This is a genomic window from Haladaptatus rarus (assembly GCF_054177585.1).
This window is the reverse complement of record NZ_JBPEHG010000016.1, coordinates 1-57,671: the sequence shown is the minus strand read 5'-3', so window position 1 is coordinate 57,671 and position 57,671 is coordinate 1. Positions and strand designations below refer to the sequence as shown.

The following is a 57,671-nucleotide window of genomic DNA, read 5'->3' as shown; positions in this document are numbered from 1 at the left end:
GCAAACAACAATATCCACATAAGCGGGCTAGCTAATTATCCCAAACGTCGAATCGAGTTCGGTTTCACGACTCTAACCGCGACGAGTCCTGAAAATTCGGCATTTCCAGCCGTTCTTGTTCGACCATGTAAGTTTTCGGCCAACTGCTCACATCGGGCTAGCTGTTTACCCCTTGGTTCCATCGAAAAACGCTGTCAACAATTTCTGCTGAGCCTTTCGGAGGTGGTTGTGGAGTGTCGGTGAGGAGATATCGAGTGTGTCAGCCAGCTCTTCCGCAGTCGAACTACGGGGCCACTCGTAATACCCGCCGAAATACGCCGCCTGTAGCGCCGTCTTCTGACGGTCTGTCAGCCGATCGTCCAGTCGTTCACGGAACCCTACCACCGTCTCGACCGGGCGTTCAATTTCCCGTTTCGCTGCCAGTCGCACATTCTGGAACGAACCGGTGACGGCGTCGACTGTTCTCCGGATGTCGGCATCACCACTGACTGTGGCAATTAGCGTTGCCGTGCCGTTCTCGGCAGTGATTTCGTGTATGCGACCGCCGCGTTTGACGATTTTACGGGATGGGGCAGTCGAGAGGACGATTTCCATGACGCCGCCACCGCCATGGTTCTCGACGAGGCGAACGTCCTTGACGACAGGATGGTCATTGGCGATCGATAGCGCTTCGGCCGCATCAGCACCTTCCACGGTGGCGAAACAAACAATAGAGTCGTCAGCAGGAACCATTCCCGAAAGCTGAATTCGGCAATCGAGGCTTGCCGATAGCGCCGCGAACACATCACGGTCGTCGCGGGAACGGAACTCCAGTTCGGTGACGATGTCTGCCACCAGTAGTCGCCTGTGGTCGACAATGGCCAACGCTTGACCGATCTGTCTGCCAAGCACGCCCAGCACGTCATGTTCGAGCGCGCTGAGATCAGTCTCCAGACCGATGGCGATGACACCAAAGCTACGGTCTCCGTGTATCAAGGGGATGTACGCGACCGCCCTTGCAGGAGAAGGGACGTCTTCCGTTCGAACCTGAACCTCGTGGGTTTCGACCACCTCCTGAACGGACTCGTTCACCAGTGTTTCGGCGCGTTCGGGGGAGATACCGTTGTTCGCACGGTAGACGAACTCTCCTTCGCCTGCCGCGAGCACAGCGAAATGATAGCCCTCGGAGTCCACGAGCCGTTTGCAAACGGCCTCTTCGACGGCTTGGCGAGTCTCAGCGTCCGCTAGCGCCTCCCCCACGTCGGTAACAACTGCCACCGTCCGCCGGAGGTGATTGTATGGCTGTCCACCAGCGAATGCCCCAGCGATGGTCTCGCGGTTCAGATCGGTCAACAGCGCGTTGAGGTTATCGAGGCGGTTCCATCCTCCGACCTTGCAAACGACGTGAAGAGGGACGCCTTCCCGAATGCGTGAGCGGGCGAAATACCGGTGGAGGTCGCGTGAGGAGAGATCGAGACCAGCGCGTTCTCCTACTTCAGAGACGAGCATCTGCAACCGGCGGCCCGTCACGTCGAATGGTCGTTCATCCTCACCGACGCCCTTCGCGTGCGAATATTTTCGGAGATCGTGCTCGACATCCGCTGGTAAATACGCCTCACGGTTCCCATCTCCCTCACGAACTAGCAGAAAATAGTGGTCACCGTGCTCCTCAACGTCGCTCAGGTACAGTCGAGCTATTTCCGACGGACGAACGCCGACTTCGCCTCCGAGTCTGATTACGAGATCCTCCCGATAGGTCTCGGTAGCACGCCGAAGTCGCTCGTAGTCGGCCTCGGTTACTTCGTCCGCCATCGTTTCGGTTGTCTGTACGAAAGCGAAATAAATTCTATGGTAGTATCAACCGGAATTGGCGGAAAATGAGTGGTCGATATGTGTCTCGTTTTTCTGACCGGCCACAACATTTCGTTGCTCACCGGTAAAACGAAATTAGTCCGAATGGTTTGTCGTCAGCAGTTCACCGACAACTTCGGGATTTCTGAGTGCACTCGTGTCGTTTAGCTCTTCGTCGTTGGATACCGCCACCAGGATCCGACGTATTAGCTTGCCCGAATGGGTCTTTGGGAGTTCAGGCGTGAATACGACTTCCTGTGGTGTGGTGACGCCGACGATCGATTCGACGGCTTCGTTGACGCGTCGACGGAGGTCGTCATAGTTCACGTGGTTGCGACCGCAGCACGCATACACATGGATGGCTCGCCCCTGTGTTGGATGATTACCAACGACGACTACCGCTTCGGTGATACCCTCTACGTCTACGATGGTAGATTCTAACTCGAGCGTTGAGAAGCGCCGCCCACCGACATTGATGACGCCGTCTGTTCGTCCGAGAACGGTCACATAACCGTCCTCAGCTACACGGACACTGTCCTCGGGATAGTAGCGCCAATCGTCACTAGGGGTTGTCGCAGCACCCCTTCCGTCGGTCAGTAGCGACTGGGACATTGCAGGCCATGGCCGGGTGATGGTGAGATATCCATCTTCGTTCGGGTCAACGCGGTCGCCTGACTCGTTGACGACTTCGATCTCGATACCGGGTAATGGCGGCCCCACCGTGCCGGGTTTCATCTCGTCGACACCGGGCACCGTCGAGATGAGAATGGCTCCGGTCTCGGTCTGCCACCACGTGTCGACGATCGGACAATCACCGCGGCCGACGTGCTCGTAATACCATCGCCAGACACTCGGTTCGAGTGGCTCACCGACGGCTCCCAGCAGACGCACGCTAGAGAGGTCATGAGTTTTCGGCCCTTCCGTACCGCGCTTCATAAACGACCGGATTGCGGTTGGTGACGTATAGAAGACGTCTACAGCGTTGCGCTCGATCAGCCCCCACGGCTGTCTCTGATCGAGTGAGTCTACGGCTCCCTCGACCAGTAACGTAGTGGCTCCGAGCGCAAGCGGGCCATAAACGGCATACGAGTGCCCCGTAATCCAACTGGCATCAGCGGCACACCAGTGGGTGTCTGCTGGCGTGACGTCCAGGACGGTGCGGGTCGTCCATGCGACCTGTGCGAGGTAGCCACCGGTAGTGTGCTCGACCGCTTTCGGTTGACCGGTCGTCCCCGAAGTGTAGATGCGGAACAAGGTATCTCCAGCGTCGCGAACCACCGGTTCGACCTCCTGACCGGTGTGCGCGGCTAGCAGGTCATCGTAGCGGTAAGATTCGTCCCCAAGATGAGGTTCACTTCCGAGTCGGTTCACAACGACCGTTTGGAGGTCGGCCTCGATTTCCAGTCGGGCATTGTCGGCTTGATTTTTCAGATTCACGGCGTCGTTCTGTCGGTAGTAGCCGTCGCAGGTGACGAGAAGTTTCGATTCCGTGCGCTGCATCCGCGTCGCTAGCGAATCGGATGAGAAGCCAGCGTAGACGATGTTGTGGACAGCACCGATGCGAACACATGCTAACATCGCCACGAGAAGCTCCGGCACCATCGGGAGATAGAGCGTGACGATGTCGTCTTCTTCGACGCCGAGATCGCGCAGCGCGGCCGCGAACTCGTTGACCTCGCGGTGAAGGTCGAGGTAGGTGTAGATGTGACGCTCACCTCGTCGCCCCTCCCATATCAGGGCAAGTTGATTCTTCCGGTCATCGAGATGGCGATCCACACAGTTGTACGAAGCGTTGAGTTGACCACCAGAGAACCACGCCATCGGCTGCCCATCTTCGAAGACAGTATCGTACTGATCGTCCCACGAAAGGAGTTCCGCAGCCTCAGCCCACGCCTCGGGCCATTTCTGATCAAATCGCTCACGAGAATCCACGTCGACGTTTGCCTGCTCGGCGAACGCTTGGGGCGGCTCGATATTCTCACCGTCTGCCATTATCGTTTCTTGGTCGGACTGATTAAAAACGTTCGGCTCAGTCGAGGGATGATATAGTTCGGATGTGACCTCCCGTCGCATTTTCGTCGAGATGAGCGTGCAGGTCGAGTGCGATAACACCGTCCGGAGTTGCGATCAGCGGATTGATCTCGAGTTCGTCGATGGCGGGGAACTCCACCGCGAGCCACGAAAGTCTGACCAGTGCGTCTGCGAGTGCGTCCACATCGACCGGATCGCTTCCGCGAGCACCGTCGAATATCGAAGCGGCGTCGATGGAACGAACGAGGTCACGAGCGTCAGCGTGCGAAAGCGGTGCGAGTGCGTGGACGACGGCTTCGAGGTGCTCGACGAAGATGCCGCCGAGACCGAACGTGACGAGCGGCCCGAACCGTGGGTGCCGGGTGACACCAGCGAGACATTCGAGACCGTCCGGAATCATCGACTGGACGAGGACACCGCGAATCGTCGCGTCCGGAGCGTTCGCTCGAACGGTTTCGAGCAGGTCGTCGTAGGCTGCTCCCACCTCTTCGGTCGGGACGCCGACGCGAACGCCACCGACGTCGGTCTTGTGTGCGATATCTGGACTGGCGATTTTCAACACGACGCGCTCACCGAGGCGGTTGGCCACCGACACGGCTTCGTCTCTCGACCGGACGAACTCCTCGTCCGGCGTCGAGATGCCGTACGCTTCGAGGACACCCATTGCGTCGACACCGAGCGTCGAACGGCCATCCGTCACTGCTTGCATCAGTTCCGACTCGACACGTTCTCGGTCGGTTCGAATCGGTTTCGACGACTCGACTGGCCGCCGTCGACGCTTGGCATAGGTGACCATCGACGCGAGAGTTCGGGATGCTCGCTCAGCGTCGGAGTAGTTCGGAACCGACGCTTCGGCGAGCGCGTCACGAACTGACTGTTCGAGTGGCCCACCCGAAAAACACGTCACTACCGGCGTGCCGTGTCGCCGCCCGGCGTCACCGATCGCGGCTGCGAGTTCGGACTGCGAGACGAGCGGGTGGGGAGTCGAGACGACGATTGCAGCATCGACGCCCCGGTCGGCGAGAACCACATCCAACGCTTCGGCGAATCGCTCGACGTCGGCGTCACCGAGAACGTCGACCGGATTCGACGCGGTTGCGGTACCGGGGAGTCGTTCGCGTAGTCGGTGCTCCGTTTCCGGGGAGAGATCGGCTAGTGAGAGACCAGCATCGGCGACCGCGTCCGCGGCGAGCACACCTGGGCCTCCAGCATTCGTCACGACGGCGATGCGATCTCCTGGGGGCAAGGGTTGACGTTCGAGCGCGCGCGTGAGGTCGTACAGTTCTTGCTGTGAGCGGACGCGAACCACTCCAGCAGAATCGAATGCGGCGTCGAACCCCGAGTCGTCGCCGACGAGCGCACCGGTGTGCGAGGCTGCTGCCTGCGCGCCGGCGTCGCTGCGCCCCGACTTCAGTGCGACGACGGGAGTCGACCGCGTCACCTCCCGTGCGGTCTCGACGAATGCACGTCCGTCGGCGACGTCTTCGAGGTAGGTGAGGACGACGTCGGTTTTCGGATCGGCACCCCAATGACGGAGGAGAGTCGCTTCGTCGATACCAGCCCCATTGCCGAGCGAAACGACATCTCGGACGCCGACACCCTGGGCTTCGGCCCAGTCGAGGATCGCCGTCACCATCGCACCGGAGTGACTCAGGATGGAGACGCCACCGGTATCGGGCAAGCTGGGAGCGAAGCTCGCGTTGAGTCCAGCGCGGGTACTCAGAATGCCGAGCGAGTTCGGCCCGACGACCTTCAGTCCGTACTCGCCGATGAGCTCGCGAAGTGCCCGTTCACGTTCGACACCATCCGCGTCACCCTCGCCGAACCCGGCAGAGAGAACCGCTACTGCATCGATCCCTGCGATACCCGCCTCCTCGACGACATCGAGTGCAGCAGCTGCCGGGAGGACGACGACCGCGAGATCGACGGCATCGCTGTCTACCTGTGAGAGCGAAGGTGCAGCCGAGATTCCCAAGACTTCGTCCCGAGTGGGGGTCACAGGCACCACGTCGCCGTCGAACGTCTCGATGAGGTTCTCTAGGACGATGCGACCGATCGCCCCCTCTCGGTCGGTCGCACCCACGACGGCGACCGCTTCGGGATCGACGACTGCCGAGATGTCCGGTGGCGCCTGAACGTCGGCACGACTGTCGGGCGACCGGGTCGTTCGCACGGCAGCATCGGAATCGAGATCGACAGTCAGGGAAGATCCACCAAAAACCGGGTCCATCGATTCACCGACATCTATCCTCTCCCCGAATCTCGTCGGATCGCTGAGCTCTGCCTCCACATCGAATTCCGCCGCCTCACCGAGTTCCGCCGCGAGCCGAGAGAGGGACGCTTCCGGCCCGTGGACGGTCAGCGTCACTTCGTTACGGTCGACAGCGTGGGCGATCAGGTGACGACCGAGTTCCGTCCCGACCACTGGTTCGGTGTCGTGAGACAGTTCTATCGTCCCCGTATCGGTTGCGTGTTCGTAACTTGCGTATCCGGCGACGCCACCGCCGTCGTCGATGGCGACGAGCGTCTGATCGGTCGATGGGGGAACCGTCTTCAGCTCCAGTCGTTCGTTCGTCGCCTCGATGGCGTCTTCGAGTGAGTAGATGGTGTAGCTCGAACCGTCGGGTGCGACGTACCGAGGACATCGCGGTGGACAGTGGGGCGTTCCCTCGCAATCGTCGGGTCGCCAGAATGAACAGGTGTAATCGGATTCCATGGAATTTATTGGTTGGAAGTTTCAGTGCTGGCGGTAAGGCCCTACCCACGAACATGTTCCGATGACCGACCGGTGGCAGGGGTCGTTTACTTGGTCGGCTGAAATGGCGACCGACGTAAACTGTGTCATGGTCGGATCGCGGGGGCGAGACTCACCTGCTCGACGACTGGATCTTCGAAGGAGAGAACCATCTCTAATTCCATCGCGTGTCGCTTGACGACTTCGAAGCCGAGTGCCCGGTAGATGGCGACCGCTGGCTCGTTCTTTCCGTCGACGTCGAGTTTCAGCCCATCGTGCCCGGCGGCCCCAGCGTGGGCAACCGCGTGTTTGGTCAACTCGGTGCCGAGACCGCGTCCGTGGTAATCCTGATGGACGTACACGACGAATTCGGGGACGTCGCCGTCGTTGGGTGCATACCCCGCGTGCCCGACGATGCGTTCGTCGTCCCAGGCGACGAGATTCGTACCACGTTCGTGCAGTCGTTCGAGCCACACGACGATTTCCTTCTCCTCCTTCGGTGGGAGGCCGAGCGAACGGTACTGTGGGTCGAATTCGAGATACATCGATACGAGCGCGTCCAAATCCTCGCCCAGAGGGAGGATGAGGTATGGCGTCCCGTACTTGCCCACGAATCGAGGACATCGCGGTGGACAGTGGGGGGTTCCTTCACAACCGTCGTTTCGCCAGAAACCACATGCATTTGACCCCATCTTCGATCACGAAGGATACTACGCCACACTGTCCTATCGGTATATGCCCGAACATAGACGGGACTTAAATACTCGGCGTCGGACAGTAGACGTGACTCGAAGGGGTATGGTGGGAGAAACGGTGGAACGTCGTATTCTATGATAGGCGTCGACCGAGATTTCCGTGAGACGAACGTATACAATCGACGGACGATTTACAGCTAGATACCTACTGGAAACCACATGCACGTCCATCGAATCTCACTCGACAACACCGAATTCGAAGGTAACAACAATGCGTATCTGCTCGGTGACACCGACCCCATCCTGATCGATCCGGGGGTTGCGACCGATACCACCCGCGAGCAACTCGCCGCTGGCCTCGCCGACCACGATGTCACGTTCCAGGATATAGACCGCATCTTCCTCACTCACTGGCACGCCGACCACGCTGGTCTCGCTGGCGAACTCCAGGAGGTGAGTGGGGCGGAGGTGTACGTCCACGAGGCTGACGCCTCGCTGGTTGCCCAGGGTGCTGCTGGTTGGCAGCCCCAGATCGAGCGACACGACCCGCTGTACGAGACGTGGGGGATGCCCGAGACCAAACGAGACGAACTCCACACGTTCTTCGAGATGCACAGGCATGTTCGCGGCAAACAGGTCGACGTGGCCCCCGTTACGGGCGGTGACACGTTCTCCGTCGGAGATGCGACAGGAACCGTCGAACATCTTCCGGGGCATACTGTGGGACAGGCTGGTCTCGAATTCGAGGTGGGGAATCGTCGCATCCTGTACGGTGGCGACGTGCTCCTCCCGAAGTACACGCCGAACATCGGCGGGGCGGACGTTCGCGTAGAGACACCGCTTGCCACCTACCTCGACACGCTCCAGACGGTTGTGGATCGGGCGTACGACCGGGTCTACCCCGGACATCGTGACCCGATCCAGACACCGGCAGCCCGAGCTACGGAGATCATCGACCATCACCGGGACCGCGCGGAACGCGTCCTCAGAGTCGTTCAGGAGAGGCAACCGGTGGACGCCTGGACGGTGAGTGCCGAACTGTTCGGTGCGCTGGAGGGGATTCACGTCCTCCACGGGCCGGGTGAAGCGTCCGCTCATCTGATTCATCTGGCACGAGTTGGCGTTCTGAAGAAGACAGAGGCCGGATACGTCGCTACTAAGGACGCTGAGGACAAGATAGCCGAGTCACTGCTCTGAGGCAGCTCGCTGCTCACCCCGCAAAGAACCATCTCGATTTCAAATCCGTTCGTCGCTCTCTTCCTGACTCGCATCGACGGGATATTCGTCGAGGCCGGACTGCATCCCGGCGTGGATGAATCGCGCGAGGATGTGACCGATGCTGGTGTCGGCGGTCCAGAGCGCGACTTCCTCGAACGGTTCCGGGTGGTCGTCCTCCGTCGGAACCGAGAGAAGCACCGTCGCATCATCGACGAGCAGCGTCCGGCCAGCGAACCCGCCGTGATGTGTATCGGGGACGACCATCACGCGAACCACGTCGTTCTCGAATCGTTCCTGGACTGTTAGGTCGCGGGTCGCGACCATCACGAGGACGCCCGCGGCGGCGCGGTCACGAAGCACGGCTGCGATGTCGTCGGTCAGCAACTCGTTGGTCGCCCCGACGAACACGACCTGTTCGGTGGCAGCCGCGATGAGGTCGACCATTCGCTCGTGAATCGGCTGATGGCCGCGAAGCATCGATATCGTTCCTTCGTCGGCGATTTTGTCTTGCTCACCTTCGATAGCTTCGAGATTCTCGAACGCTCGCTCCTGCTCGCGTTCGATGCGCGCGGCCAGCTGTTCACGGGCAGCCGAGAGGCTCACGGGGCGGAAGGCCTTCGGCGCGGACTCGACGACCTCGAGCAGCCCACGGCTGGCGAGGGCATCGGCAGCGCCGTACACCTGTGACCGCGGAACGTCCGACACCTGACTCACGTCCTGTGCCGTTCCGGTTCCGAGCTGTTGGAGCGCGACGAACACTTGGGCTTCGTAGCTCGACAGTCCGAGTTCCTGCAACGCTTCGACCGCTTCGTGTGCGCTCATCTCCTGTCTTCCTCTCTGCTCTTGGTGAGTAAGATACTTCCTGTCTCGACGACCGAGCGTATCCGGGCGATCGATATTTTGTAGTAGAAATCTACAAACACTTATATTTGCTCCGAACACTGGTAGCTAGCAATATGACTTCCGGACTTGTATCGAGGTATGCAAGCGCCCTGATGCGGTATAGTCGTCCTGTCCTTCTCGTATTACTCCTGGCGACCGTTCTCGTCGGAAGTGGCGCGGGCAATATCGAGTCTGGACTGACCATCGCCAGTTTCGGCAGCGATTCGACCGAAGCCCAGAAACTCACGTACGTCCAGGAGAATTTCTCGACTGAACAGGAGAACACCACCGCGATGCAGGTGGTCGTCCGTGGCGATAACGTCCTCTCGAAGGCGTCCCTGTTGGAGACGCTGCGATTCCAGCGAGCACTTCACGAGAACGAGACGGTCAACGCGACGCTCGCCGAGGAGCAGGCAACCGTCGGTCTCGCCAACCAGATCGCTATCGCGGCGATTCATCAGGAGGCTTCCAAGGGCAACGGGCGATCCCAAAGCACCGCCGAAAACGCAAGTGCGGGTGACGGACAGGCGGGTTCACCGCAGCGCCTGCCGACGCTCGACGAGCAGATTGCACAACTGGAGTCGATGTCTCCCGCCGAAGTCGAATCGGTGACCGCGACGGTGCTCGATCCTGAGCGCGCTCAGTCTGGCCCTGTCGATCCCTACACGTTACTGACGACGGACTACGAAGCCGGAAGCACGACTGCGGAGGCACGTGTGCTATTCGTCTTCCAGCACGTCGAGGAAGATGACGAACTTCCACAGGAGGTCATCGACGCACAACTCGCTACCCGTGAGATCGCCACACAGGAGGTGAGCGACGATACGTTCGTGTTCGGCGCGGGAATCGTCGACGAGGAATCCGGACAGGCCACTGGTGAGAGCTTCGCGCTCATCTCACCTATCGCGTTAGCGTTCATCCTGCTCGTGCTCGTCATCGCGTACCGTGACCTCTTCGACGTCGCATTGGCGGTCGGCGGCGTCGTGCTCGTGCTCGTCTGGATGGGCGGATTCATGGGGTGGGCTGGTATCGGGGTGACGCAGATCATCATCGCTGTCCCATTCCTGCTCATCGGGCTGTCCATCGACTACGCACTTCACGTCGTGATGCGCTATCGAGAAGCCAGAGTGGAGGATTCGGATCGGACACCACGCGAGGGGATGCGCGTCGGACTCGCTGGCGTGACGGTCGCGCTCGCGGCGACGACGTTCACGACTGCCGTCGGCTTCCTGTCGAACACGGTCAGTCCGATCGACTCCATCGCTGAGTTCGGCCTCGTCAGTGCCGCTGGCATCGTCTCCGCGTTCATCGTATTCGCCGCGCTGCTCCCCACAGTCAAGGTCGAACTCGAAGCGCTGCTCGAAAGATTCGGTTTCGACCGGCGAAAGCGCGCGTTCGGAACCAGCGGGGTCGCGAACAGGCTCGTCGGCGTCGGAACCGCGGGCGCTCGGCGAATCCCGGTCGCCATCGTTGTCTTCGCACTGCTCGTGAGCGCCAGCGGCGGATACGCCGCAACGAATATCGACACCTCGCTCAATCAGGAAGACTTCCTGCCACGCGAATCGCCCGAATGGATGGACTCGCTCCCCGAACCGTTCGCCCCCAGCGACTACTCGCTCCGTGAGAACGTCATCTACCTCAACGACAACTTCGTGCAGTCTCGTGACCGTTCGACGGTGGAGATTCTGGTCGAAGGTCCCGTGACGAACCCATGGACGCTGGAGCGACTTGCGGCAGGCAACGATCAGATCGGAGACAGTGAAACAGCCGTCTCGCTCGCAAACGGCGAGCCAAGCGTCCAGAGTCCCCTGTCGGTTATCGAACGGACGGCTGCGACCAACGAAACCGTTGCAACCGTGGTCGAACGCAACGACGCCGACGGAAATGGTATCCCCGAACAGAACCTACAGGCCGTTTACGATGCGGTTTACGCTGCCGCTCCCGACCGAGCAGCAGCCGTCTTCTACCGTTCCGATGGTGAGTACCAGGCACTCCGAGTGAGCGTCGCCATCAGGGGTGGCTCCGACACGAGCCTCGTAACTCGCGAGATGCGGACTGTCGCCGAAACCATCGAGAACGACTCCCCACTGGAAGCGACAGCGACCGGTCAGCCCATCATCTCGGAGATCGTTCAGAAAGACCTGCTGAAGACGCTCGTCGAGACGTTCCTCATCACGCTTGGCGTCATCCTCGCGTTCCTCACCGGTATCTTCTACCGACGGTATGGCACGCTCTCGCTCGGTGCCGTGACGATGGTTCCGGTCGTGTTCGCGCTGTCGTGGATCCTCGGCACGATGTACCTCCTCTCGATACCGTTCAACAGCGAGACGGCCATCATCGCCAGCATCGCCATCGGCATCGGTGTCGATTACGCCATCCACATCAGCGAACGCTTCGTCGAGGAACGTCAGCGAACTGGTAGCGCACTCAGGGCGCTCGATGCCACCGTCGCTGGCACTGGCGGAGCGTTACTGGCGAGCGCCGTCAGCACTGCTGGCGGTTTCGGCGTCCTGCTGTTTGCGCTGGTTCCGTCACTACAGCGATTCGGGCTCGTCACCAGCACTGCCATCGTCTACGCGTTCGTCGCAAGTGTCGTCGTCCTCCCGAGCCTCCTCGTGCTCTGGGAGCGGTACCTGATGGAGGAAACACTCGCTACCGACAGCGACACGGAACTTTCCACCACCGACTGATAGCGTGCAGTTCACTGGATTCCTTTTCGTCTCCACCGAACGACGGGCTGGCAGAGCTAAGCATTTATCCAATCTTGGTGGCAAGAGCCGGTATGCACGACGCCACCACGTCTTTCACGCTCCCGGCCTTGTTCGAGAGGGCGCTCCGGAAGTACGCAGATAGAACTGCCGTCGTGGAGCCGAGGCCGGAACGCGTTTCAGGCCGAGCGAGCAGACATCTTTCCTACGCCGACCTCGACGCTCGGTCGACTGCACTAGCCAATGCACTCGTCGAGTCAGGCGTCGAACCCGAGGACAGGGTGGCGGTGTTGCTCGAAAATCGGATGGAATACGTCGTGGTCGATCTCGCTATCGTGAAGGCGGGGGCTGCTCGGCTCCCACTCAATCCGATGCTGTCACACGAAGAGGTCCATCACATCCAGACCGATTCGGGAGCTGAAACGGTGGTGTGCGACGCCGAAAACGCCGAGACGGTCGCGACGGTGGTCGACTCCCTGTCGGAATCGCCGGAGATAGTACTCGTCGGCGGTACCGACGGTGATGCTCCGACGTACTCCGCCGAATTCCGCCGGTACGACCGACTGATCGCAGAGAGCGACGAGACTGCTCCAGCGGTCGATGTCTCGCCGAACGACGTGGCCGGCCACTTCTACACTGGAGGGACGACCGGCGAACCGAAGGGCGTGCTGTACTCGCAGGGTGGCCTCGCCGTGAACCTCTACGCACATCTGGCAGAACTCGGCTTCGACGGGGACGACACCGGATTGCTCGTCACGCCACTCTCACACTCCGGCGGGACGTTCCTCTGGGCGAACCTGCTCGCTGGCGCGACCACGGTCGTTCAACGGGAGTACGACGTGGAGCGAACGCTCGCCGCCATCGAGAACCGTGACGTGACGTGGACGTTCATGGTGCCGACGATGGTGTATCGCCTCCTCGACCACGGGGTTGGCGACTACGACCTGTCGTCGCTCGATCGGGTCATCTACGGTGCCGCACCGATGCGCCCCGACCGACTACGCGAGGGGATCGACGTGTTGGGGCCGGTGTTCGTCCAGTTCTACGGCCAGACCGAGGTACCGAATCTCATCACCACGATGGGTCGCCACGAACACGCCGTGGCTATCGAAGATGGCCACGAAGAGCGCCTCCAGTCGGCAGGCCAGCCCTGTCTGCTGACCGATATCCGCATCGTCGATCCCACAACCGGCGAGAACGTACCCCAGGGCGAACCGGGGGAGATCGTGGTTTCGGCTCCCTACGCATTCGAAGGCTACCACGAGCAGCAGGCCGAAACGGCGCGAACGCTGCGTGATGGGTGGGTGTACACCGGTGACATCGGTCGTATCGACGAGGACGGATTCCTGTACCTGCTCGACCGCAAGCAAGACGTGATAATCTCGGGCGGGATGAACGTCTACAGCAAAGAGGTAGAGGACGTGCTCGGCGACCATCCAGCGGTTCAGGACGTGGTCGTGTTCGGCGTCCCCGACGATGACTGGGGGGAGTCGGTGTACGCCGTAGTCGTCGCAAATGACGTCGATTCCCTCACCGAGCGGAAGCTCGTCGACCACGTCGGCGAACGCCTCGCGGCCTACAAGAAACCGAAGACGGTCGAGTTCGCCACCGACCTCCCGATGACGACGGTCGGCAAACTCGACAAGAAAGCGGCCCGCCAACGCTTCTGGACGGACGACGATCGGAACGTCAGCTAACAAGGGAGGTGATATTCGGCAAGAACACGAAGACCCAAGGTACTCATCACCGACCGTTGCATTCTGCCGAATGAGGTAGCTTCACCGTGATTCACCATGTCAGTGACTAGTTTATAACAAATTATAATTAATGTAGTTTATTATCTTTGACGTGGTAACTAGAAGTTGGTTCTACTCATATAGCAGCGAACGAAACCGACGCTGGTATCTCGGAGAATCGAGTGATATCCATGGTTACAGAATCCATGTCCGCCAAACAGGCGGGCTTCATACCTACGGAACGGATGCACCAGACGGGCATTGCAGCTATTATTGGTGGCATCTTGATCGTCTCGTTCACCCTCCTTAGCATCGCGCTCGGTATCGAGGAAAACACGAGAGCCGAGGCCACGATTAGCTTACTCTACGCACTTGGATCACTGTTAGTTCTTGCTGGCCTCTACGGCATTCACCAGATGGTAAAGTCTGAGTTCAGCCACATCGCTACCGGGATTGCCGGGGTTCTTGCAATCGGATTAATCGGTATTGCCATCGGTCTCACGACCAATTTCGTGTTTCCCACCGTCAGAAATGAGATGTACGGGTCATCTCTTCCCATATTCTTCGATGCTACTATTGGTGGAATAATTTGGTTCTTGAGCCTGCTCGTGACTAGTCTTGCAGCTACGGCGTACGGCCTCATCCTGTTGCGCACCCCCACCGTCTCGCGCGTTGGAGCTGTCCTATTGGTATCGACGATCGCGCCCCTGTTGGTCATCATCGTGATGGCCATCATGTATGAATTCGTACTGTACGTGCCTGCTCACGTCGGATCCGAGGTGCTCCTCCTCTTCGGTGGTGTTGACACCCCTACACCATACAGTGTTTCCTCGGGGTCAGAATGGTTCTCCCCATTTGGTCTCGCATGGATCTTCCTCGGAAATGAGCTTCGAACTCGCACAGATACTGGAACTGAATCACCGGTGCACACCGGAGAACGGTGATCGAGCGATGGGTCTAAGCGAAGAATACTGCATCGCAGTCGAAGCACGGTCAGAAGCGTGGACAAGTCAGACCTGTCCGAACTGTTGTTCGATCGAGGAAGAAGTCATTTGTTGGTATCCTTCGTGAACCAATCATGGCCGAGTACCGCGAAATATTGGACGACGAAGAGGAGGCCTACCAGGACATCGTCAACTACGCGTTTCGTCTCTACGAGGGGCCACTCGGTTCGGACGCGGACGAACACCTCTACCCGTCCTTCGGCGAACGACGCGGGCTGTTCGTCGACGACGACCTTCGGTGCGTTTGCCGCCACTACTTCCTCGACACGAAGATTCGAGGTGGCTGGCACCAGATGGGTGGATTGACCGTCGTCGCCTCGCCACCGGAACACCGTCATCAGGGCTACGTCAGCGAACTCACGATCGAATCGCTCGAAGAGTATCGGTCGCGCGATGTCTACATCTCCGCACTGTGGCCGTTCAGCTACGATTTCTACCGCTATTTCGGCTGGGGGATGGCAAACAAATTCGCCTACTACGAGTGTCCGCCTCGCGCGCTCTCCGCGGATGTGGCGACCGGTTCGTTCCGTCGTCTCTCACCGGATGAGTACCGCGACCTCGACCCGATTCTCGAAGCGCACGGCGAACAGTACGAACTCTCGATGAGACGGCCCGAAGGGTGGTGGGCCGGGCGAACCTTCGCCCGCCACGGCAGCGACCGCTACGTCTATGGATGGGAACGTGACGACGAGTTACGGGGCTATCTCGCGTATTCCGTCGAGGCGGTCGAGCAGGTGGACGACAGAGACCACGGCGAGACGCAGTTGCAGGTTCACGATTGGGCGTGGGTCGACCAGGAGGCGTTCGTGAACCTCCTTCGATTCCTGTTCAACCACGACTCACAGGTCGATTCGGTTCGTCTATACGGCCCCGCAGACCTGCACCTTTTCGACGTGGTCTCGGACCCCGAATCGGTCGATTGTCACGTCCACCCTGGGGCGATGTTCCGCCTCGTGGATGTTCCCGAAGCCATCGAGATGCTCGACTACCCGACGACTACCGACGGGAGGTGCGTGCTCGCCGTCTCGGACGAACACGCGGACTGGAACGACGAAACCTTCGCCGTCACTGTCGAGAACGGTACTGCGACGTGTGTTCCGACGGACGAGCAACCGGACATCCAACTCCCCGTCGCGCGCCTCTCGCAGCTGTACGTCGGTGCTCGATCCATCGACGACCTCGAACGAACGAACCAGGTAACCGTCTCGAATCCGGAAGCCATCGACGTACTTGACGAGCTATTTCCGGAGTCTGATGTCTTCTTGCGGGAGTACTTTTAGACCCATTCGCCAGCAACGTGTGAAACTAGGCCGTCGCTTCCAGGTGGAGCAAGCCGAGGGAGTTTACAGGGAAAGCTCGGATTCGACGGTGGCGAACGTCTCGTGCATCCGGTCGACGATCTCGTCCGCGGTCGCCTCGTCGATCGTGAGCGGTGGCGTAATCAGGGTGTGGTCGCCGTGCTTGCCGTCGACGTGGGTGCCGCTCGGATAGGTGATGATACCGTTGTCGAGTCCCGTCTCGAACAGCAGGTCCTGGAACTCTGCTCCTGTCTCGTCTAGCGGTTCCTTCGTCTCGCGGTTCTTGACGAACTCGACGCCGATCATCAGTCCCTTCCCGCGAACGTCGCCGACCATGTCGTAATCGTAGAATTCGTGACACCGCTCCAGCAGGTGCTCGCCGACCCGTCGAGCGTTGGCCACGAGGTCGTGGTCTTGCATGTACTGCAGTACCGCCTTCCCGATGGCTGCCGAGGTGGGATTGAAACAGTACGTGTGACCGTGCTGGAAGCCGTCCTCGACGCCCTCGAACACCTCCACGACGTTCTCGTGGGGCATCGTCCCGCCGACCGGGGTGTAGCCACCGCTCATCCCTTTCGCTCCTGTGATGATGTCGGGAGTCACGTCCCAGTGTTCGATGGCGAAGTTCTCGCCGGTTCGACCGAATCCGGCCATCACCTCGTCCACGATGAAGAGCACGTTGTACTCGTCGCATATCTCGCGGATCCGTTCGAAGTAGCCGTCGTGGGGGAACGCTCCCGCGTTGGCCGCACCCGTGACCGGTTCCGCGATGAACGCCGCGACCGACTCGGGGCCTTCGTCCTGAATCAGGCGTTCGACCGCATCGGCACACTCGATTCCACACTCGCGGCCACCCGCACCGCCGCAGAACTCACAGCGGTATGGCGACGCACTGGGTGCCTTCGGGAAATTGTGGAACAGGGGTTCCATCTTGTCCTTGCGCGCAGGGAACCCGGATAGCGCCATCGCACCAGCGGTGTTGCCGTGATAGCTCCGCCGACGGGAGATGACCTTGTACTTTCGCTCGTCGCCACGTTCGAAGTGATACTGGCGAGCCATCTTGACCGCGCTCTCGTTGGCCTCCGACCCGCTCCCGACCAGCCACGTGTGCTCGAACCCGTCGGGTGTGAAGTCCGCGATCTTCGCGGTGTACTCCATCGCGGGTTCGTTAGCGAACAGCATACTGGAGGTGTACTCCAGCGTCTCTATCTGTTCTTTTGCGGCCTCCGCGATCTCCTCGTGACCGTGACCGATATTGACGTTCTGATTGCCCGAGATGGCGTCTATGTAGCGGTTGCCATCCGCATCCCAGACGTGGTGGCCCTCGCCGCGGACGATCGTCAGATACTCCTTCTGGAACACTCGCGGGAACATCCCGCCCAGTTCGGTCCCCGGTGTCAGCGTTCGATCTCGTTCAGTCATGCTAGTTGCCTCGTTTCTCTAACTCCATCAGTTGTTTCCAGTGTGATTCGACTTCGTCGGTCCATTCCTCGAATCCGATGTCGTAGATGCGGTCGGTTCCTCGCAACACGATGTCGGTGGGGTCGATGGCTCGGAGCATCGCCACCTCGCCACGAGTCGGTACGCGGGTCGTCGCTACGTCGTTCGCAACGTCGAGATCCCACTGCACCTCGGCTTCTACTTCCTCGACCGAGACACCGGGGTGGGTTGCCGTCAACACCATCCTCTTGCTCTCATCGTCGAACCGAAACACCGCCATGTCGGTGATGACCGCTTTGGGACCGCCGCCTTCGAGACCGAGTTCCTCGCGTGCGCCGGGGCCATCGAGATAGCCCGGCGCGGTCACGTAGTCGAGTTCGGTGGTGAACGCGCGGCGCTGTTGACGCATCATGACCACGGTACGCCCGCAGGAGGTCATGATGTCGTTGCTCCCGCCCGACCCCGGAAGCCGAACCTTCGGGTGGTCGTAGCTGGTGTTCTCGTCGGTCACGACTGTCGAGTTCGTGTTCCCATACTTGTCTATCTGCCCCGCGCCGATGATGCCGATGTCGAAGAGGCCGCGCTGGTTATCCACGAAGATCTGGAACTGGTTGGTAGCGACCAGCGACCCGGAACCGAGGATGCTGTCTGAGATGGACTGGACGACGCCCGGCGGCCGCGACCCGACGTAGCCCGATTCGGTGACGAGTTGGCAGTTGGGTGCGCGGGTGTGTTTCGCCAACACGCCCGAGATGAGTGACATCCCGACGCCGATGAACGCGGTCTCACCGTCTCCGATCTCGTGTGCGGCGGTCACCGCGAGGAGTTCGGTCAGCGAGTAGTCGTCGGCCGGTTCGTGCGGATTCGAAATATCGAGGGGATACTCGACGTTCGCCTCCGCGAGTGCAGTCGGTTCGGATTGCATCTCGCTCATCGGTTCTTGCCTCCGTTGATCGTGTCTTCCATCGCCTCCAGTTTCGCCAGTCTGTCCGCGCCAATCTTCTCCAGGTACTCGTCGTGTGGGACGATCCACTCGTCGAGCCAATCGAGAAACGCCTCACGGTCTTGCGAATCGAGACCGTATTCTCGGTAGAACGGGAGGTCGGCGTAGTAGTGGCCGTAGCAGTGCCACGGGTGGCAGCCGAAGGGCACCTCGACCACGGCGTCGACCGTATAGAACGGAATCTTCGTGAGTTCGGGCGCGTGCTCTATCTCCTCGGTCGGGACGATCTCCTCGCAGGTGATGATCGTGTGCTCGGCCGCACGGGCTTTGAAGTGGTCGTTGACGACGTTACCGTAGATCTGGCTGTTGCCGTGCTTGTCCGCTTTCTGGACGTGGATGACGGCAACGTCCGGCTTCGCGGCGGGTATCAATGCGAGGTCGTCGCCGGAGCCGAAGGGGTCTTCGATGACCTCGATGTCGTCGTTCTTCGCGGCGATATCGGTGCCGAGCATCGACCGGGTCGGAACGAACGGAACGTCCATCGCGCCAGCGAGGAACATCAGCGACGACCCGAAGTTCGACACGTCTTGCATCGAAAGATGGTGGGGAACGTCGTTCTCGACCGCGTTACGGATGTTGTGGCCCTGCGATATGAGGCTCGTACCCACCCACGACCCGACGTATTCGTCGACGCATCCCGCGCCGACCATCATGTCGAACAGGGTCGTCCGGGCGTCGTCGACGACCCGCAGGCCGGTCTTCTCCTGTCGAATGATCTCACGGGCAGCGGCCTCCGGGTCGCGGCCACCCATCCCGCCGAACGCGATACTCGCGCCGTCGGGGACGTACTCTGAAATGGCTGCTTCGAGACTCGTGGTTTTGTTTGTCGTCATCTGTCACCTCGGTCGGAAGGGGTCGTATTCGTCTGGCGTAACGTCACGGCTGTGGTGGTCGTCGACTGGTCGAATCGGGTGGTCAGCGAACTCGTCGAGTACGGAGTGGAGTCCGGCGACGGCCGCGGCGAGGAACTGTTCGCCTTTCTCGGCCGTCGCGGCGGTGGCGTCGCCCATCACGCCGGTCTCCGAAATCTGGCTCCACCACTCCATCATGGTGACCGGCGTGGAGTCCTCGGGACGTGACTCGCCGGCCAGATCGAGTGAGTTGAAGTGGGTACTTTCGGGATATCCGACGTCGGAAACTGCGTCGGTCAGGTCGACGCGGTCGGGATAGAGGTACATGTAGATGGAGGTCTCCATCTCGCCAGCGTGGGCAGACCCCTGTGGGCCAGCGTCACGCATCTCTCGTGCGACCTCGCGTACCTCATCGATCTGCCACCACGAGAGCATCGCGCAGTGAATCTCTGGATACTGGAGGATCACCTGTCGGGTGACCAGTTCGAGGAGGTGGTGGTTCGAGCCGTGCCCGTTCACGAGCAGTATCTTCTCGAATCCGTGGTGGGCGAGCGAGACGCAGATGTCGATGCAGTAATCGACGAACGTTCTCCAGCCGATGGTCACCCCACCGGGGAAATCCATGTGATGAGGGAGGTAGCCGTGGTCGATGGTCGGGAAGAGCAACACGCCGTCGCGGTCGTCGGCGGTCGGCTCGCAGATGCCTTCCACGATGCGCCGGTCGACGTCGAGCGGGAGGTGTGGGCCGTGGTCTTCTGTCGCGCCGACCGGTACCAGCACCGTCTTTCCAGCTTCGGCGGCGTCGTCGATCTGCGACCAGGTCAATCGGTCGTATCGTGTCGCTGCCTCAGCGCTCATCTGTCACCTCGTAGCCACACCATCGCATCGCTATCAGTGCGAGCGCCTCCGTGAGCTGGTGCAGTTCCTCGACGGGGAGGTACTCGTCGGTACCGTGGATGTTGTACGCACCGGGGCCGAAACACAGCGCGGGTGTGTCGGCTTCGTTGACGAAAAAGCGGGTGTCGATGCCGCCGGGGAATCCCTTCATGGCGACGTCGCGCTCGTAGGTCTCGTCGACGACTTCAGCGACGGTCTGTGCGATGTCCTCGTCCGGCGATATCTTCGCGGAACTACCGCGCCAGCCGAACCACTCGACGGTCGGCGGGTGTTCTTCGAGCCACTGGTCGCCTGCTGCTGCATCGCGCACGGTCTCTTCGACGACGGCTCGAACCTCTTCGCGGGACTCTGCGGGCGCGTGAGAGATGCGAGCTTCGAGGATGGCTTCGTCGGGGACGCTCGATGCCCACTCGCCAGCGTGGAGCGTTCCGAGGTTCAGCGAGACGGTGTGTTCGTGCCACTGCTCGAATAGCTCGTCGTGAACCGTCGTCTTCCGCTCGTCGTGGAGGGCCGAGAGCGCCTGGTAGATGGGAATCAGCTTGCTGATGGCGTTGACGCCGTTGTCGGTTTCCGCGGCGTGTGCCCCTTTCCCCTCTACGGTGACGCGAAAGTACGACACCCCGTCGTTGGCGATCCAGCAGTCGAAGTCGGTCGGCTCGGGGATGACGACGGCGTCAGTTTTCGGTCCCGCGAGCGCAGTGGCGAGGCTCCCACCGAAGCCTCCTGCTTCCTCTTCGACGACCGACTCGACGACCAGATCACCCCGTAATCGAATGCCAGCCTCTTCGAGCGCCTTGACGGCGAACGCCATCGCTGCGACGCCGCCTTTCATATCGGACGCACCCCGACCGAGGAGATCGCCGTCGTCGACACGCCCGGCGAAGGGGTCGAACGACCACTGATCTTCGTCACCTGCTGGAACCACGTCGACGTGGCCGTTGAATCGGAGCGACCGCCCGTCTCCGGTTCCCGGAAGCACACCGACGACGTTCGGGCGGTCTTCGTACGATTGCCCCTCGTCGGCATATTCGGCATGGTCACGGATTCCTTCGACGTCCGACGCTCGGAGCAGGTCGACATCGAGACCGAACGTATCTAGTTTCTCGCGTACGAGCGACTGCGCTTCACCCTCCGCGCCCTGCACGCTCTCGATTCGGACGAGCTCACCCGCAAATTCCTCGATATCGTCCGAAATCGTGTCGATAGCAGCCTCGACCCGGTTTCTGGATTCCTTTTCGATACGGTTCATGATCGCGCTCTCGTCGGTTGGTGGGTTGCTCTTTCCATGGGTGCTCGGTGGCGAATTATATTACAATGTTAAGCTACATTCTGTATTCGTTGCTATCGTTGCTTCACGCTCAGTCTATAATTACCAAACTTTATTATACTTGCGCTTCTTGCTACCTATGTACATGACTCGGAACCGGTCGGATGTGGCGGATGAACACACGTCTAGTTCCCGAAAATCGGGCGCTAGCGGAGTGCTACAGGACAGACGGCGCGTTTTGCAGACCATCGCTGGCGGGTCGGCGTTGGGTCTGGCGGGATGTCTTGGCAGTCTCACCGGCGGCGGTGGCTCCAAGAACAACTCGGGTAACGGCGACCTCGCCGATTCGCTCGTCGTTCAGATGAGCGGTGGTCACTACCTCGACTCGTACAAGAAGAAGGTGTTCAGCAAGTTCGAAGACGAGTACGGCGTCGACGTGAAGTTCAACCTGGTGAGCGACCAGTTCGACGGCTATTCGAAGATCAAGACCGGGCAGTCGGATGCTGACATCACCATCGCGTCAGCGTCGACCCTCTACATGGGGTCGAAAGAGAAGGTCTGGCTCCCGCTCGAAAAGAGCGATCTGGAGAACTTCGATAAGCTCCTCGACGTCTTCAAGAACCCGATCTACGACCCCGGCGAGAAACTCCACGCGATGCCCACCGTCTACGGCACCGTCGGGATGGCGTACAACAAGAAAGAGCTCGGCAAACAGGACTCGTGGGAGGCGTGCTGGGAAACGGCTCACAAGGATCGCGTGACGATGGAAGGATTCGGATTCGTTCGCGTGTTCACCACGGCACTGAAGCTCGGGATGGATCCGAACGACATCAAGGTCGACGGCTCCTACGACAAGGGCATCAAGAAGATCTGGGACTCCGTCCGGAAACAGAAGCCTCTCGTGACGAAGTACTGGACCAGCGGCGACGAACACGTCCGATTGTTCTCGCAAAAGCAGGCGCTCATCGGAGAAGCCTGGGGAGGACGCATCTACGGCGCGGTTCAGGACGGGTACGACTTCCTCGACTACGTGGTGCCCAAAGAGGGTGCGTACGGCTGGTCGGACAACTGGGTGGTCGTCGACGGCGTCAGCGACAAGAAAAAGAAGACGGCACTCACCTTCATGAACTTCCTCTCGAAGGACGACGTGCTTCTGCCGCTCTGTGAGATGCTTGGTTACCCGCCAGCGACGAGCGCCACGTCGAAGGGCGTCAAGAATCTGTACGACTACGACCCGTCCGGTGGCGAACGCCTGACGTTCCTCGACCCAGCGTACAAGGACAAACACAACGATAAGTGGTCGCAGACGTGGGAGTCCATCCAATCTGGATGATCCGCACGTCCGAACGATTCGACACGCTGATGGCCGGTAGCTACCACGATCAACCAGAACTGCGGAATGGTACCATATGACATTTCTCGAAATCAACAACTTACGAAAGAAGTTCGGGGAGACGGTCGCCGTCGATGGCATATCGTTCGATGTCGAAGAGGGCGAGTTCGTCACCGTCGTCGGGCCGTCCGGGTGCGGGAAGACGACGACGTTGCACACGCTCGCTGGATTGCAGACACCGACATCCGGGACGATCCGCCTGCGTGGCGACGATCTGACGGAACTACCCCCTTACGAGCGTGACATCGGTGTCGTGTTTCAAGACTACGCGTTGTTCCCCCACAAGACCGTCGCCGAGAACATCGCCTTCGGGTTGAAGATGCGCGGCGCGAGCGAATCGACGCGGGAGGCGAAAGTCGACGAGATGCTGGAGATGATCAATCTCGAAGGGTACGATGAGGTGTACCCCCACGAATGCAGTGGTGGCGAGCAACAGCGCGTGGCCCTCGCTCGGGCACTGGCGTTCGACCCGGATCTCGTGTTGATGGACGAACCCCTCTCGAACCTGGACAAGAAACTCAGGCAGTCGATGCGGACGGAACTCAAGCGAATCCAGCGTGAGACGGGAGTGACGACCATCTACGTCACCCACAACCAGACCGAGGCGCTCTCGATGGGCGACCACATCGCCGTGATGAACAACGGGCTGCTCGAACAGTTCAGCACGCCGAAAGACGCGTACCAGCGACCACAATCGCCGTTCGTCGCGGACTTCCTCGGACAGTCGACCCGACTCGATGGGACGCTCCAGCAGAACGGCGACGGCCCAGCCGTCCGCCTCGACGATGGTACCTCGATCGCGGTCGAACAGGAGGACGGGTTCACCGAGGGTCAGGACGTCGCGCTGTTCGTCCGCAACGAATTGGTCGACGTCTCCCAGACTCGACTCGACGGCGAGAACGCCTTCGAAGGCACGGTTCGTGACGTCGACTATCAGGGCCGGGACGTGCTGTACAACGTGGAGGTACCCGAACTCGGAACCACGATGCTGGTCAGCGGGACGAGCGAACGGGGCGAGATGACGATCTTCGACATCGGAACCACGGTCTGGGTCCGGTTCCACCCCGCAGATGTCGTCTACACGGGTCAAACCAGTGAGGCGATACCGAGGACGGCATGACCGTTCGACCGGACGAGGTCGGTGACTCGTCAGTTCGAGACCGGGAGCGACAGGAGTACGTCCGTGTACTCGAGGAGGTCGTTCGAGAGAACCTCACGAAGGTACAACGGCTGATGGCCGACGAATCCCTCGACGCCCTCGTGCTCGCCCGCTCGGACAACGTTCGATATCTCACCGGCTACGGGCCGTACGACAGTTTCTCGCTGTCGATGGAACACGGTGCGGTCGTTCCACGGCAGGGTGAACCGACCTTCCTCGCCGCACCCCGCCTCGCACCCGACATTCGCGACCGGCACTGGCTGTCCGACGTCGAATCGTTCGACGTGCGCGGTGAGCCTGCCGAGACAGTAGCTGACGTTCTCGACGACCGCGGTCTCACGGGCGGTCGCGTGGGTCTCGACCCCCACACCGAGTACCGATTTGCGACTCGCCTGGACGAACACCTGTCGGGAACCGAACTGACCGATGCGGGTGACATGCTCTGGCAAGCTCGCGCGACGAAGTCGCCGAAAGAACTCGCCATCATCGACGAAGGGCTGGAGATCGCCGAACTCGGCATCGAAGCGGGTATCGAGGCCGTCGAGGTCGGCGTTCGGGAGTGTGAGGTGTCCGGAACCATCATGGACGCGATCATCTCCGCAGGCGGTGCGGGTGCGTACGCGTTGCCCGCCATCGTGAGTTCCGGCGTCCGGTGGTCGCGCTGCCAGGAGTACCCCTCACGCAAACGCATCCGGCGCGGCGAGTTCGTGCAACTCGACGAAGGTCCGATGTGGAAGGGCTACTACAGCGAACTCGCTCGGATGCTGTTCGTCGGAACGCCGACGGACGAGCAGCGCGACATGTACCAGGCAACCTACGAGGCCCACCGTGCAGCGATCGACGCGATGGAACCCGGCGTGACCGGGGCCGAGGTGTACGAAGCCGCCAAAGCGGTGTTCGATGCCTACGGCTACGCCGAGTGGTTGACCGACGGCAACATCGGCCACGGCATCGGCGTCGTGACCCACGAACCACCGTACATCGGCCCGGCGGGGCCGAAGGGTGAGACGGTCACGCTCGAACCCGACATGGTCGTGATGATAGAGCCTGGTTTCTTCTGTCCCGGCGTCGCCGGCGTTCGTTTCGAGGACATGGTGTGCATCACGGAGACTGGCTGCGAAGTACTGTCGAGAACCGACCACCCACACCACGACAAATTCACGTGATACTATGCGAGTAACCGACCAGACGACCGACCGACGAATCGCTCACTACGAGGTGAACCGATGAGCGGCAGTGCAGTCCCCTTCTCGCGGATGAAAGACGGCGTCGAGGATGCTGTCGGCCGCTTTTCGTGGCTCCGCCGCCGACTGATGGAGAGTCGGCGGTTCCGATTTTTCGTATCGCCGGGGCTCGGATTGCTCTGGACGCTCCTGTTTCTTTTCTTGCCACTCACCATCATCGTGGCGTTCAGCTTCTTCAAATCGGGTGAGGCTGGCAGTATCATCGCCGAGTTCACGCTCGTGCAGTACCAACGATTCCTCGACGAATCCGTCTGGCGGGGGATTATCGTCGATTCGTTCTTGATCGGTGTCGTGACGACGCTGATCGTCCTCCCGGTCGGGTACACGCTGGGCTACTTCCTCGGACGGACGAAGAGCAAGTGGCGAGTCGTCCTGCTCGGACTCGTCGTCGTCCAGTTCTGGGTACCGCTCGTCATCCGTACCTACGCCTGGATCACGCTGCTCGGCCGTACCGGCGTCGTCAACCAGTTCCTCACGGGCGTCGGAATCGTCTCCGAGCCGGTGAAGATACTGTACACCACGCAGGGGATGATGATCGGTCTCGTGGTGTCTATCCTCCCGTTCATGGTGTTGCCGGTGTATTCGGCGGTCAACACCATCGACGAGGAGGTCATCCAGGCCGCGAAAACGCTCGGTGCGAGCGACGCCCGCGCCTTCTGGGAAGTGACGCTGCCGCTATCGTGGCCCGGTGTCGTCTCCGGCATCCTCTTTACGTTCATCTTGTCGGCGGGGGCGTACATCGCGCCAACGTTGCTCGGTGGCACGAGTGACCGGATGATCGCGCCTGTCATCGCGACCGTGTTCACGCAGGACTTCAACTGGCCGTTCGCGGCCGCGCTTTCGATCGTCTACTTCCTGCTCATCGGGGCGTTCCTGTACGTGTTCACGCGGAAAGCCGACCTCGAAGAAGCACTGGAGGGAACGGCACTATGAAACGGAAGTGGAACTGGCGCGCCGTCAAGGGTGTCTCGCTGCTCGTCTACCTGAGTATGCTCATCCCGCTCGCGGTGGTCGTGATAAACTCGTTCAATGACCGCCGCATCGCAGGGTTCCCGCCGAAGGAACTCAGCTTGCGCTGGTACTTCGCGTTCGCTCAGGACGAACTGTTCATGAACGCGATCGCCTCTAGCGTGAAGGTCGGCATCGTCACGGCGCTTCTGACTGGCCTCATCGGGACGGTCACCGCGATGGGATTCGTCCGGAAACGCTTCCCGTTGAAGAACTCGCTGGTCATCGCGCTTCTCGCTCCGATGTTGGTGCCGCCGGTGATCATCGGCGTCGCTTCGACCATCTTCTTCACGAAGGTGGGCTGGGAGCGGAGCATCTGGTGGATCATCGTGATGCACACACTCATCGCGCTCCCCTACTCGTTCCTCATCGTCCGAAGTCGGCTGTTCCTGTTCGACGATACGCTGGAGGACGCCGCCCAGACGCTCGGTGCCGACCGCCTCACCACCTTCCGCGAGGTGACGTTCCCCATCGTGTCGCCCGCCATCATCACCGCGATGGTGCTCGCGTTCGTCATCTCGTTCGGTGAGTTCACCGCGACCCAGTTCTGGGTCACTCGGCAGACGCGAACCGTCCCGGTGATCATCTACTCGATGGTGCGGACGCTCATCACGCCGAAGGTGAACGTGCTGGCGACGCTCGTGCTGATCGTGACCGTCGCGATACCGCTCGTCGGACTCCTCGTCCGCCGCCAGCTCAACCTCCATCGAGCATGACCCCGTTCGACTCGGCTGCCAGTTTGGCGGCCGCCATCCGACGCGGTGAGCGCTCACCGGTCGACGTCGTCAAGACGTACCTCCAGCGCATCCGCGAGCGAAACGACGTGACGAACGCGTACGTCACAGTTTGCGGAGACATGGCGCGGGAGGCGGCCCGCGAGGCAGAACGCGCAGTGGAGACAGGCGAGGATCTCGGCCCACTCCACGGTGTGCCGGTTGCGATAAAGGATCTCTACGCCTACAAGCGAGGCGTTCCGAACACCTACGGTTCTGCGATGTTCGCCGAATACGTTCCAGAGAAGGATGCGCTCGTCGTCGAACGACTCGAAGACGCTGGTGCGATCGTCCTCGGCAAGACCAACACGCCGGAGTTCGGTCACAAGGGCGTTACCGACAACGCCCTGTTCGGCCCAACTGGCACACCGTTCGCACCCGCCCGCACCGCTGGCGGATCTTCGGGCGGCAGCGCCGCAGCGGTGGCCGATGGACTGGCTCCGTTCGCGCAAGGGTCGGACGGCGGCGGGTCGATCCGCATCCCCGCCGCATTCTGTGGCGTCTACGGCCTCAAACCGTCGTTCGGTCGCGTCCCCTACGAGGGCCGACCGGACGCGTTCTCGGCGCACACCCCGTTCGCGTTGGCTGGCCCGATCACTCGCACCGTCGAGGACGCCGCGCTCATGCTCGACGTGCTCGCTGGCCCGCATCCTCGGGACCCGATGAGCGTTCCGGACGACGGTACAGACTTCAGTGCGGCTGTAGGACGGTCCGTCGAGGGCCTCTCGGTCGCGTACAGCCCTGACCTCGATATCTTCGCCGTAGACGACCGCGTCTCGCGAGTCGTCGGCGATGCCGTCGAGCGATTCTCGGACGCTGGCGCGACCGTCGAGCAGACAGACATCGACTTCGGATACACTCGGCAAGAACTCGTCGACCACTGGTTGACCGTCTCGCGCGTGAAGTACGCCGCGATGGCCGAGAATCTTCGCGACGAGGGCGTCGACCTGCTCGACCACCGAGAGGAGGTCGCAGACGTGATCGTGGAACTCCTCGAAGCGGGTTCCGATGTCGGTGGCGTGGAGTACAAGCGCACCGATGTCCCAAGGACGAGCGTCTTCGACGCGATACAAGATGTGTTCGAGGAGTTCGACCTGCTCGTCACGCCCACCGTCGCCGTCCCGCCGTTCGATCACGGTCAGATTGGGCCGTCGGAGATCGACGGAGAGAAAGTGAACTCACTGCTTGGCTGGTATCTCACGTGGCCGTTCAACCTGACAGGCCATCCGGCGGCGTCCGTGCCAGCAGGGTCGGTCGAGGGACTTCCGGTCGGGATGCAGGTGGTCGGTAGACGGTTCGCCGACGACACCGTACTCGCCGCGAGTGCGACATTCGAGCAACTCGAACCGTGGGCAGATCGGTACCCAGGACGGGAGTGATCCGTTCGAAACCGAGAGTGGCTCACTCCTCCGGGTCGAGGAGTTCGAACAGATCCGGGTCGGTGCGGAACTTGAGCAGGTTGTGAACCACGGAGTTGCGGACGTTGTCCACCACGTCACCGTGCTCCTTGTAGAACTGGTGGATCCACTTCGATTCGTCCTGGCGGGTGCGGAACATCATGATGGTCTTCCACTGGTACTCCCCGTTCGAGATGAAGAACATCAGCGTGTGCTCGTCGGCTTTGATGTCCTCCATCGCGTCTCGCCAGCTCTCCTCGAAGTGTTCGGGGTTGAACTTGAACTCGAACAGCGCGAAGTTGTAGTACGTCTCGTTCGGCATGATAGCCTCGCGGAAGACGCCCTGCTCGCGCATCTTTCGGATGGTCTCGCTGACGGTGACGTGCGACACTTCGATGCCGTACTTCTCGTCGAGAATCTCCGCGAGCTGACGCGACGAGATCTCGGGGTTCCGCGACAGTTCGCGTAGTATCTTGATGTCCCGCTCCCTGAACTTCCAGTCTACCCCGTCGGGGGTTGGACGCTCGGCCATATGGGTTGTACTCCCCCCGCCTCGTTTATATTTGCGGAATCTCGCAGAGAAAACCCTGCCTCGACGGCGAGAGAAATGTCGAACCGTCGGTTCGCTCGCTTTGGCACGGACACGCCCTGTCGCTTCTGACGTCCTATCGCTCCTCGCGTCCGGTAGCTATTTGGCCTATTCTACCGATGTTAGAAACTGAGCGGATTAGGTTACCATAGTATGAGTAAGAACGAGATTACGAAAACTTCGTCAAATGAATCGCTGGAGAATCAGTACGATGACTACGTAATGCCGATCTGGAAGTCGCTCGACGTGCCCGTCCGTCGGTCGAGTGACTGTACTCTACAGGATTTCGACGGTAACGAGTACCTCGACGTGTTCTCGGGCATCTCGGTCACGAACGCTGGTCACGGCAACGAGGCGGTCGTCGACGCTGCCAAGGAGCAACTCGAGAAGTTCGTCCATGGCTGTTCGTACGTCCATCCGAACGAACCGATGGCAACCCTCGCCGAACGCATCGCCGAGATCACGCCCGGCGACCTCCAGAAGTCGTTCTTCTGTAATTCGGGTACCGAGGCCGTCGAAGGTGCGATCAAACTCGCACGCAAGCACACCGGTAGCAAGGAGGTCATCGCCCTGGAGATGGCGTTCCACGGCCGGACGCTCGGAAGCCTCGCGCTCACCGGCAACAGGGCGTACAAGAACGGGATGGCACCGACGCTCAACGACGTCTCCCACTTCGCGCCACCGTACGCCTATCGGTGTCCACGGTGTGACGGCGACCGCTGTTCTGCCGACTGCGCGTCCGACCTCGAACACGTCATCGAATCGCACACCTCCGGTGACATCGCGGCCGTCGTCGTCGAACCCGTGATGGGCGAGGGCGGCATCGTCGTCCCCTCCGAGGAATGGCTCCAGCGGGTCGAGGAGATCACGCACGACCACGGCGCGCTCCTGATACTCGACGAGGTTCAGACCGGATACGGCCGCACGGGGTCGATGTTCGCCTGCGACCACTTCGACGTGACGCCGGACATCTTGACGCAGGCGAAGGGCATCGCGAATGGCTTGCCACTCGGAGCCTTCACTGCATCGGCAGACCTCGCGGATAGCTTCGAGGCGGGCGACCACCTATCGACGTTCGGTGGTAACCCAGTTTGCTGTGCGGGCGCGCTCGCCAACATCGACGAACTCGAAGGCGGCATTATCGCCGATGCCGCCGAACAGGGCGCGTGGCTTGGCGACCGCCTCGCAGAACTCGAAGCCGACTACGACGTCGTCGGTGATACTCGTGGCCTCGGCCTGATGCGTGGCGTCGAACTGGTCGATACCGACGACACCGGTCCCGCAGGTGTCGCACCCGCCCCCGATTCCAAACTGGCCAAGCAGGTCAGCGAACACCTCCGCGACGATCGCATCGTCATGGGCGTCGGTGGGTTCTACAAGAACGTCATGCGATTCCAACCACCCCTCACGATCTCCCGCGAGCAACTAGACCGCGCCGTGGCGGGTCTGGAACGCGCTATCGAGGCGACTGCGGACTGAACTGTTCGAAGGATTGGAATCGATCCGAAGTGGGGGGCAGGCGATCGGGATAGCGCCTACTGGCACTTCCCGACGATCTTGACAGTGTCGACGCCAGCGATGCTTTCGCCGTCCTGGGTCGTGCCGACGATGACTCCTTCCGTGTCACCAGCCGTGAACCCGGCGTCTTTCACTGGGAAGTGTCCCAGGAAATCCCGGTCGCCATCGAGATCCACGTCCTGAAGATGTCCATCACCGTGGACAAGCGTAGCCCCGCCACCGCCGATGACCGTGCTCGGCGACCCGAACCTGAGCGATGCGGGATCGACAGTCGTCGCGTCGAAATCCCCGGTAGTCAGGATAGCCACCGGAATCACAGCCTCGCGGTTGGGGCTGCAGTTGATGGCGTTCGGGTAGCTTCCGGGCTTGATATCGATCTCGACCTCGGTCGGGCAGATGTCCGCTGCGATCTCCTCGAACGTCGCCTCGATCTGTTCGACATCCACGTTGGGGAAGGCGTGTGACGCCTTCGGCTCGCTGGCCATCTCCAGCATCAGGTTCTGGGCCAACGAATTCAGGCCGACGCCGATGGTGTACACCTCGATATCGTCGACAGTCTTTGCGGCGTTCGCTTCCTCGGATGGATCCGACCCTCCGAGAGAGGGGAACGTGGCGGGGTCATCGATGCCGTTGTTGTCCACATTCGGTGCCCCGTCGCCGAGGAGCACCATGACTCTCGGAACATCAGTGCGGTTGGTCCCGCTCGCAGCGATATCGTCGGAGTAATCCATCCCGGTCAACTCCTCCCGGCCGGCCTGGACACCGGCCTCCATGTTGGTGAGGATGTTCCCGGCTGGGATGTCCGGAATGCTGCTTATCGCTCCCAGGGCTGTCGCGGCGTTGCCAGTGAGTGGCTGGAACAGTGGGATGTCGCTGGAGCCGGGTGCACCACCGAACGTCACCACACCGACGTGCACTCCGCTTGGCGAGACGTTCAGCGCGTTCACGAGTGCCGTCGCCCCGGCCTTGGCCAACTGCATCCTGGTCGGCGATCCCAGACTCATCGAACCAGACTGGTCGAGTACGACGACCACGTCGAGTTGGGCAAGCTCACAGAGGTCGTCTATCGTCTGTGCCCCTGCCACACCGCTGGCGAAACTGAATCCTCCCACTACAGTACTGGCACCTGCGAGCTTCATGAGCAGGCGGCGTGTCAGTACGGGCTCTTCTACATCTATCTGTAATTCCGACGTATTCTTCTGCATCTCTATCGTCTCCTGCAGACCGAAGACATCCATGTCTCTAGGGGCGGGTTATCCAACAAGCGAGGGAACGGAACATCTGATTTCTTCCCGTCTGCTATGTATAGTTGTACTGCATCAATAATAAATATATATGTATCTCAACAAATCTTCATACGAATATATCAAAATTAACCACTGATACGAGTAATTTTGTAGTATTTATATAAGGACTTTTGCTACATTCGCAAATCTTGTTCTATTATCTCCGTTGTATATATGATTGAACATGTATAATACTCGACTATCGAAGGAAGAAAATCACATTTCTCACCTCCTCGTCGGCACAGAGGAGACAGCTCGTCTCTCCTAGTCGAGATCCTCCCCGACCTTCAGTTCGGGATTTATCCTTGAAACTTCATGATCTGATTCGTCTTCTCGTCCAATTTCAGAGCGTGGCGGTTTCGGTCGATAGTCCAGCTACGTTGTCGAACTCGACCCGAGTTCCACCGGTCGTGCTCGTGGTGATTGCACAGTCCCAGTCGTAGACACCAGCGAGCTGATCAACAACTGTCAAGCCGAGCCCCCACTCATACTCGGTCGTGGTATAGCCGGGTCGAAAGACCTGTTCACGTTCTGATTCGGCGATTCCAGGGCCATCATCCTCCACGAAAAACCCGCTTTCACTTTCGAGTTTCCCGATAGAAACCCGTACGTCGCTGTCACAATGCCGGACTGCATTCTGACATAGATGCTCTAACATATATCGAAGATGATGTGACTCGGTCTCCACTACCAGGTCGTTCTCGACTTCGAGACGATCAGTCGTTAGTCCCACAGTCGACCGAACCTCACCGGCGATCTGGGAAACGCTGACTGGGATCGGGTCTATGGTTTCAGTCGAACCATTGGCAGTGGCGATCAGCACGTCGATTATGTCGTTCATCCGGTCGAGTGCAGTCTCCACTTCGTCGTACGAGGATTCATCGCCCTGGAGGTTCTGGAGATGGATTATCGCTATCGATAGCGGGTTCCGCAGTTCGTGCGCGACCAGGTTAGCAAACGCCGTAACGTCGATCGTCTCAGCCGAGGATGTCCGTTCTATCTCCCACCAGACACGATCCCCTCCGCGAAGCTCTTTGTTCTCTACCTTGTCATTTTCGTGAAGTTGCTCGAGATTGTCGACGACCGTCTCAGGTTCCCCGTCCAACTGGTCAGCGAGTTCACGTGCCGTTACCGGTTCACGCCCCGCTCCAGTTTCCACGAGCGCGGCATATGTGGCATCTGGTGTCAACCGCTTCGACCCCACTCTACTCCCACCTGCATTACGAACCACGATTCTAGCTTGAGCGGTTCTGTGAGCTCGTAACGTATGCTGCTGGGCGAGTCACGCTCCCCTGGCTGAATCGTCGTCATACGATTCCGTGATTCCATAACCATGCTAATGGTACTCCAAAGGGTTGTGGCTTGCACCTATATATCTATCCTATGACTCATACCACCCCCTATACTGTTAGTGGCAGTATCTGTCAAGTCTCTCCGACACCTGCTTCGATAGCTACCTGGGATTCAACTGCGAGGTTAGTTAGTCGAAGAGCAGGTCGAAGAGTTTGCGCTCTCCGGCCCGCAGATGCCCGGTGAAGGTGGGTTGTGCCACGCCGAGCGACTTGGCTACCTCCTCGCCGGTACTGTCACGCGGCCATTCGAAGTAGCCGCTATGATACGCCAGTTTGAGCGTCTCGAACTGTCGTTCGGTCAATCGCTCTTCGACGTCGGCATAGAACGACTGGTTCGTCTGGATGGGTTGCGTAACTCGCTGAACGGATTCCACCGCCGTATCCGGATAGGCCTGTTGAAACCGATTGACGAACGCTCGAACGTCTGCGCTCTGTGGCAATTCGACGGTAAGTTCGACTGCGTCAGGGGTCGCCATCAAATCCGTGATCGACGCGACGAATCCTGCCATCGTCGAGGGAATCAACGAATCCACGCTAACGACAGCTTCGAACAGTGGTTCGTCGTTCCGTTCTGTTACTTGCCGGACCGAATCGACACTCACTGACTCTTCACAGGCCGTGAGAACTGTCTCACTGGAGACTCCTCGCATCGTGAAGAAGAGCCGTAGCTCTCCGTCGTTCTCGGGTAACACCGTCTCGACGTCGATCGGCCCGTCGATCTGGCGAGCTAATCTGAGCAATCGACTCTGCGAGTCCGTGATGCGGAGTCCCACCTCCGTGATTCGATCGGCATGCAGACCCGCCCTCGTCTCCGCGGCGTCGATCGAGTACTCAGTCGTCGCGCCCAGTTCCGCCAGAACGTCCTGCTCCATCTCGCTAAAGACGTTCGGCGACCCTGCGTACACGTTTAAAGCCCCATACTCGGTATCGTTGTGAACGAGTGGGATACTGATGACGGAATGGAAGCCATTCGCCAGCGCCACTTCTCGCCATCGCTCGTATCGTGACGTCGTGAGCACGTTCTTGACGGTCACGACATCTCCCGTTTCGAGTGCGTTCTGCGCCGGACTCGAGATTCCATCTCCATCGTCTGCTTCGTCATCATCGATCGGTGGAGAGAGTTCATCGAGATACGACTCGCCCTCGCCTGCCCATTCCCGAGGGATGAACTGGTCAGTAAGGGGGTCTCGGTCGCCGATCCATACGAATTTGTATGAATCCGTCTCTGCTAACCGATCACAGACGACGGTTTCGCACTCCTCACGACTCGATGCCTGCACGAGTCCCTGGTCGATCCGCCGAATCGTCGAGTTGATCCGATTGAGATGCTGAAGTTGTTCATTCTGTTGTTCCAGCGTACGCTCGTGCTCTGCTCGTTCGAGTGCCGACTGGGCAGTGGCTGCCACTGCCGAAGCAACTTCGACGTCAGTTTCCTCGAACGCATACGCCCGTGTCGAGGCGATCAGCACGACGCCATAGCGGTCGACCGGAAGGGCCATTCCACTCTGGAGCGTCGCACCCATCTCGGGGATCTCGGTTTCGGATCGGAAGTTGGAGAACACCTTCTGGTCGTCGATGACGAACGTATCCCACAGCAGTTTTCGATACCTCTTCGGGAGAGTGATCGTGTTCGCGTCTTCTGACGGGCGTCGAACGGTGTGTGGCTGTAATTCGTCAGTCTCTTCGTCGTACCAAAAGATGGCGACTATCGATGGGGAGAGTGCCTGAAAAAGCGTGTCTGCGAGTCGTGTGACGATCTCGTCGATATCTCCTTCCCCTCGTAGGAGCTCCTGACTCGTCTCTGCGAGCGTAGACAGATCCTGTTCACGCTCCTTTAGCTTTCCTTGCGCTCGGATCCGGTCGAGATGCGTTTCGACGAACTCGTCGGAATTAGCCGTCGGTGTCTCAGTATTGAAAAATTCCTCCGGAGAGAGGTATGCAAAGTTCTGTGTGACGGTCGCGTTGTAGACCTGATGTGGATGTGCCCGAATCACGTCGTGAAGCAGTTCCGACGAAAACCGATTCCGATTGTACTAGCACAACCCGATAACGGGCTTCTCAGGGTAGTACTCATTGAGCTTTCTCTCGTATTCTCGAATGCGATCGAGCGTCTCGGTGTCCTCACCGAGTGCCCACGTCATCTCGCCTGTGACTCGTAAGCGTTCGTACCCCTCGTTTTGGACTACCTCTCGTGCCGTCTCGTCGAGAAACTCGATCATTCCGTCAGCATCGAACTCGTCGTACTGGGTGTAAGTGTCCTCCACCGAGTGAATGGTCAATGCCCCGGAGTCGAGTGCTGACTCGACGTCGAGACCGGTTCCTTTGAATGCCGAGATGAGGTCGTCTTCCGAGTTCTCGTCGGCGATATACATGATGCGCTCGTTCCGTTCGAGACCCTGGCGAATGAACGGGACGACGGCAGCGAGCTGTTCGTTCGTCGTTTCGTACACGAGCGCGAGATGGTTTTCCGGGCCGTGACCGACTTCTGGGCCGTGGTCGTCTGCGTGCTGGTTTCGTTTCGTCGTTTCTCGCGTTGAGATCGCAGATGCGGGGCTAGCGCTGTTGTTTTTCCCTGGATCGAATGTGTTAGGCACAGACGGTCAGGCCTCCGTTGGGAATCAAGTTGGTATCCCGTAGGGAAAAGTGGTGTGGCTTGCTAATTTTGTCATTTCAAATCACGAAGCCAAAACAGCCTCCGTTTGTAATTTCACAGCGATAAATGGCTAACGAAGAGAGGGTCGTTCAGTGGGTGTATTCGGCAGTGTATGGAGCTAGCCGCCACCAGATGTATCCGACTCGCCCCTCGTACTCTTTGTACCAACCAGACATCTTCACTGAGTGTCCGAATCACGTCCCGAGAATGAAGAACAGATCGAGGCCGAATAGCCTGCACCCGTCATTCTGTCCTCCATTCTCGTGACCGCTATGCGAGATACTTCACACGAGATCAGGTGTTGAAACCACCCACAACCATGACACCCATCCATCCATCTCACACCCCCAATTATAGCACTCTGCGCCCGACTCACAACCCGAGGGCCACTGGTGGTCACTGATGAGCGACCATCAAGAACCACCCACGCCGTCGATGGACACTTCGATGGCGGAGGTCTTTGCACGTATCACCGATGCCGTCTTTGCGCTCGACGAGGAGTGGCGTTTCGCCTACCTGAACGAGCAGGCCGAGCGCGTACTTCAGCGTCCCGAAGAGGAACTACTCGGGACGGTTATCTGGGACGCATTTCCCGAAGCAGCTGGATCGACGTTCCAGCGGAAGTACGAACGTGCGATGAAGACCCAAGAGCCGGTGACGTTCGAGGAGTTTTATCCACCGCTGGATACGTGGTTCGAGGTACATGCGTATCCTTCCGAGACGGGATTATCGGTCTACTTTCGCGATATTACCGAGCGCATCTCTCAGCGGAACCAACTTCAAGCGCGCGAGCGTGCGCTACGCCGTGCCTATGAGGTCATCGCGGATTCCGACCGGTCGTTCCCCCAGCAGGTCGACGCACTCCTGAAAGTGGTGCGTGAAGAGGTCGGAACGGACTACGCGACACTTTCACGCGTCAACAATGACGCAGAATCGTACCTCTTCGAAATGGTCGTCGCGCCGGACGACGTCGACCTCCAAACTGGCGACACGATGCCGCTGGAGGCGACGAACTGCGAGCGTGCCGTCGCGACCGAGCAGACGCTCGTGCTCAACGACATAGAGGCAGATGCACCGGAACTGGCCGACCGTGCAGGGAATGCCGAGTTGGGCATCTCCTGTTACCTCGGCGCACCAGTGTCTGTGGACGATGAGATATACGGTACGTTCTGTTTCTACGGCATGGAGGCGCGGAGCGAGGAGTTCTCTGACTGGGAAGTGACGTTCGTCGAGCTACTGAGCAACTGGGTGAGCTCCGAACTCGAGCGCCAGCGCCAGACCGCCCGACTCGAATCGTCCACCAGTATGCTCGCGCACGAACTCCGGAACCCCCTCATGATCGGACAGATGTATTGCCACGAGTTGCCAGCAGAGGTGGCTCCAGAGGCGGTTGAGTACATCACAGACGCATTCGACCGCATCGAAGAGCTCATCGATGTTATCCTCGTCATCGCACGAGATACAGACTCGGCTATCGACATGGAACCGGTCGAGGTGGCAGACGCTGCTACGAAGTCGTGGACGGATGTGGCGGAAGACGAAGCGGAACTCGTGGTCGAAACCAACCGAACCATCGAGGTCGACCGAATCCATCTCCAGCATCTCCTGGAAAATCTGTTTACAAACGCCGTAGAACATGGTGGGTCGGACGTAACCGTTCGCGTCGGCGACCTTCCCACTGGATTCTATGTCGCGGATGACGGGTCTGGGATTCCCGAAGCGGAGCGTGGACAGGTGTTCGAGGCGGGCTTCACCACCGAGGACTACGGCATCGGCCTCGGACTCACATTTATCACCGAACTGGCCGACATCTACGAATGGGACTGTCGTGTCGACAAAAGTGCCGGAGGTGGGGCCCGTTTCGAGTTCACGAACGTAACGTGCGTGAGCGAGAAGTGAACCTGGCTGCTGCCCGCGACCAGCGCGAGACGTATCGGCTTTCACACTCTGGAGTATTCCTCCACTGCCGTTTCCAGAACGGTTGAGTGACCCCACTTGATACGAGTAAGTAGTGAGACGACAGCTGTTCGGAACGCTGTGTGGATTGGTCTTCCTGATGAACTTCGGGCGAACCGTTTTCGCGCCGCTGCTGGAGCCGTTGATGATCGCATTCGGAACCGACAAGGCGACCATCGGTGTGTTGGTCTCGCTCGTGTGGCTCGGTACTGCGATCTCGCGCATCCCGGCGGGGTACGTTCTCACCCGCATTCCTCGCCATCAGGTCGTCCTCGCTACCGGCATCCTATTGGCTGGTGCATCGGGGCTGATCGCGTCTACGAATTCCATGATTTTGCTGCAAATGGGAACGTTTCTACTTGGTCTAGCCACCGGCGCGTACTTCGTCGCTGCAGTTCCGCTTATCGCAGAACTGTATCCAGATGCGGTCGGTCGAACCGTTGGCATCCACGGTACGGCTGCCCAGTTGGCAGCGGTTCTCGCACCCACCATCGTGATCGGAATCCTGCTCGTCACCTCGTGGCGAGCTGTGTTCGCCGTCCTGGCGGTATCCGCAGTCACGATCAACGTTCTCTTGGCGATCGTCGTTCGAGAATCGCAGATCGCCGACGATGCCGTTCCTGACAGCGTGTTTTTATCCGCCGTACGGTCTCACTGGCGACTCATCGCGACCGGACTCCTGATGGTCGGCGTTGCCGGGTTCCTTTGGCAGGGGCTGTTCAACTTCTACGTTACATACTTGAAAACGGTCAAGGGACTGTCGAATACGACGGCGAATCTCCTCCTCACCGTCGTGTTCGCGGCCGGTTTACCTGCATTCTGGTTCGGCGGTCGACTTGCCGACCGTCTGCCACACGTTCCGTACATCCTGGCGATATTGACGGGATTCGTTGGCTCGGTGGTCGTCCTTACCCTCATCGGCGGCCCCCTGCAGATCCTCGTCGTCTCAGTGGCGATCGGGTACTCCATCCACAGTCTATTCCCTGCATTGGACACCTACTTTCTCAGTTCGCTTCCGGACGAAAGTCGTGGCGTTACGTACGCTACGTTCACCGGTCTCTCTTTGTTGATCGAGGCGAACGGAACCGCGTTCGTCGGAACGATGACCGATGCTGGGTACGGATTCGACGCGGTTTTCAGCGCGTTGGCATCACTCGTCGGATGTGCTGTGCTCGTCCTCGCGGGACTGTATACGACGAAACGACTGCCCGGAACGAGCTGAGTAGCACATCGAACCAACGTTCAACAGGCACACCCCGTCGAGGATGGCGAGCGCTCGAACTCCATTTCTGATCCACAACTCGGACAGCTCGGTGGTTCATCGCCCGCCACATCCACGTCGCGGATACGTTCGTTGCAATCGAGACACCAATACGCTCCTTTCGACCCATCGCCAGTGCCGCCACCCCGGTTTGCCGACTCGGTCGAAGCTTCAAAGACATTTTTCACCGTGCTAAAGATTCCCATGATGGCTGGTACTTTCTGAGTTGATAAAAAGTCAGGGGCGTGTGTGCTCGTCGATTGCACAACCACAGTTATCGTACTCGATCAGGGGATGAATCGCCGTCTCGTCGGTTTTCACACCTACATCGACGATGCAGTTCGACAGGAAGACCGTTTCTGAGACTGCCTATCGTGTGTCCGTCCCGGACAGGAGATAGCGAGCGAGGTATCCCGACGCCGACGCCGCGAGATTCGTAAGGTAGAGCGAGGCGATGCCGACTCCCAGACCGAGTGGTACGGCGACCAGCGCCTCGGCAAGTGTGTCGATGTCCCACCAGCCGAGGTTCAGGCCACCCCACGGGTTCGCGTAGTGGAGCGGTGCAGTTACGAGGCCGACGGTGAGCGCGAAGGCAGTCACGATCAGCACGAACGACGCAATACCGAGGGGGAATTTGAGGAAGAGGAAGAACAGTCCCTTCCACGTCGTCGCGTCGACGAGAATGGTCTTGACTCGGGGCCAGAGCTCCTCGTGGGTGTCCATTCGCTCTGGCTTGGGAATCTCCACGTCGAGGAGTCTGATAGCCAGATTGCGTTCGAACGCCGCGAGGATGCGAGAACCGACGATGACGCCGAGCAGGAGCGGAATTCCGATGAGAGTGATGCTCAGGCCGATTCCGAGCGCGAAACCGGTGATCAGAGTAACGAAATATATCAGGCCGAGCGGGAAAGCCAGGCCCAGGTAGAGCAAGTTCTGATACGTCTTTCGTTGCCCGATTACAGAAATTGGGGACGGGAACGTTGACCCGGACGAGTATGTTCGCGTGTCTTTCGGAGATCCCATAATAATCGTCTCTACTCGAAAGATGACGCGTGGGATTATAAAAATTCTAGATAGTTGATAGCACGACGGGGGACGACGAACGGAGTAACGTATGATCGAACTCTTCGGGGGTGAATGTTTTGTTACTGCGCCCTGCTATCAGAGTACAAATGTCCTTGACCAGCACACCAGACGAACGCTTCGACGATCTCCCCGAATTTCCGTACGACCCGCAGTACGTCGAGGTCGACGGCGCGAACATGGCCTACGTAGACGTGGATGCGGACGAGCGTGCGGATGACGACGCAGACGAGACGTTCCTCTGTCTGCACGGCGAACCGACGTGGTCGTATCTCTACCGCAAGATGGTCCCGACGCTCTCTGAACGTGGGCGAGTAGTGGCACCCGATTTCATCGGATTCGGTCGTTCCGACAAATACGACGAGATCGAAGCGTACAGCTTCGGCCGTCACTACGACCAGTTGACGACGTTCGTCGACGCACTCGACCTGCAAAACATCACCTTGGTCTGCCAGGACTGGGGTGGTCTGCTCGGGTTGACTCTGGCGATGAACCACCCCGAACGCTTCGCACGATTGGTGCCGATGAACACTGGTCTCCCGGACGGTACTCAGGAGATGGCAGACGAGTGGCTAGCGTTCAGGGACTTCATCGAATCCACCGAGAACCCGGACATCGGACGGATGGTTCAAAACGGCTGCGTCACCGAGTTAGACGAAACGACGAAAGACGCTTACCGCGCCCCCTTCCCCGACCAGCCATCGAAGGCTGGGGCACGGGCGTGGCCACTACTCGTCCCCACAGACCCCGAGATGGAGGGTGCCGCCGAGATGCGAGCTGCCGCGAAGCGACTGTCGGAGTGGGAGAACCCGGCATTCGTCCTGTTCGGCGACTCCGATCCCATCTTCCGGGAGGTTCGTGACCCCCTGCGCGAGTCGATTCCGACGGCGACCGAACAACCGGACGTGTGGGCCGAGAACGCCGGGCACTTCCTGCAAGAGGATGCGGGCGAACGGATCGCCGAGCGTATCGTCGACTTTGTCGATCGGACATCGTGAATTGCCGTCGGGTCAAGCCCCGGGGTATTCTCCTCGTCCGCAGATAAACTCCCCCGACCGCTCGTGTTTTTCGAAGCGTCGGTGGTCACCTGTCGATCTCTGACCAATGGTATCGCCCCACATTATTATATCTCGTCCACCGGTGTGTATAATCGAGCATCGATGGCGAAGATCGAACAATACACGGCGGTTGGTCTCTCCCCAACCGTTTGGGGCGCGACAGAACGCGGCGATATCCAGACGAACCTCGACCATATCCACGACAATCTCAAGGCAGCGACGTGGTTGAGTGGTCTCGAACTGCCGGTGAAGCTCGCGGTCATCCCCGAAGGAGCACTTCAGGGATTCACCGACGAAGTCATGGACATGGATCACGCGACGTATGCAGACGAGATCGCGATAGACATCCCTGGCGACGAGACCGACACGCTCGGTGAATATGCCAAGGAGTTCGAGACGTACATCGTCGCCTCAGCGAAGGAGAAAGCTGAACCGAAGTTCCCGAACAAGTTCTTCAACACGGCGTTCATCATCGACCCAGACGGTGAGTTGATTCTGAAACATCGGAAGGTGACGCCGCTCCTCCCGGTCGAGCGGTCGGTCAGTCCGCACGACGTCTGGGATGCGTGGGTCGACGAACACGGCAGAGATCTCGATGCGTTCTTCCCGGTCGCCGACACCGATATCGGGCGTCTCGGTATCTCGTTGGCAATCGAAGGCGCGTACCCTGAGTACGTTCGCGGCCTTGCGATGAATGGCGCAGAAGTCATCTGCCGTATCTCGTGTCCCGAACCCCTCGTTGCCAACGACGGATGGCGGATCCAGAATCGCGCCCGGGCGCTCGACAACACAGCGTACCTCGTTGCGCCGAATCTGGGCACCTACTATCTGACACCGGACGAGGAGACCCCAGTCGACACATTCGGTGGTGGGTCGATGGTCGTCAACCATCGAGGTGACATCCTCGCCGAGCACGACTACGGTGCCGGATCCTCGTACGTCGGTGCCCCCATCGATATCGAAGGGTTGCGAGAACACCGCACTCGATCTCCGCTCACCAACTGGTTGAAAGACCTTCGGACTGAACTGTGTCAGGTCATCTACGACCGGGAGTTATACCCGAAAAACAGGTATCTCGATACGCAACCACCTCACCACGAGGAGTACGCCGAAGAAGTCACGCAGGCACGTATCGACCACATGATCGAACAGGATATCTGGGTGCCACCATATCAGGATCGAGACGAAGCGAACGAATCGACGGACTGAGCGTCTCGATTTCTTTGGTCGTGGATACAATCAGTCGATAAATAAACAAACACCGTTCGCAACGTTTCTCTGGGACTCCTCGAAATGATCGTTCGGACAAAAGAGAAGATGAGGAGAAAGCCCACGATCGGTCGTGGGAGGATGTCACTCTCGACTCGTTGGCTCTTCACTTGGACTGCTGTGCGTCGTCGAACTACGTTGGCGGATATACCACCGCGTCTCGAAGCCAGCCCAGATGAGGGCGACTATCCCACCGAACACGATAGCGAATACTTCTGGAACACCCATCCAGACGGGCGTGATATACATCAGTCCGTTCAGATATTTTCCGGGGATGAGACCTTTCATGGCGATCCAGAACTGATCGCCCAGGTTTCCGGAGCGCGAGGTGATGGTGGCGGACTTCGCGCTCGGACCATTCGTAGATTCATCACCAGTTTCGAGGCGCTCCACTTCGTACGGGAAGGCGATATTGAGCTGCCAGACGACGTCTCCGTTCTTGTCGACTTCGAAGACCCGATTGCCGTTCGAGTCCGCGATCAGAGTGTGGCCATTCGGAAGGCGGTCGGCATCCCGTGGCCACTGCATCCGAGCGTCTCGCCAGATCCACGTCTGCTTCCAATTACCGTCACTCCCGCGCTGGTACTCCACGACGCGATTGTTTTCGCTATCCCCGACGATCGCCGCAGGACCACCATTGGACGAATTGATGAAGTCGGGATTGTGTTGCTCGTAGAGTATGCCGTAGTTGTCCTCTTCACCGAGGGTCTGTTCCTTGACGACGGTGCGGCCGTCCGGGGAGATGAACGCCACACGATCAAGGTTCCGCATACTCACCATGATGCGCCCATCATCGAGGACTTCCACATCGTTGATGTGTGACCAATCCTTGGGGAACGGGCCACCGGTGTTCGAGGGGTCGTAGGCATCAGAGGCATTCCAACGCCACGCGATTTCGTCGGTTTCTGTGTTGACGACGAACACGCCGTCGAAGTAGATGTCAGCAACCGCGATGTGGGTATCGTTGAGACGGTCGACGTCGTGGTATCGCGTCGCCTCTTTCCCTGGCGTGTGGTGGCCCCATATCTTCGTGACTTCCCCAGTGGTGAGGTTCACGCGTTCGACGCCGTTGTAGGTACAGGCGTTCACATCACCGTGTGTCTCGTAGTAGGTGTTCCACGTCTCTTTGCTGACGCCGTACTCACTGGGCTTCCACTCGTTATCACTCGGGCACTCGGAGCCGCTCCGATGGTCGGCATAGGAGTACTCGACCGTCGTTGTCGTCCCCTCGACGGGGTCGACGTCCCAGTAGCGCGTGTGGGTATCGTTGTAGTACCGCACCGTTCCGTTCGGGTTGAGTGCGACGAGTTCGGCTCTGGCCCGAGGCCCCTCGCTGGCCTCTCCTCGCCAGGAGTTCGAATCTGTCGCGATAACCGTAATACCATCTGCTTCGGAGGCGACTTTTGCCTCTCGATCGACACTGTGTCCGTCGATGTGAGATTCGAACGTCGAATCCGTCCCTGACGTCGCTACCCCGTAGCCGACCGTCGCGGTGGATAGTATGAGGAGGGTTGCGAACAGGGTCCGAAAATGACGCTTTGAAACTGAGATCATTGGTTTCGTTGGTCTGCCATTTTCGTCGACCCAAATCGGATCACGATCGTGATGGAGGACGATATGGCATGCAAAATCGTCGCGCTAACCTCAAAATCCTTACGAAGTCTCGAATGTAAATTCTCGCCTTCGTGACATCCTTACCCACCTAACAGGCCAGATTCTCTCACCATCGAAAAACGGAAGAACAGGTCGGTGGTGTCGCTTTGAAACTGCAATCGAGATATTCTGTGGTTCGAATCCGTCAGAATAGAATTATCAGGAGTCAGGTGCTATATCCCTCTATGGACGACAGTACACTGCCGCCAACACCGCAGGGCGTTCCACTCCTCGGTAACGGCATGGCGTTCTCGCGTAATCCGTTCGATGCGATGGAGGAATGGGCAAGTCACGATGACCTCGTCCGACTGACGTTTCCCGGTCGGCAGATGTATCTGGTGACCAGTCCCGACCTCATCAAGGAAGTGTTAGTCGAGCAGCAGTATCGGTTCACGATCGGTCGTGACCAACAGGAGATATTCAGCGGTATCGAGGATGATGCTCTGACCGCGAACACCGGCGACCGATGGAAGCGACTCCGACGGGCGCTCCAACCCGCGTTCACATGGCCCCGAGTCAACGATTACGGTATTCGAATGGCTCGACGGACTGCTGAGCACGTGGAGCGCTGGGACGAAGATCGGTGGTTCGACCTCCACCGAGAGATGCGCCTTTTGACGTTGTGGATACTGGGTGACACGCTACTCGGCGTGGATATTGAAGGGGACGAGCAGGTGATCATGGATGCCGCTGATGCGCTCATCGACCGAGCTGATCCGCAGCGGTTCGGCCAACTCCTTCCGGATTGGGTTCCCACGCCGACAGAACGACGGTTCGAACGACGAGTCGCGGCACTTGACGACTACGTCGAGGGGGTACTCGACGCACAATCCCCCGGAGATGAAGACGTCCGCTCGATTCTACTGGCGGCTCATGACCGCGGCGATCTTTCGATGCCGGAAGTCAGGGACAATCTCGTTGGCCTGTTGCTCGCCGGTCACGACTCTTCTGCTGTGACGCTCACATATGCTTGGTACGAACTGAGTCGTCATCCTGGCATCAAAGCGGAGTTGGTGGACGAGATAGACGAGGTCGTCGGCGACGCTCTCCCGACCGCCGCCGACTTCGACGCGTTGGAGCGGGTTCGACACGTCGTCAAGGAGATACTTCGGTTGTATCCGCCAGCCTGGGCAGTCAACCGTCAGGCATTGGAGACGGTGACTCTGGGCAACTATACGATTCCTGCAGGTGCCCAGTTGACGATTCCGCAGTGGGTGGTGCACCGCGACGAACGCTTCTGGAAGAACCCGGAGACGTTCGACCCCCACCGATGGGCACGCGAGGAGACACGCCCGGAATACGCTTACTTTCCGTTCAGCGGTGGGCCACGCCATTGCATCGGGATGCGGTTTGCCCGTCTCGAACTGACGATGGCACTCGCGACGATGGTTTCGCGAGTCAATCTCAAGGTGAGGGCCGAGGGGCCACTGACGTTCCGTCCGTCGCTGACCCTCCGTCCGACGGTCGACATCGAAGCGAGCGCGAGTCGTCGGTGACTCGTCGATGTCGAATACAGATCGTTTCGACGCTGTCTCCCCACCGTTCACGCTTAACATACTCGCGCTCATATCGACGAGACGATGCCATCCTACGAGCCGGTCGAATCTCCCGACAAGACGACTATCTTCTCGTATCACGACCTGACCCCACCCACGACCCGCGAGATATTCGAAGCGCAGCGAATCGTCAGACAGTATCTCCCGCGAACCCCGTTAGTACGCAGTGAGAGTCTTTCAGCCGAGCTCGACGCTGCGGTCTATCTCAAACGTGAGGACACGCTTCCAACGCGGTCGTTCAAGATTCGCGGGTTCTACAACCTCGTCGCCGACCTCGATTCGGAGTTTCGTCAGAAGGGCCTGATCACGTCGAGTATGGGAAACCACGGCCAAGGGATGGCGACAGCTGCACGCGAGTTCGATATCCCGGCAGTCATCGTCGTTCCAGCAACACTCGAGAATCCGACAAAAATCAACAGTATGGAACGGCTCGGTGCTACCGTCATCCAACACGGCCAGGATTTCGATGAGGCCCGCGAATACGCCGAGCAACAGGCAGCCGAAGAAGGCTACCGATACGTTCACGCTGGGAACGAGCCTCACTTGATCGCCGGTCGCGCCAGCGCTGGCCTCGAGGTGATGGAAGACTGTCCCAAAGTGGACGCTGTAATCAATCCCATTGGTGGTGGGAGCAGTGCCGCAGCATACGCACTCACGGTCGGGAAACTTCTCGGTGCTGATGTCATCGGCGTTCAAGCTGCGGGGGCAGATGCTGTTTACCGGGCGTGGGATGAGGGAATCATCGAACTCCAATCCCAGGCCGACACGTTCGCTGAGGGAATCAAGACGCGAACGCCCTTTGCCCTCCCACTCGATATTCTACAGGAACACCTGACGGATATGGTGCTCGTCGAGGACGACGACTTGCGGGCCGCTATCCAACGGCTCCTCGTCGACGATGCAGTCTTGGCCGAGGGAGCGGCCGCTGCCGGTGTTGCAGCCGCCCTTCAGTTGGGCGAGGAACTCGCGGGGAAGACGGTCGTGTTGCCGATTACGGGAAGCAACCTCTCCGCGGATAGACTGCAAGATATCCTCGTTGACCGGTGAGCAAGGCGAGGGGATCTACCTGTCACAGCGTGGATGTCGTTTCCGGTGCTTATCGCGAACCTACGCAGGATCGAAGACGTGAACCTTGTCAGTCCCGTTCTCACTGCTTGTGACGGTTATCAAGGCGCCATCAGCGATGGTTAGGCCACCGACAGGGGTGCCATCGAGGCTGTGGTGCCAGCGTTTATTCGGATTCTTAGACAGAAGCCCACCACCCTCTCCGAGGGGGTACGCAGCCAGATAGCCCCTCGGAGACGAATCGTCGACTGTCGCACCGACGTAGAACGTGTCACCGGCACCTGCAGGTGCACAACCGTAGTTTCCGGACTTCGTCCATTGTTTCTTCCCTTCTCTCGTCTTAATCTCTGCGAGTTGTGCAAGATTCATGCCGATAACGTGCGAAGGTGTGACGACGAAATCGTTGGCAGTGAAGTTCGCTCGCCAGTCACTCGTCCCAGCATGGGCACCGTTCCGTAGTTCGTAGGTGTAATTGCCGAAGGCGGAAACGACGACCGACCCGTCTTCTGTGACGGCGATGTCCTGGACGCCCCCTGCGATACGGCGTTGCCAGAGCGGATAGAACACATCTTCACTGTCGTAGAATTCGTACACTTGACCACCGTTCGTCCCGACGACGACCGTGTATCTGTGCGCTGGCGTTGCGAGAGCAGTCACTTCTCCGATGACATCGTGTGTGTGCTTGACGGTTCCATCGGACTTATTGATGACATACAGCCGCCCAGTGTCGTCACCTGTATAGACCACCTTGCCATCCGGACTGGGGAAAACACCAGCTTCGATACTTCCACGGGTGTCGAGAGACCACTGTACGTCGCCTGATTTCGGGTCGAGTGCCCAGAGGCCATCCTTTCCTTCCATTCCGACATAGACAGTTCCACCGGAGACAGTCGGTGGACGAGTCCAGGGCTGGTCGGTTGGAGCAAAGGTCCACTGTCTGGAGCCGGTCGCCAGATTGAATGCGGTGAGTCCGTCAACCGTTGCGACGTAAACGGTTTCGTTTGCGACAACTGGTCTCGTACGTGCACCTGAGATGGGTGCACTCCATCGGTTCGAGATACCGTTACGTGGGCCGAGCGCGTCAGGATTGTATGCGGTCGACCTGCGGTCGTAATCCGGAAATCGCCATTCGGTCGTCGTACTCGTCCCCTGTGCGTAGGTCGATTTCGCGTCGCTGGTACAGCCTGCCGACAAGGTGGTGAGGCCAGCGGTCGCGCCGACGATGAAGTTCCGTCTGGTGGAGGGCATCGTTTGAATTGTCACTGTCTTCATTTAAAAAATTCCACCACCCAATTTCCAATAGAACCACCCTGGACACCCGAGGTGTGCGACTCCCTCCTAACCGAGACGATCGAAGTTGAGGATGCGGTCGTCGAAACACCCTCTGAACCGGTTCTCAAGAACGATAGTCTCAAATGTTACTCTGCTGAATATCGTCGAAACTGATTCATGCTACTGGTTTCCACGTCACCGAAAAGCCAGCGGGCGAACCCCGACGTCTTTCCAGTGTACTGTTTCGCCAGTAATGTTGTGGACATCGATTTTTGCCGAATCGCCTCGGATATCGAGCCGAATATCTGCCGTTCGAGGAGACTTTTCGTCGGCGCCCCGAGAACAGTAACGTCATAGGCCGTCGATTGCTCGACGATCGTTTCTGGGACGCTCTCGGCTTCAAGCACGTTCAGTTCAACGGCTTCGACGTTATCAAGAATCTGTGACGTAGCATCCAATATTTCACTTGCGACTGATTGTTCGTCATCTGATGCAGTTGGCGGAACAACGTGAACAACGTCCACTGATGCACCAGCTGCGTGAGCGAGGACACGGGCGGTCTCGACGGAAAGTCCTAAGTGTGGGCCACTGCTTACCGAGAGTAAGATTTGCTGTGCTTGAATTGGTGACTCCGTCCCGCAATGAACGAATACATCACAGGGAGCGTGCTCAAAAAGCTTCTCGTACTCGCTTCCACGAAATAATCGAAGTCGCTGTGATGATTGCCTTCCCATCCCCAATAACAAAGCGTCACAGTTATTCTTTGTGAGTTGATCACAAACAGCCTGTGTTTCTCGGTGAGCGAGGCAAAAAATCCCTCGTACAGGAACGTTTATTCGATCGGAAGTCAATCGCCGCCAAGAATCAAACTTTTCTCCCTTCTTCTGAATCGACTGATTTTTCCGTGCTAAATCGAGTGGCGTCTGACCGGGAACCGTGACGACAGTTAACAGGAGAATCTCACCGTTGTATTTCCCGGCAATGGCTTCAGCGGTTTCAATGAGCTGTTCGAATTCCGGCCTACCATCTTCAGTTTGCTCGTCCCCATCAGGAAGGAGGACGGCAAGCCGGTAGCGAAGAGGCGTGATGGTATCACTCGAATTTGATACGCCACTGTATAGCTCACCTCTACGATCGACATTTATTGTCATATTGACAATCGTATCGGCCTCTATTTGCAAAGCGTTTCTGACCACTTCCTCAAAAGTCGGATGAGAGAAGATGATCTGTAAGACTTCACTATCATTTTCTCGGCGAGCTCTGGAACCGTGGATACGCCGTGTGTGACTCTTTCCTGTTTGGGGAGTTAGGAACTCGCTCACGAATACGAACGACCGCAAGTAGTATAGAATCACGTTTCGAGGCGACTGTCAAAGTATAACTTAAATTTATATTTCACTCTGCGCTACCTATTTGCGCTATTCGACAGTACTTACTGATGTATGAGACAAAAACGAATCGTCGCCCCGCTCGTGGTCGCCGTATTACTCGCGACGGCTGGCTGTCTCGGTGGCGTCGCCGGACTCGGGGAGGATAGTTCAACAGGGGCGGAACCGACCGATGGTAGCAACACGGCCGGTGCGAATTCGAAGATCAGCGTGAGTGCGACGGGCGAAGTGACCGCCGAACCGAATCTAGCGATTCTCATCGTTGGTGTCGAAGCAACCGCTGCCAACCCGGCGACTGCCCGAAAGCAGGTCGCCGAAAACGTCTCCACCATGCGAGAGGCGCTCGCGAACGTCGGTCTTGACGACGATCAAGTGACGACCCGCCACTACACTATTCGAGAGGACTACGAATCGAAGCGTGACGAAGCGACAGTGACGAGATACCGTGCGATTCACACCTTCGAAATCGAGGTCGAGAACGTCGACCAGGTCGGCACAGTGATCGAAACAACAACGGACAACGGTGCGACGAACGTCGGACGAGTTCAGTTCTCCCTCTCTGAGGAAACCCGCTCAGAACTCCGCGAGCAGGCACTCACGAACGCGATGAACAATGCTCGAAGCGACGCGGAGTTACTCGCCACCGGCGCGAATCTCACCATCGTCGACGTCGCATCCGTGGCCACCCATACCGGATACGTCCAGCCGTATCGAGCCGAAGCCAGTGTAGCTGCGAGCAGTGACGGGACGGGCATCGAGTCTGGGCCGGTGACGGTTACTGCACAGGTGCAAGTGACGTACAATGCAACGAGTTAACATCTAGCACCCGCGATCAAATCACGGTCTCTAATTCCTGTCACACGACGTTATACAACCAATCACCAATAGTGCCTATAGCGAAACCGCACAGTCAAACATTCGCCGAGACAGCCCATGGATTACTCGACGCGATACTCTGTTGGCCCCAATTCGGGTCGTGGCTGCAAATTCGATTCGATGGTCTCGACTTTCTCCGTGGTCGTAAAATATTCCTCACCACCGCTGTGCTGGCGCTCGATCAATCCTACTTCGATAAGTGTTGGAAGATGATCCTGCTGTAGAGCTGTGGAGATGTCTTCTAAACGACCATCTGGAACGTCAGAATCGGGGTGATCGGACTCCCACTGCGAGATCTTCCGCGTCAATTCTGCGAGTGAGACCGGACGCTCCTGTTGGCGGAGATAGCAAAGAACGTCCTGGCAGCGGGATTGATCGAGCAGTTCAACAACCGTTGCTGGTGTGTCGTTAAGATCCCTCATTTGCCATTTCCTCGATTGGAGCGGCTTCTCGATCGGAGAGTACCATCGCGAGCACCGAAAGGATATTGGTACCACTCTCTTCGACTGAAAAGACCGAGACAATTCTGCCGGTCAAGAAGAGACACAAAAGAACACCCTGCATGTGCAACGAGTACACCGACTGGGTGTCGGAAACAGGTAACCAATCGAGTGCAGGAAGCGCCTGCACACGCACAACGCGCAAACCGAGTCAATCACCGGAGCACGTCACCATGTCAACGACACAGTCGGAGTTCAAAGAAACGACGGAACAGTGCGACAACTGTGCGACGAAGACTCACCACCGCGTGTCGGTCGAACTCATCACCGAGAGTGATAAAGAGAAGAACGCTGCATTCTCGCGGGAACCATATCGCATCACAGAATGCACTCAGTGTGGTACCGAGTCACACCAACGAGTAAATAATATTTGAGGGCGTTATCAATCATGCCTCAACCACAACACACGAGACAAAGAAACGCTGGTAGCACCGATCGGCGGTGTCAGAACTGTGGCTCGTTCATCACCCCTGAGTTTGCCCGCGTCTTCGGGAATAACGATGACGACGTATTCGGCTGTTTGGAGTGTATGTCGGGCACTGACGTGAAAAACGGCAAGGCACGCGCAGAAACCATCGACACGTCAGTGACCGATGCCAAGCGTGGGCCGGTTCGATGATGTGGACAACAGGGTGACGAAACGAACAGCTCCGCCCGCTTTCCATGATGAATACTGCGATGAGCACGCGCTTCGCTACTCAACTGAGATCATTCTTGGACCGGATCGTGTTGGGAAAATTCTGCCGATCCGTCGACGAAGAGCATGTTTTTCACGAGGCTTTCGTGACCCCGGCGGAGTCGTTCCGAGATTGCCTGGTGTGAAATGTCGAGTGTACCTGCAAGGTCATCTGCAGTTGCTTCTCGTGGAATCGAGTAGTATCCGTCCTCATAGGCCTTCGTGAGCGTCTCTCGTTGGCTCTGTGTGAGGTCGAATCGGCCGTGGCGTCCCTCATTGAGTTCCCGAATCTGCTGAATCTCGAATCCCATCCCCTCCTTGCCACAATCGTCGAATGTTGAGGACACGTCATCATGGTTAGTGAATAATAGCCTAAGATTCCACACTCCGTCGCTCCCCGTCGCCCGGAGAATCATACATTTTTCGACGAGTGTTTGAATCTGGGTTTCGATTTGCTTGTTCCACTCCAATTGATAGAGACACTCAGCGTCGAATGCGCCGATCAAATCAAAATCACTCACGCTGTCATCTGCAGCAAATGCAGCTTCGACCAGTTCGCGGTCGGTTACCCCGACCCAAATAAGTGGCATAAGACACTCTTGCACACCTGCGATCACATTCTCGATGTCGAGTGTGACTGTTTCGAGGTGATGGAGTGTGTGGCCTAATACGAAATCATCAGCGGGGAGCGCGGCCCTCACAATCGTTCCGACCATTACCAAGTACTGTGTGATGAGAGAGTATACTGCTGTCGGCCAGTTTTCGGGCGATAGAGATATAGTTCGTATTCGTCGAGAATCGAGAAGACTGTGTCGGGGGTTGATTGAAGTCGTTTTATCTATTCGAACCACCGTCGGTTATCGATCCACTCGTTTTTGGCCTGGAGTCGTTTGTCTCTCCGCCGCACCCCACGACCCGGCCTTGCTAGCGGGTCGTGGTGGTGCCTTTGGGTCGGACATCGTCGGCTGGTCGTCCGGCGCTGGTTGTTCGCGCCAATCTCCACTTGGGAAGTCACCGCTTGTAGCGCGGCGCTCCTGTTTCTCGAATACCTCGGTAACCCGACTATCTCCGCTGGCCGAGTTGGACTCGATTTTCGGCGGAAGGCTGGTCGAAAACTCGTTCTGTTCGAACCGATTGCCTTGTTCGGCGGGCTTACCGAGCGCGAGATCTGCGGTTCCGGAGGCGCGAACGCGATTTTCACGAACGACGTTCCCCGACGGCGGGACGATATGTTGCTGTGCAACGATGCCGAAGTTCTCGTGATTTCGAACGGTGTTGTTCCTGATCTGGTTGTCCTTTCCGCCCCAGACGAGGATGCCCGAACCGAACGTTGGATACGTCAGCGTCTTACTGGGGGCATCAGTATTGTCGTTGTCGTGTACGAGGTTCCTGACGATCAGGGTCGACCGTTGCGGAGGGTCGATCGTGTCTAGCGTGTTCGGGACGATGCCCGCCATGTTGTGACGCCAGACCGAGTTTTCGATCGTCAGGTCGCCACCCGCACTCGTTCCCGAATACCCCATGGCGTTGCGCTCGGCGATGACATCGGAGATGACTGCCTGGAACGGGTCGTTCCGACCAAGGTAGAACCCTGCGTCTGGGTGGCCCGAGGCGTAACTGTACTCGAACCGTCCGTTACGGGAGCGGTACGCGTAGATCCCATAATTTCCATTGTTGTACGCAGTCAGGTAGCTTCCCCGGAATCCACGGACGGACGTCCAGTAAAATGCGGTGTCCGCGAAGTTGCGCGCGGTCATATTTTCGATGGCAACCCCGTCGGCCTCGACGACCATTCCATACGGTCGATCGAATCCCCCGTCCAACACGACCTGGTTGCGGTCGGTTCCACGCACGGTGATTCCCGGCGTCCATATCTCGACGTCCTCCTCGTACGTCCCCGGACTCACGAGGACGAGATCTCCCTCGCTGGCGTTGTCGACACCCTCCTGGATCGTCGGATAGTCCTCTGGAACCCGGCTGGTATCGTATGTGTCGGGAGCGTTCTGTGCGGCGGACGGCACGGTGAGTCCAGTACCCCCCGCGACGCCCACGGTTCGAAGGTAATCTCTTCGAGTTCGTTCCATTTCGCCCCACCCGTCTTCGACGTACGCGAAGCGATCGTTTTGCTCTTCGGGGCGTCGTCTTCGGTAACCGAGACGACAGTGAGGATCGTGATCAAAGTCATTCGAGGTGATGGCCCCTCCTTCACTTCGTTTTTTGTGAAATTGCACCACGGTTCTTGCAGTCCGACGAGCAGTGGTCTACGTACAGAGCGTGTTTCTCTCGCCTCCTGCTATTTTGCTTCGGCACCACATTCTGGACAGACGAGACGCTCACCTTCATCACGCAGGAACGAACGCATGTTGTCGTGTCCACACTCGGGACAGGTGTGAGAGATGCGCACGTCCTCGTGGCCGGGCGGGGCTCCCAACGCAAGTACGACTACGTCGTCGGTCGCTTCGTTCTTACCCAATTGGAACTCACCGGGGCCGAATCTGATCGCCTCACGTTCACGGACGGGTATCTCGTTGTTTGGGGTCTCGAACGTGAGTTCTCCCTCCACGACGATGAATACCTCCTCTTGATCCATGTGAGCGTGGAGTGATTCTGACATTCGTTCACCAGGGGTGAGCCGAAAGCGATTGATCGCAACGTCGGTCGTTCCCAGTGCCTCAGAGAGCCGCCACCACGTGATTTCTCTTCGATGGGCACTCGGTTCCATATCGTCGACAGAAATCCTCTCCATATGTGAGCGGTTGAATACCGATGAAAAAGGTGTTCTGGTGGCGCTTTTCAACGACGATTCGACACACAGAGATAATTTCCATTCAAAGGATTCTCGGGATCTAGCCGACGCGAATCGCCTCCAACATAACGTTCTGAAGTTCTTCGCAGAGCGTCATTTGTTCGATGATCGAGACATTGCTGAGAACTGCGATCGTGCACTTTTGCTTGCGGTCGTGCATCGCGACCGCTGAGTATCCAGGAATCGTTCCCGCTTGTCCTACCAGATCTTCACTACCGATTTGGAGGTTCCTGCACGGAACAATTCGCACTTTGAACAGATACCGAACGTCGATGTCCAAATATATTAATTCAGATATTATTGAACATTATTGATTGAGATTATGGCATACTTCAGTTCTGGACTATAGGAATATTACCAAATATATAATTGGTATCAATGTATAGTCATACTGTTTAATCATACTACCATCGAGTGGATTCCTCAATCCTCATGTTAGGATATGGCACGAATGCTTTGTCGGTTTTCTATCGGATCGGCATAGGATGCACGAATCCGCACGATCAATACTCCCTTATTTTCATACGCTATTTGGTATCGATCGCTTCGCTCGATCGACCGTCGCATGGCCCCTGACTGGTCGATGGCCGTTCCTCGAACTGTATATGTCTCTTTTGGAATGTATATGTAAGAAGGTTGTTGCTTGTGATTTTGAAGGTTGGTTGTCAAACAACGAGCAGTGGTACATTCTGAAATATCGGTATATGCATCCATCTGCTGATAATAGGCTGTCGGTGTCTTCCACTCGACACCCCATGGGCCGACGAGAATCGTTCGCTCCGTGAGATATGGGAACCACTCAGCGGCATCACCGAGAACGACGAAATCCGCATCACTCGGTGTCTCTGACTGCACCCAAGCCATCGCTGTCCTATCCTCTCGGTCGATAAATGCTGGCATCGTTGATTGGCCAGCAAATGGAACACCGGTCACGTAGATCGTCCCGAGGAGGACGAAAAGACCGAGAACCAGCACTTGAATAGTCGTTAGTGAAATCGATTGCTCGCTTGAATCGGAGAGACGTGAGCGTATTGCTGGTACCACGTCTGTCAGTCCGACTGTGAGTAGCATCACACCTGGAATGAATGCGAATCGAATCTCGTCTATCAAGAAAACAGAAATACCAAACCAGAGTGGAAGGAAAAACCGCCGCTTCACAACAAAGTAGGAGATTCCTAAGACCAGAAGTAGGTACCAGACGACGATGAATGGTGAAGTTGCAAATGGGTCGTTGAGCCGGTCGAAAAAGAGTGACAAACCCGCCCCAAGCCCTCCATGCGTTCCAGCAGCGGCTGTGAGAATATCGAGCCCATGGTTCGTGGCGACCTGAACGAGCCAGGGTGACGCGATCAATAATCCACTCCCCACAACGATGACACCATTGCGTAGGCCAGTAAGCGATCGATCTGCTGTGATGTAAAAAAGAACGTAGCTCACCCCAAAGAAGACTGAATACGTCGGATGGGTTAAAACAGTCAACCCGAAGAGAATACACGCAGGAAGTAACCACGGTCGACTTCCCTCACGGAATAGTCGAATACCGACATACAGTCCAGTGAGTAAGAGCAAGAATGCAGGTGCGCGGACGATGCCACCGGCAGAGAGATGCCATCGGAGGAGAGGAGGTGTCACAGTAGCGATAATCGCGGCGACACCTGCTCGCTTTGCCGATGGTAGAAGCTCTCGTGCTAGATAATAATAGGGAATGAAAGCGAGAGCTGTCACGACAGGAGGGAGGAAACGTGTGAGTATTACCGGCTCAAACCCGAGATTAAGAAGGATTGCAGTAACGTAGAACGCCAATGGAGGGTACGCGAATGGAATACCCCCTTCTGTGTATCCTGCAATCCGCTTTGGAAACGAGTAGCCTTGTTCCCCTATCGTTTCTGCAATTTCGAGAAAGAGGCCAGCTCCGTACGCAGGATAGGGATGCGTAAGGAGGTAAGCGCTGATAATAAAAAAAGCGACACTAAATATGGGAATCAGCTGTCGGTGGCCTGAGAAAAGATCAGAATAGATTATCGTGTGTACCTTTCTGTCGACGTATTCGAATAGTCCTTGAGATTTATCTGTATTTTTATCTTTGCTACTCATTGAGGGAGATCACGATTTGTGTATCCGGAGGACATCTCCAGAAGCAAAAGGAATTATGGCCGTAATGTTTGCCATCTCATCATTTGCTCATAATAATATAAGAAAAATACGATTTATAGTACAGTTGGGACGTGGTAGTGTTTGAAAAACGATGACGATGATGACCTTTCTCTACTCGCCCTTTTGCTCCTCGCGGAAGCAGGCGTCTCCTCTGCGGTCATCCCCACGGTAGTGGCCTCTTCCAGATCAGTTTGATCCGGTGGCATATCTTCCGCAATCTAGGTGCGGTCGACCCAAATCCTTCCGGCTAGTTGATCCTGGTTTCGGCCGGATTGACGTTCCGGTTCACCCAGAACACGTTGTCCGGATCGTATCTCGCCTTGATTTCTCGAAGCCGGTCGAAGTTGTCACGGTACGTCGCCTGGATGCGTTCATCGTCCTCGTCGGCGGTCTGGAAGTTGACATAGTTGCCGCCGGTCGAATAGGGTCTGAACCGTTCCCATGCATCGCGAACCCATCGCTGATACTCATCAGTTTTTGGCTCTGCTGGCTCCCACATCCCCGCCGCGCCATATACGAAGTGGGCGTCGCGGTTGCCGACGGCTCCGTCGTCCGGCTCATGTTTGTTGAGGGCCCCCCCGATGTGGGCGATGACCATCTGTGCCCCTGGGATGGGACACTCGCCCCCCAGGTTTCGCATGGTCGACAGGAGTTCCTCGCTCAACTCGGCGGCGAACTCGGTCTTCCAGTAGTAGTGGTTGCCCTTGGGTTGGGTCGCGTCGAGGTACGATTGCAGCTGCGTGTAGGGCTGTTCTTGGAGCAGGTTCACCACGGGCTCGCCCAGTGCTCGAATCGGGGCGAGTACCTCGTCGACGTCATCCATATCGCCGGTGTAACAGACGGCCATGGCGCAGATGCGCTTGCCGTGCCACTGCTCGGGCACGAACGGGGCCGGAGGGGCACGACGAATGAGCTGAAACACCGTCAGCTCCCGTGGTGCTTCGGCGGTGATCTCCCGATAGGCGGCGAGGACCTCGTCAGCTCGCTCGAACGGCCAGGCGATGAGTCCGCCATAGACGGTCGGGCCCACCTCGTGCAGGCGGTAAGTGAACGACGTGACGACACCGAAGTTGTGCCCAGCACCACGGATCGCCCAGAAGAGATCTTCGTTCGCCTCGCGGCTGGCCCGCCT

At 58.4% G+C, this 57,671-nt stretch carries 46 protein-coding genes; 21 read left to right on the top strand and 25 right to left on the bottom strand.

Annotation, left to right across the window (positions count from 1 at the left end; translation table 11 throughout):
- Positions 1-165: 165 nt before the first annotated feature.
- The 4 genes from ACR3FE_RS23090 to ACR3FE_RS23075 form a co-directional block, all read right to left on the bottom strand.
- Positions 166-1,791: a bacterio-opsin activator domain-containing protein gene (locus ACR3FE_RS23090; RefSeq protein WP_458210155.1), complete on the bottom strand. Its 1,626-nt coding sequence runs from the start codon at positions 1,789-1,791 to the stop codon at positions 166-168.
- Between the two features lie 135 nt (positions 1,792-1,926).
- Positions 1,927-3,822 (bottom strand): acetate--CoA ligase, encoded by a 1,896-nt coding sequence (locus tag ACR3FE_RS23085; RefSeq protein WP_458210153.1) that lies wholly within the window; start codon positions 3,820-3,822, stop codon positions 1,927-1,929.
- A gap of 37 nt (positions 3,823-3,859) precedes the next feature.
- On the bottom strand, positions 3,860-6,577 hold the full coding sequence (locus ACR3FE_RS23080; RefSeq protein ID WP_458210152.1) for an acetate--CoA ligase family protein: 2,718 nt from the start codon (positions 6,575-6,577) through the stop codon (positions 3,860-3,862).
- Positions 6,578-6,702: 125 nt separating this feature from the next.
- Positions 6,703-7,287, bottom strand: coding sequence for a GNAT family N-acetyltransferase (locus tag ACR3FE_RS23075; protein WP_458210151.1), 585 nt, complete (start codon positions 7,285-7,287; stop codon positions 6,703-6,705).
- 222 nt (positions 7,288-7,509) lie between these two features.
- On the opposite strand from ACR3FE_RS23075, the gene ACR3FE_RS23070 reads away from it, so the two are divergent.
- The gene (locus ACR3FE_RS23070) at positions 7,510-8,487 is read left to right on the top strand and encodes an MBL fold metallo-hydrolase (protein WP_458210150.1); all 978 of its coding nucleotides are present in this window, start codon (positions 7,510-7,512) and stop codon (positions 8,485-8,487) included.
- A 39-nt stretch (positions 8,488-8,526) separates the two neighbouring features.
- Here ACR3FE_RS23070 and ACR3FE_RS23065 read toward each other — a convergent pair whose 3' ends face one another.
- Complete coding sequence (locus ACR3FE_RS23065; protein ID WP_458210148.1) at positions 8,527-9,330, bottom strand: TrmB family transcriptional regulator; 804 nt, start codon at positions 9,328-9,330, stop codon at positions 8,527-8,529.
- Positions 9,331-9,464: 134 nt separating this feature from the next.
- Here ACR3FE_RS23065 and ACR3FE_RS23060 point away from each other — a divergent pair, with 134 nt between their 5' ends.
- The 4 genes from ACR3FE_RS23060 to ACR3FE_RS23045 all read left to right on the top strand — a co-directional run bounded on the left by ACR3FE_RS23060 (position 9,465) and on the right by ACR3FE_RS23045 (position 16,118).
- The gene (locus ACR3FE_RS23060) at positions 9,465-12,080 is read left to right on the top strand and encodes an efflux RND transporter permease subunit (RefSeq protein ID WP_458210147.1); all 2,616 of its coding nucleotides are present in this window, start codon (positions 9,465-9,467) and stop codon (positions 12,078-12,080) included.
- Between the two features lie 92 nt (positions 12,081-12,172).
- The gene (locus ACR3FE_RS23055; protein ID WP_458210145.1) at positions 12,173-13,795 is read left to right on the top strand and encodes an AMP-binding protein; all 1,623 of its coding nucleotides are present in this window, start codon (positions 12,173-12,175) and stop codon (positions 13,793-13,795) included.
- A gap of 230 nt (positions 13,796-14,025) precedes the next feature.
- A complete protein-coding gene (locus ACR3FE_RS23050; protein WP_458210143.1) occupies positions 14,026-14,778 on the top strand; it encodes a hypothetical protein in 753 nt (250 codons plus the stop codon).
- Positions 14,779-14,912: 134 nt separating this feature from the next.
- Positions 14,913-16,118: a GNAT family N-acetyltransferase gene (locus ACR3FE_RS23045; RefSeq protein ID WP_458210141.1), complete on the top strand. Its 1,206-nt coding sequence runs from the start codon at positions 14,913-14,915 to the stop codon at positions 16,116-16,118.
- Positions 16,119-16,181: 63 nt separating this feature from the next.
- Here ACR3FE_RS23045 and ACR3FE_RS23040 read toward each other — a convergent pair whose 3' ends face one another.
- From ACR3FE_RS23040 to ACR3FE_RS23020, 5 genes are read right to left on the bottom strand one after another with little or no spacing between them, the layout of a single operon-like run.
- Complete coding sequence (locus tag ACR3FE_RS23040) at positions 16,182-17,558, bottom strand: aminotransferase family protein (RefSeq protein ID WP_458210139.1); 1,377 nt, start codon at positions 17,556-17,558, stop codon at positions 16,182-16,184.
- 1 nt (position 17,559) lies between these two features.
- Positions 17,560-18,510, bottom strand: a complete 951-nt coding sequence (locus ACR3FE_RS23035; protein ID WP_458210137.1) for a CoA-transferase subunit beta — start codon at positions 18,508-18,510, stop codon at positions 17,560-17,562.
- Positions 18,507-19,412 carry a CoA transferase subunit A gene (locus tag ACR3FE_RS23030; RefSeq protein ID WP_458210135.1) on the bottom strand — a complete coding sequence of 302 codons (906 nt, stop codon included), beginning with the start codon at positions 19,410-19,412 and terminating at the stop codon, positions 18,507-18,509. The genes ACR3FE_RS23035 and ACR3FE_RS23030 overlap by 4 nt, the downstream gene beginning before the upstream one ends.
- Before the next feature lie 3 nt (positions 19,413-19,415).
- Positions 19,416-20,288, bottom strand: a complete 873-nt coding sequence (locus tag ACR3FE_RS23025) for a creatininase family protein (protein WP_458210133.1) — start codon at positions 20,286-20,288, stop codon at positions 19,416-19,418.
- On the bottom strand, positions 20,278-21,576 hold the full coding sequence (locus tag ACR3FE_RS23020; RefSeq protein WP_458210132.1) for an ArgE/DapE family deacylase: 1,299 nt from the start codon (positions 21,574-21,576) through the stop codon (positions 20,278-20,280). The genes ACR3FE_RS23025 and ACR3FE_RS23020 overlap by 11 nt, the downstream gene beginning before the upstream one ends.
- A 163-nt stretch (positions 21,577-21,739) precedes the next feature.
- On the opposite strand from ACR3FE_RS23020, the gene ACR3FE_RS23015 reads away from it, so the two are divergent.
- The 6 genes from ACR3FE_RS23015 to ACR3FE_RS22990 all read left to right on the top strand — a co-directional run bounded on the left by ACR3FE_RS23015 (position 21,740) and on the right by ACR3FE_RS22990 (position 28,550).
- Positions 21,740-22,927 carry an ABC transporter substrate-binding protein gene (locus ACR3FE_RS23015; RefSeq protein WP_458210130.1) on the top strand — a complete coding sequence of 396 codons (1,188 nt, stop codon included), beginning with the start codon at positions 21,740-21,742 and terminating at the stop codon, positions 22,925-22,927.
- Positions 22,928-23,003: 76 nt separating this feature from the next.
- Positions 23,004-24,107 (top strand): ABC transporter ATP-binding protein, encoded by a 1,104-nt coding sequence (locus ACR3FE_RS23010; RefSeq protein WP_458210129.1) that lies wholly within the window; start codon positions 23,004-23,006, stop codon positions 24,105-24,107.
- Positions 24,104-25,312, top strand: coding sequence for a M24 family metallopeptidase (locus ACR3FE_RS23005; RefSeq protein WP_458210127.1), 1,209 nt, complete (start codon positions 24,104-24,106; stop codon positions 25,310-25,312). The genes ACR3FE_RS23010 and ACR3FE_RS23005 overlap by 4 nt, the downstream gene beginning before the upstream one ends.
- A 60-nt stretch (positions 25,313-25,372) precedes the next feature.
- A complete protein-coding gene (locus ACR3FE_RS23000; RefSeq protein ID WP_458210125.1) occupies positions 25,373-26,323 on the top strand; it encodes an ABC transporter permease in 951 nt (316 codons plus the stop codon).
- Positions 26,320-27,114, top strand: a complete 795-nt coding sequence (locus ACR3FE_RS22995; protein WP_458210124.1) for an ABC transporter permease — start codon at positions 26,320-26,322, stop codon at positions 27,112-27,114. Before ACR3FE_RS23000 ends, ACR3FE_RS22995 begins: the two co-directional genes overlap by 4 nt.
- Positions 27,111-28,550: an amidase gene (locus tag ACR3FE_RS22990; RefSeq protein ID WP_458210123.1), complete on the top strand. Its 1,440-nt coding sequence runs from the start codon at positions 27,111-27,113 to the stop codon at positions 28,548-28,550. Before ACR3FE_RS22995 ends, ACR3FE_RS22990 begins: the two co-directional genes overlap by 4 nt.
- A gap of 22 nt (positions 28,551-28,572) precedes the next feature.
- Here ACR3FE_RS22990 and ACR3FE_RS22985 read toward each other — a convergent pair whose 3' ends face one another.
- Positions 28,573-29,100, bottom strand: a complete 528-nt coding sequence (locus ACR3FE_RS22985; protein ID WP_458210122.1) for an Lrp/AsnC family transcriptional regulator — start codon at positions 29,098-29,100, stop codon at positions 28,573-28,575.
- Between the two features lie 210 nt (positions 29,101-29,310).
- Here ACR3FE_RS22985 and ACR3FE_RS22980 point away from each other — a divergent pair, with 210 nt between their 5' ends.
- Positions 29,311-30,636 carry an aspartate aminotransferase family protein gene (locus ACR3FE_RS22980; RefSeq protein ID WP_458210120.1) on the top strand — a complete coding sequence of 442 codons (1,326 nt, stop codon included), beginning with the start codon at positions 29,311-29,313 and terminating at the stop codon, positions 30,634-30,636.
- 56 nt (positions 30,637-30,692) lie between these two features.
- Here ACR3FE_RS22980 and ACR3FE_RS22975 read toward each other — a convergent pair whose 3' ends face one another.
- The 4 genes from ACR3FE_RS22975 to ACR3FE_RS22960 form a co-directional block, all read right to left on the bottom strand.
- On the bottom strand, positions 30,693-31,880 hold the full coding sequence (locus tag ACR3FE_RS22975) for a vWA domain-containing protein (RefSeq protein ID WP_458210118.1): 1,188 nt from the start codon (positions 31,878-31,880) through the stop codon (positions 30,693-30,695).
- A 424-nt stretch (positions 31,881-32,304) separates the two neighbouring features.
- Complete coding sequence (locus ACR3FE_RS22970) at positions 32,305-33,165, bottom strand: sensor histidine kinase (protein WP_458210116.1); 861 nt, start codon at positions 33,163-33,165, stop codon at positions 32,305-32,307.
- Positions 33,166-33,441: 276 nt separating this feature from the next.
- Entirely contained in the window at positions 33,442-35,307 is a 1,866-nt protein-coding gene (locus ACR3FE_RS22965) for a bacterio-opsin activator domain-containing protein (RefSeq protein WP_458210114.1), read from the bottom strand.
- 39 nt (positions 35,308-35,346) lie between these two features.
- A complete protein-coding gene (locus ACR3FE_RS22960; protein WP_458210112.1) occupies positions 35,347-35,907 on the bottom strand; it encodes an MEDS domain-containing protein in 561 nt (186 codons plus the stop codon).
- A gap of 461 nt (positions 35,908-36,368) precedes the next feature.
- Here ACR3FE_RS22960 and ACR3FE_RS22955 point away from each other — a divergent pair, with 461 nt between their 5' ends.
- On the top strand, positions 36,369-37,865 hold the full coding sequence (locus tag ACR3FE_RS22955; RefSeq protein WP_458210110.1) for a PAS domain-containing sensor histidine kinase: 1,497 nt from the start codon (positions 36,369-36,371) through the stop codon (positions 37,863-37,865).
- A gap of 112 nt (positions 37,866-37,977) precedes the next feature.
- The gene (locus ACR3FE_RS22950) at positions 37,978-39,144 is read left to right on the top strand and encodes an MFS transporter (RefSeq protein ID WP_458210108.1); all 1,167 of its coding nucleotides are present in this window, start codon (positions 37,978-37,980) and stop codon (positions 39,142-39,144) included.
- 408 nt (positions 39,145-39,552) lie between these two features.
- Here the strand turns inward: ACR3FE_RS22950 and ACR3FE_RS22945 are convergent, their stop codons facing one another.
- Positions 39,553-40,113: a sensor domain-containing protein gene (locus tag ACR3FE_RS22945; RefSeq protein WP_458210106.1), complete on the bottom strand. Its 561-nt coding sequence runs from the start codon at positions 40,111-40,113 to the stop codon at positions 39,553-39,555.
- A 242-nt stretch (positions 40,114-40,355) separates the two neighbouring features.
- On the opposite strand from ACR3FE_RS22945, the gene ACR3FE_RS22940 reads away from it, so the two are divergent.
- Positions 40,356-41,264 carry a haloalkane dehalogenase gene (locus tag ACR3FE_RS22940; RefSeq protein ID WP_458210105.1) on the top strand — a complete coding sequence of 303 codons (909 nt, stop codon included), beginning with the start codon at positions 40,356-40,358 and terminating at the stop codon, positions 41,262-41,264.
- 162 nt (positions 41,265-41,426) lie between these two features.
- Positions 41,427-42,533, top strand: a complete 1,107-nt coding sequence (locus tag ACR3FE_RS22935) for a nitrilase-related carbon-nitrogen hydrolase (protein WP_458210103.1) — start codon at positions 41,427-41,429, stop codon at positions 42,531-42,533.
- A 144-nt stretch (positions 42,534-42,677) separates the two neighbouring features.
- On the opposite strand, the gene ACR3FE_RS22930 is transcribed toward ACR3FE_RS22935, so the two are convergent.
- Complete coding sequence (locus ACR3FE_RS22930; RefSeq protein WP_458210102.1) at positions 42,678-44,147, bottom strand: arylsulfotransferase family protein; 1,470 nt, start codon at positions 44,145-44,147, stop codon at positions 42,678-42,680.
- 284 nt (positions 44,148-44,431) lie between these two features.
- On the opposite strand from ACR3FE_RS22930, the gene ACR3FE_RS22925 reads away from it, so the two are divergent.
- Together ACR3FE_RS22925 and ACR3FE_RS22920 are read left to right on the top strand one after the other, a co-directional pair.
- Complete coding sequence (locus tag ACR3FE_RS22925; protein ID WP_458210101.1) at positions 44,432-45,742, top strand: cytochrome P450; 1,311 nt, start codon at positions 44,432-44,434, stop codon at positions 45,740-45,742.
- 84 nt (positions 45,743-45,826) lie between these two features.
- Positions 45,827-46,849 carry a threonine ammonia-lyase gene (locus ACR3FE_RS22920; protein WP_458210099.1) on the top strand — a complete coding sequence of 341 codons (1,023 nt, stop codon included), beginning with the start codon at positions 45,827-45,829 and terminating at the stop codon, positions 46,847-46,849.
- A 60-nt stretch (positions 46,850-46,909) separates the two neighbouring features.
- Here the strand turns inward: ACR3FE_RS22920 and ACR3FE_RS22915 are convergent, their stop codons facing one another.
- Entirely contained in the window at positions 46,910-48,115 is a 1,206-nt protein-coding gene (locus tag ACR3FE_RS22915) for an outer membrane protein assembly factor BamB family protein (protein WP_458210097.1), read from the bottom strand.
- 170 nt (positions 48,116-48,285) lie between these two features.
- A complete protein-coding gene (locus tag ACR3FE_RS22910; protein WP_458210095.1) occupies positions 48,286-49,461 on the bottom strand; it encodes a universal stress protein in 1,176 nt (391 codons plus the stop codon).
- Between the two features lie 120 nt (positions 49,462-49,581).
- On the opposite strand from ACR3FE_RS22910, the gene ACR3FE_RS22905 reads away from it, so the two are divergent.
- Entirely contained in the window at positions 49,582-50,343 is a 762-nt protein-coding gene (locus ACR3FE_RS22905; protein ID WP_458210094.1) for an SIMPL domain-containing protein, read from the top strand.
- A gap of 122 nt (positions 50,344-50,465) precedes the next feature.
- On the opposite strand, the gene ACR3FE_RS22900 is transcribed toward ACR3FE_RS22905, so the two are convergent.
- A complete protein-coding gene (locus ACR3FE_RS22900) occupies positions 50,466-50,825 on the bottom strand; it encodes a DUF7344 domain-containing protein (RefSeq protein ID WP_458210093.1) in 360 nt (119 codons plus the stop codon).
- A 251-nt stretch (positions 50,826-51,076) separates the two neighbouring features.
- On the opposite strand from ACR3FE_RS22900, the gene ACR3FE_RS22895 reads away from it, so the two are divergent.
- Both ACR3FE_RS22895 and ACR3FE_RS27820 read left to right on the top strand, forming a co-directional pair.
- Complete coding sequence (locus ACR3FE_RS22895) at positions 51,077-51,277, top strand: DUF7835 family putative zinc beta-ribbon protein (protein ID WP_458210092.1); 201 nt, start codon at positions 51,077-51,079, stop codon at positions 51,275-51,277.
- Between the two features lie 14 nt (positions 51,278-51,291).
- Positions 51,292-51,522: a DUF7563 family protein gene (locus tag ACR3FE_RS27820; protein ID WP_472850194.1), complete on the top strand. Its 231-nt coding sequence runs from the start codon at positions 51,292-51,294 to the stop codon at positions 51,520-51,522.
- A gap of 89 nt (positions 51,523-51,611) precedes the next feature.
- Here the strand turns inward: ACR3FE_RS27820 and ACR3FE_RS22885 are convergent, their stop codons facing one another.
- From ACR3FE_RS22885 to ACR3FE_RS22865, 5 genes are all read right to left on the bottom strand, one after another.
- Complete coding sequence (locus ACR3FE_RS22885) at positions 51,612-52,295, bottom strand: helix-turn-helix domain-containing protein (RefSeq protein ID WP_458210091.1); 684 nt, start codon at positions 52,293-52,295, stop codon at positions 51,612-51,614.
- Between the two features lie 141 nt (positions 52,296-52,436).
- Positions 52,437-53,663 (bottom strand): right-handed parallel beta-helix repeat-containing protein, encoded by a 1,227-nt coding sequence (locus ACR3FE_RS22880; protein ID WP_458210090.1) that lies wholly within the window; start codon positions 53,661-53,663, stop codon positions 52,437-52,439.
- 209 nt (positions 53,664-53,872) lie between these two features.
- Positions 53,873-54,325 (bottom strand): cupin domain-containing protein, encoded by a 453-nt coding sequence (locus ACR3FE_RS22875; protein ID WP_458210088.1) that lies wholly within the window; start codon positions 54,323-54,325, stop codon positions 53,873-53,875.
- Positions 54,326-54,820: 495 nt separating this feature from the next.
- Positions 54,821-56,479 (bottom strand): ArnT family glycosyltransferase, encoded by a 1,659-nt coding sequence (locus ACR3FE_RS22870; RefSeq protein ID WP_458210086.1) that lies wholly within the window; start codon positions 56,477-56,479, stop codon positions 54,821-54,823.
- A gap of 307 nt (positions 56,480-56,786) precedes the next feature.
- The coding region (locus tag ACR3FE_RS22865) for an FAD-binding oxidoreductase (RefSeq protein ID WP_458210085.1) at positions 56,787-57,671 on the bottom strand (885 nt) is incomplete at its 5' end.

Bases quoted from the DNA above. Each gene is read 5' to 3' on its own strand.
- ACR3FE_RS23000 (WP_458210125.1), top strand. From the start codon at position 25,373: ATGAGCGGCAGTGCAGTCCCCTTCTCGCGGATGAAAGACGGCGTCGAG.
- ACR3FE_RS23040 (WP_458210139.1), bottom strand. From the start codon at position 17,558: ATGACTGAACGAGATCGAACGCTGACACCGGGGACCGAACTGGGCGGG.
- ACR3FE_RS23075 (WP_458210151.1), bottom strand. From the start codon at position 7,287: ATGGGGTCAAATGCATGTGGTTTCTGGCGAAACGACGGTTGTGAAGGA.
- ACR3FE_RS22880 (WP_458210090.1), bottom strand. From the start codon at position 53,663: ATGGAACGAACTCGAAGAGATTACCTTCGAACCGTGGGCGTCGCGGGG.
- ACR3FE_RS22885 (WP_458210091.1), bottom strand. From the start codon at position 52,295: ATGGTCGGAACGATTGTGAGGGCCGCGCTCCCCGCTGATGATTTCGTA.
- ACR3FE_RS22975 (WP_458210118.1), bottom strand. From the start codon at position 31,880: ATGCAGAAGAATACGTCGGAATTACAGATAGATGTAGAAGAGCCCGTA.
- ACR3FE_RS22995 (WP_458210124.1), top strand. From the start codon at position 26,320: ATGAAACGGAAGTGGAACTGGCGCGCCGTCAAGGGTGTCTCGCTGCTC.
- ACR3FE_RS23010 (WP_458210129.1), top strand. From the start codon at position 23,004: ATGACATTTCTCGAAATCAACAACTTACGAAAGAAGTTCGGGGAGACG.
- ACR3FE_RS22955 (WP_458210110.1), top strand. From the start codon at position 36,369: ATGAGCGACCATCAAGAACCACCCACGCCGTCGATGGACACTTCGATG.
- ACR3FE_RS23030 (WP_458210135.1), bottom strand. From the start codon at position 19,412: ATGACGACAAACAAAACCACGAGTCTCGAAGCAGCCATTTCAGAGTAC.
- ACR3FE_RS22895 (WP_458210092.1), top strand. From the start codon at position 51,077: ATGTCAACGACACAGTCGGAGTTCAAAGAAACGACGGAACAGTGCGAC.
- ACR3FE_RS22920 (WP_458210099.1), top strand. From the start codon at position 45,827: ATGCCATCCTACGAGCCGGTCGAATCTCCCGACAAGACGACTATCTTC.
- ACR3FE_RS22930 (WP_458210102.1), bottom strand. From the start codon at position 44,147: ATGATCTCAGTTTCAAAGCGTCATTTTCGGACCCTGTTCGCAACCCTC.
- ACR3FE_RS27820 (WP_472850194.1), top strand. From the start codon at position 51,292: ATGCCTCAACCACAACACACGAGACAAAGAAACGCTGGTAGCACCGAT.
- ACR3FE_RS23005 (WP_458210127.1), top strand. From the start codon at position 24,104: ATGACCGTTCGACCGGACGAGGTCGGTGACTCGTCAGTTCGAGACCGG.
- ACR3FE_RS23050 (WP_458210143.1), top strand. From the start codon at position 14,026: ATGGTTACAGAATCCATGTCCGCCAAACAGGCGGGCTTCATACCTACG.
- ACR3FE_RS23070 (WP_458210150.1), top strand. From the start codon at position 7,510: ATGCACGTCCATCGAATCTCACTCGACAACACCGAATTCGAAGGTAAC.
- ACR3FE_RS22980 (WP_458210120.1), top strand. From the start codon at position 29,311: ATGAGTAAGAACGAGATTACGAAAACTTCGTCAAATGAATCGCTGGAG.
- ACR3FE_RS23055 (WP_458210145.1), top strand. From the start codon at position 12,173: ATGCACGACGCCACCACGTCTTTCACGCTCCCGGCCTTGTTCGAGAGG.
- ACR3FE_RS22925 (WP_458210101.1), top strand. From the start codon at position 44,432: ATGGACGACAGTACACTGCCGCCAACACCGCAGGGCGTTCCACTCCTC.
- ACR3FE_RS22940 (WP_458210105.1), top strand. From the start codon at position 40,356: ATGTCCTTGACCAGCACACCAGACGAACGCTTCGACGATCTCCCCGAA.
- ACR3FE_RS22985 (WP_458210122.1), bottom strand. From the start codon at position 29,100: ATGGCCGAGCGTCCAACCCCCGACGGGGTAGACTGGAAGTTCAGGGAG.
- ACR3FE_RS23025 (WP_458210133.1), bottom strand. From the start codon at position 20,288: ATGAGCGCTGAGGCAGCGACACGATACGACCGATTGACCTGGTCGCAG.
- ACR3FE_RS23085 (WP_458210153.1), bottom strand. From the start codon at position 3,822: ATGGCAGACGGTGAGAATATCGAGCCGCCCCAAGCGTTCGCCGAGCAG.
- ACR3FE_RS22870 (WP_458210086.1), bottom strand. From the start codon at position 56,479: ATGAGTAGCAAAGATAAAAATACAGATAAATCTCAAGGACTATTCGAA.
- ACR3FE_RS23035 (WP_458210137.1), bottom strand. From the start codon at position 18,510: ATGAGCGAGATGCAATCCGAACCGACTGCACTCGCGGAGGCGAACGTC.
- ACR3FE_RS23045 (WP_458210141.1), top strand. From the start codon at position 14,913: ATGGCCGAGTACCGCGAAATATTGGACGACGAAGAGGAGGCCTACCAG.
- ACR3FE_RS22935 (WP_458210103.1), top strand. From the start codon at position 41,427: ATGGCGAAGATCGAACAATACACGGCGGTTGGTCTCTCCCCAACCGTT.
- ACR3FE_RS22875 (WP_458210088.1), bottom strand. From the start codon at position 54,325: ATGGAGAGGATTTCTGTCGACGATATGGAACCGAGTGCCCATCGAAGA.
- ACR3FE_RS22900 (WP_458210093.1), bottom strand. From the start codon at position 50,825: ATGAGGGATCTTAACGACACACCAGCAACGGTTGTTGAACTGCTCGAT.
- ACR3FE_RS23020 (WP_458210132.1), bottom strand. From the start codon at position 21,576: ATGAACCGTATCGAAAAGGAATCCAGAAACCGGGTCGAGGCTGCTATC.
- ACR3FE_RS22990 (WP_458210123.1), top strand. From the start codon at position 27,111: ATGACCCCGTTCGACTCGGCTGCCAGTTTGGCGGCCGCCATCCGACGC.
- ACR3FE_RS23065 (WP_458210148.1), bottom strand. From the start codon at position 9,330: ATGAGCGCACACGAAGCGGTCGAAGCGTTGCAGGAACTCGGACTGTCG.
- ACR3FE_RS23090 (WP_458210155.1), bottom strand. From the start codon at position 1,791: ATGGCGGACGAAGTAACCGAGGCCGACTACGAGCGACTTCGGCGTGCT.
- ACR3FE_RS23080 (WP_458210152.1), bottom strand. From the start codon at position 6,577: ATGGAATCCGATTACACCTGTTCATTCTGGCGACCCGACGATTGCGAG.
- ACR3FE_RS22915 (WP_458210097.1), bottom strand. From the start codon at position 48,115: ATGCCCTCCACCAGACGGAACTTCATCGTCGGCGCGACCGCTGGCCTC.
- ACR3FE_RS23060 (WP_458210147.1), top strand. From the start codon at position 9,465: ATGACTTCCGGACTTGTATCGAGGTATGCAAGCGCCCTGATGCGGTAT.
- ACR3FE_RS23015 (WP_458210130.1), top strand. From the start codon at position 21,740: ATGACTCGGAACCGGTCGGATGTGGCGGATGAACACACGTCTAGTTCC.
- ACR3FE_RS22905 (WP_458210094.1), top strand. From the start codon at position 49,582: ATGAGACAAAAACGAATCGTCGCCCCGCTCGTGGTCGCCGTATTACTC.